This is a genomic window from Vibrio mediterranei (assembly GCF_013364395.1).
Lineage (GTDB): Bacteria > Pseudomonadota > Gammaproteobacteria > Enterobacterales > Vibrionaceae > Vibrio > Vibrio mediterranei.
In genome coordinates this window covers 1959939-2006290 of the sequence record NZ_JABXGK010000008.1, presented here as the reverse complement: position 1 = coordinate 2006290, position 46352 = coordinate 1959939, and the positions used below count along the sequence as shown (strand labels likewise).

Below are 46352 nucleotides of genomic sequence, written 5' to 3'. Positions count from 1 at the left end.
GCCCTTCTTTCAGAGCTTGAGTTTGCTCTGAATTATTGTTCAGCGTAAAGGTCCATCGACCATCCGGCAACACAACCATGTTTCCATAATCGCTATTACCATTCTCGATGTAATATGTCAGCGTGCTATCTGCGTCAACATCAGTACCAACTAACGTCCCAGTTGCGACATCCGTTCCAGGCACCGTAACACCAGAATCCGTATGCCCAGCTTCAGTAACGGTAGCTGCGAGAGTACTGCTTGAAGTAAAGGTTGGTTGATCATTGGTACCCGTTATAGTGATGGTCACCGTTTCGGTGCTCACCGCACCAAACTCATCGGTCACTTTGACCGTAAAGCTAACGTCTTTAGTTTCGCCTTCTTTAAGTGCTTGCGTCTCAGTCGTGGTGTTATCTAGCGTAAAGGTCCATTGACCACCTTCTTGCACCACAAGTTTGCCGTAAGGGCTGTCGCCATTGTCCACAGCAAACTTCAACTGTGCATCAGCGTCTACATCATCCGCAGTCAAGGTACCGGTAGCCGTTGGTGTACCTGATATAACATTGCCATCGTCATCATGGCCCGCTTCAGTCACAGCACCAACAAACTTACTGCTGGCATTAAATGTTGGCTGGTCGTTGGTACCCGTAATGGTGATGGTCACGGCTTGCTCAGTCACCGCCCCTTTATCGTCGGTCACTTTCACCGTGAAAATGACGTCTTCCGATTGGCCTTCTTTCAGCCCTTGGGTAGCGTCTGCGTTGTTATCTAGAGTGAACGTCCATTTACCCGTCACCGGATCGATAGCGAAGCTACCGTAGTTGCTGCTGCCTTCGGCGCTAAACGCCAGAACGGAGTCGGCATCAACGTCAGTGGCTTCAATGGTACCCGTTGCGCTTGGCGTGCCAGATACCACGGTGCCGTCATCTTCATGGCCCGCTTCTTTCACCGCTCCCGCCGTTACGCTATTACCATCAATAGTCGCAGCATCGTTGGTACCGGTAATAGTGATGGTCACCGTTTCAGTGTTCACCGCACCAAACTCATCGGTCACTTTGACCGTAAAGCTAACGTCTTTAGTTTCGCCTTCTTTGAGTGCTTGCGTCTCAGTCGTGGTGTTATCAAGCGTAAAGGTCCATTGACCACCTTCTTGCACCACAAGTTTGCCGTAAGGGCTGTCGCCATTGTCCACAGCAAACTTCAACTGTGCATCAGCGTCTACATCATCCGCAGTCAAGGTACCGGTAGCCGTTGGTGTACCTGATATAACATTGCCATCGTCATCATGGCCCGCTTCAGTCACAGCACCAACAAACTTACTGCTGGCATTAAATGTTGGCTGGTCGTTGGTACCCGTAATGGTGATGGTCACGGCTTGCTCAGTCACCGCCCCTTTATCGTCGGTCACTTTCACCGTGAAAATGACGTCTTCCGATTGGCCTTCTTTCAGCCCTTGGGTAGCGTCTGCGTTGTTATCTAGAGTGAACGTCCATTTGCCCGTCACCGGATCGATAGCGAAGCTACCGTAGTTGCTGCTGCCTTCGGCGCTAAACGCCAAAACGGAGTCGGCATCCACGTCAGTGGCTTCAATAGTACCCGTTGCGCTTGGCGTGCCAGATACCACAGTGCCGTCATCTTCATGGCCCGCTTCTTTCACCGCTCCCGCCGTTACGCTGTTGCCATCAATAGTAGGCACATCATTGGTACCGGTAATAGTGATGGTCACCGTTTCAGTGTTCACCGCACCAAACTCATCGGTCACTTTGACCGTAAAGCTAACGTCTTTAGTTTCGCCTTCTTTAAGTGCTTGCGTCTCAGTCGTGGTGTTATCTAGCGTAAAGGTCCATTGGCCACCTTCTTGCACCACAAGTTTGCCGTAAGGACTGTCGCCATTGTCCACAGCAAACTTCAACTGTGAATCAGCGTCTACATCATCCGCAGTCAAGGTACCGGTAGCCGTTGGTGTACCTGATATAACATTGCCATCGTCATCATGGCCCGCTTCAGTCACAGCACCAACAAGCTTACTGCTGGCATTAAACGTTGGCTGATCATTCGTACCCGTGATAGTAATTGTAACAACTTCCGAGGTCACAGCGCCTTTGTCGTCAGTAACACTGACGGTAAATTGAATTTCTTGTGTTTGACCTTCTTTAAGTGCCTGTGTTTGAGGGGAATTATTATCGAGATTAAAGACCCACAAACCACTAGGTTGCACTTGTAAGCTACCAAAGTCGCTACTTCCATCTTCCACAGCAAAAGTTAAGCTTGAGCCTTGATCCACATCACTCGCAACAAGCGTACCTGACACTATTGATTGACCAGCCACCTCTGTTCCATCGTCAAGGTTACCAGCCTCAACAACTTGCCCAGAGAAGTTACTTGAAGTCGAAAACTCTGGCTTATCATTTGTTCCAGTAATTGTAATTACAATCGTATCGGTTACCACCGCACCTTTGTCATCGGTAACCAAAACCGTGAATTCAGATGTAGCAGTTTGACCCTCTGCTAGAGCTTGTGTCGCGGTAGAACTGTTGTTTAAGGTGTAGGTCCATTCACCAGTCTTACTATCAATAGAGATAGAACCGTATTGGTCAGATTGGTTAGCGACTGAATAAGCAAGAACCGAGTCGGTATCGTTATCTGTCGCAACAACTTGGCCAGTCGCAGTGTCATTTCCTGCGTCGATATCGCCGTTATCGAAGTGACCAGATTCGGTTACACTCCCTTCCCCTGGTTCGACTATCACAGGAATATCATTGATAGGATTGATGGTGATGGCTACACCACCGGCCTGAACAGAGTTTATCTCTCCACGACCATCGTCAACTGTGTAGGTAAATTGGCCAGCATCTTCACCTGCGGTGTATTCCATTGGCGCATCAAATTGTAAACCTTCAAACTCAGCTTGTGTTAACTGCTGACCTAACGTAACCGGTGTGCCATCAGCGAGTGTTAGGGTACCCAATTTAGGAAGCTCTGTGACAGTGAGCGTCAGCACATCACCATTCGGGTCAATAGGAAAGTCTAGGTTTAACTGACCATCTTGCGATTCTTCATCGTAGTTACGTAAATCAAAGACAGTAACAGGGGCGGCATTAGAAAAAATATCTAGGAGTGTATTAGTCTGGGTATCATTAAGACTGCGAGGATCAAGTCCTGTTGTTTCGAAGAAAGTCGCAGCTTGAACTTGTGGGTTTATCGCTTCAACGGTTGCCGCATCGGATATACTGGAGCTTAGGCCATCACCGGCAGCCGTGGCTTGATCTTCATTTTGAGTCGGGTCTTCACCGGATTCAATTTGAGCAATGATGTCTAGTGCATCTTGATCGCCTTGCAGCAGACTTGAGCCAAAATCATCACTTGGAACGTCGACTTGAGCGAGCTTAATGCCCTCTAATTCATCACTAGGCTGCTCGGCAACCTGTTCAAGCACTACGTCTCCAGGTCGGGGATCAACCCCTTCTGGTAATACGACCAATTTTCCTTGTGAATCAAGAACTAGGGTTCCTGTGACATTCACAAGCCCCATTAATGCAGCGATACTCATGGCGAGCTCCTTTAAAACCGACTTCACTCTGGTTAAAAGTTCAAAAAACTGTTACTTCGATACCCAAACACCATTTAGTTGATATGCACTCTCGCACATTCAAACATTATAGGTTTGTTCATCTTCATTTCTAATTTATATGCATAATGTAAATATCAGATATTTATCGTTATATAAATTGAAATTGGAATTAAATTAGGGGAAGTCTCAAAAACGAAATACCAAAAGGCATCTGTATAGAAAACAAGTAGTCATTTCGTTTAAAACAAGAGGATAAAGGTAATGATTTGTATGGTTTAGGTAGTGAGCGTGTCTAAAAGCTCAGGGTTAACGCCGAACCCAGTTTTATGCTCCTCAATGACCACTTCACTGCGAGTTTGAATCACCCCCGGCAAAGTACCCAACTTGGTGGACATAAATGCTTGATAGGACTTCATATCTTTGGTGCGAACTTTGATCATTGTGTCGAAGTCACCCGATAGAGAGTAACACTCTTCAATTTCAGGCATCAGTTCTACCGCTTTGGCAAACTTCTCGAAGATGGAAAAACTGGTTTGATCGAGTCGAATATGAATGAAAACTTGGACATCCAAATTCAGTTTCTCTGGATTAAGCTCCGCATGATACCCAAGAATGAAGCCTTCTTTTTCTAGTCGCTTAACCCGATCAGAGCAGGGAGACGTTGTTAGATTGACCTGTTTAGCCAACTCAACAATCGGCATGCGACCTTTAAGGCTGAGTATTCTTAGGATTTCTAAATCGATTTTATCTAATGCGAGCGAAGCCATTGATTTATCTCGAGCGAATGGACATTCTCTCGATTGTAAATCAATCGTTATGCATGTAAATAGACGTCAGATCACAAACTCACAACAAAACCAAAAGGTTAAACGTAGGGAGCCTGAAAAAGTTACGCTAAGTTTGCTTGCTGACTCATGACTGGTTTTGCCGCTTCTTGGTTTTGCTTATTACAAACTCGGCAATACAGCTGACGCTCTAGTTTGTAATAACCACTACCTGTGACAAGTTGAGACATTAATTGCTGGAAGCTCTGGAGCATGGAAGTACTATCATTTGGACTGCGTCGCATCACGGCTTTGTGGGCTGTATCTTTCTTGCATGCTGCGCAGTAGTTAGTTGGCATTGTCATTGTCTCCAGCTGGTCTGATCATTTCGTGACCATATTGTGTAAAAGGTCGGTAGAATTACAAAACGATCATTGCAAAAAATGTGGCAGCTATTCCAAATTCTTGGTCATTATTTTGCGAATTTTTGATCAAGATTTCGAAATTAACTTACAAACCCCTCCAAAAAACCGAAAGTGTAACAAGATGCAAGCAAATTATGTCATCTTGCTGCGAAAATCACGTATCACTACTAGTAATCAACAAAGTGCGCATTTAGCTGGTACAAAAAAGCCCACTCCTAAGAGTGGGCTCGACGCTTAATTTCGTTAGATAGTTACTTAGCTGGTTTGATATTGAAGAAAATAGCAAACAGTACTGGCACCACGATCAAAGTCAGTACCGTCGCAAATCCAAGTCCAGCCATGATCGTCACCGCCATAGAGCCAAAGAACGCATCAAACACCAGCGGGATCATCCCCAAAATAGTTGTCAAGGCCGCCATACTCACTGGACGCACACGACTCACAGCACTATCAACAATCGCTAAATACGGATCCTTGCCACTTTCCAGCTCAAGATTGATCTGATCCATCAGAACAATACCGTTTTTCAGGATCATACCGCTCAGGCTTAACAAACCAAGTAACGCCGTAAAGCTGAATGGCATATTGGATAGTAAGAGACCAAATGCGACACCAATGATCGACAGTGGAACAGTAAGCCATATCACCAAAGGCTTTTTCAATGAGTTGAATAGCAACATGGTAATAATGAACATCAATAAATAACCCATAGGCAAGGATTTGAACATCGCTTCTTGCGCATCCTTCGATGATTCATATTCGCCACCCCATTCGATCGTGTAGCCATCAGGCAGAGGCAGTGATTCTACCTGTGGCTTAACACGAGCGAATAAACTTGCTGCGGTTTCATCCCCAAGCACATCGTGATCTGCGAGTACGGTTAATGTACGTTTTCTATCACGACGTTGAATAATAGGTTCTTGCCAATCCAAAGTAACATTGTCAATGACTTGCTCGACCGGAACATAGGTCTGAAGCATTGGACTCCATATGGAAATATTCTGCAAAGACGCATAGTCCACACGCTCATCTTCAATTAGGCGAGTCACGATAGGTAGCATCTGAGTACCATCACGGAATATGCCAATGGTATTGCCACCGAATGCCAGCTGAAGTGTGTTAGATAAATCCTCTTTAGAGATACCCAAACGACGCGCTTTCGACTCGTTAAATTGAGGAACTAGCTCTTTGATTCTTTCACGCCAATCATGTCGAATGTTTCGCGCCCCTGGATCAGCAATCAGTACATCTTCAACTTGTACCGCAATATCACGTAGTACTTGAGGATCTGGACCTATAATACGAGCCTCGATCTTTGAAGCAGGCGACGGACCGAACTCCATTAAACGTAGCTGGAACGTTGGTGCGGCGAATTCGCTCGCTAAGTTATCATCTAACTTATGTAGTAGCTCAAACATATTGTCGCGACTAGTTGCTCGTACTTGCAGCTGAGCATAGCCTTCGTAGCTCTTTTCTGGCTGATAAGTCAACATGAAGCGTTGTAGTCCTTGACCAACCGACGTAGAGACGAACTCAACGTTATCCTGCGCTTGAATGTATTGCTCCACTTTTTCTGTTTGCTTAAGTGTCTGACGAATATCCGTTCCTTCAGGCATCCACATATCTACAAAGAACATTGGCGTATTAGATGGTGGGAAAAACGACTGTTTCACCAAACCAAACGCCATCACCGCGGCAATGAGCATTGCTACCATGCCCGCGACGGTTAACCAACGCAGCTTTAGAGCAAGTTTTAATGACCAACGAAAGACCGTGAACAAAACACCTTTATATGGGTCAGAGTCATCTGCGCTCTCGTTTTTGTCTGATTCCTTCAGCAGAAAGTCAGCCAAGAACGGAGTCAACGTTAATGCGGTAATCCAACTTAGGAACAGTGAATAACACAGAACCCAAAATAGAGACCCCATGAATTCACCAGTTGCGTCCTGAGACAAACCAATAGGCGCAAATGCTGTAATCGCAATTACGGTTGCACCAAGCAGTGGCCATTGAGTTTGCTTAGCGATACCCATTGCAGCTTGCTTCTTGGTTTGGCCTTGTTTTAGCCCTACTAAAATGCCTTCTACAATCACGATGGCATTATCCACCAGCATACCCAGAGCAATAATCAACGCGCCCAGAGAAATACGATGTAGCTCGATATTATTGATACTCATCATAATGAAAGTACCAAACACCGTTAGCAGCAAAACCGCACCAATGATGATGCCGCTACGCATTCCCATGGTAAACAGCAGCACTAAAATGACGATTCCAACCGCTTGAGCAAGGCTGACTACAAAGTCTTGAACTGACTTATCTACTTCCGCCGATTGATTGTAGAAGTAGTCAAGATGAATGCCCGCAGGTTTGATGCTTTCTAATGATTTCAGCTGTACATCTAACGCCTTACCGACTTCCACTACGTTAACCCCAGACGAAAATGAAATCGCTAGGTTAATAGCAGGCTTACCGTTAAACGTAATCACATTCGACGGTTTCTCTTGAATACCTTTTGAAATATCCGCGACATCTTTAAGACGAATCAAGTTTCCGGTATCACGACCATGGATAATCAGATTTTCCAATGACTCAACGGAGTCTAAGCTACCATTTGGACGAATCGCTAAGCTTTCGCCATTAATCATAATCTCGCCAGAGGAAAGCACGCTGTTTTGCTGATTAAGCAATCCCATCACCGCATTCATGTCCAGATTCAGTGCTGACAACCTTTCTAGAGACAGCTCAACAAACAGCATCTCTTGCTGATCGCCTGCAATGGCCACTTTGCCTACGCCATCGACTAACTCAAGCTCTCTGCTTAAATAATCCGCATAGCGCTTAAGCTCAACATAATCATAGCCATCACCCGTGAGCATGATCATTACGCCAAACACATCACCAAAATCGTCAATGATTTGTACCGAGCTCACACCATTTGGGAGCTGCGGTTGTAGATCATTGATTTTTCGGCGCATCTCATCCCAAATCTGTGGCAACTCATCAGGACCATAGTCCATTTTCATACTGACCATGATTTGAGAAAGACCCGAAGATGATGTCGATTTGATGTTATCGATATAAGGGAGTTTGCGGATTTCTTTCTCTAATGGATACGTCAGTTCTTCTTCGACTTCCGTGGATGTTGCCCCCGGATAGGTAGAAATAATCATTGCATCTTTAATGGTAAATGCAGGGTCTTCCAAACGACCTAGATCCATAAAAGATTGCACGCCACCGATAGCTAAAATGACTAGAAACAACCAGCTGATGACGCGGTTCTTAATTGAATATTCCGTTAAACTCATTGTTATTTATTCCCCTTGAGAGCCACTTCTTCACCATCTCTCAGTTTTCTCAAGTTAGAGCTCACCAACACGTCGCCTTGGGTAACACCAGTATCAACAATCACACCGAAACTGTTTATTTGATCCACGTGAACAGGCGTCTTAGTGACGACTCCTTCAGCATGTTTCCATACAAAGAACTCGCCTTGCTTAGTACCGGCCTCAAGCACGGTCATAGGCAACTGATAGCCTTGGATTGAACTTAGCCCTGCTGCCACCATGTCCACGTTCACGGCAACACTCGTACCAGGAAGGATTTTCTCAGTTGGTTGAGGCATCTGAAGCCACAATTCATAGGCACGGCTTTGTGAGTCAGGCTCGCTAGAGTGCTCCAAATACTTCATGCTGTAGCTTTGATCTACACCAGAAAAATAGGCTCTTGGCTGATAAGCATTTTTCTGAGCCTGTGGAGTAATCGATGCAAGAATGTAGTCCGACAAACTGATTTTCACGTACACCTTGTCGTCTTGATAGATAGACACCACGGTTTCACCAGGCCCAACATTCTCGAAACGCTCTTTATCAACACTCGCAACCACACCCGCAAAAGGTGCCTTCAAGCTGGTATATTGAATCTGATGTTGAATGTTCTGATACTGCGCTTTCGCAAGCTGCTTGTTGGACGTTAATTCATCCAGCTCAGAGCTAGAGATCATGTCTCTTGAATATAATTCCGCACCACGACGCAATTGCTTGGTCGCTAGTTCAAATTGTGCTTGTGCATCACGGTACTGTTGCTGAAGTTTTTGGTCATCAAGCTTTGCGACAACTTGACCTTTCTTCACCGATTGACCAGATTTCACGAGTAAGTGTGAGATTTCACCTTGAATACGGAACGCCAGATTGGTCTGCTCAGCTGTGACCACTTGGCCACGAAACTCGCGATATTGCTGTTCAACAGGTTTTTGAACTTCAATCGTCTCCACCTGCAACGGTGCTCGCTCACGCACAGTGATATCTGAATAACAGCCTTGCAACGTAAGGGCAGCTAAACCTAATGCTAATATTGACTTTTTCACTAGATACCACCCTCACGAGTCCATAATTTGACTTGCTGTCCTTCGGCTAAGTTTGCCGCGCCTGCTACTACAATTTGGTCGCCTTGTTGTAAACCAGCCGTCACGTCACCCTTTTCATCAAGTGAAAGCTTGATTTGATGAACTTGATGGGTCGCTGGGTCAAAGCGCCAAACCTTACCGCTGGTTTCGTTCTGGTTAATCCATGCGGCAACAGGCAAAGAAAACGCACGTTCTGTGGTTTCACTTTGGATATGTACTTGTCCGGACATGCCTGCGAGTACATTGATATTTTCTGGCTTAGTGATTTTTACTGACGCTGCGTAGCTATTGGTATCAAGATCAGGCTGCATCGCAATCTCTCTAAAGGACGCTTCAATACGCTGGTTACGATGGCTATCTAGCGTGACGAAAAAGTGCTGATGCTTAAGCTCATCCAGCGTCATATTCTTCACTTCAGTGACCGGAATAGCAAACGTAACGTCTAAGTCTTGGCTACTAATGAGATTCAGAATGGGCTGCTTGGCACCGACCACTTCATATGGTTTTTGATGAGTAACTGACACCACACCATCAAACGGAGCGATAATTTGTGTGTAACCTAGATCCGCCTTAGCTTGCTCAAGCGACGCCTGTGAGGCCTTAAACTGTGTTTCATTGCGATCAAAGGCATCGGCACTGATAAGCTTCTTAGCAAATAACTGCTCGGCACGTTTTAATTGGGACTGTGCGAGATCAAACTCAGCTTGACGAGCATCCAAGGCCACTTGATAGTCCGTTGGGTCAAGTGTCGCTAGAATTTCACCCGCTCTCACCGCTTCACCCATCTTCACATCTATCGAAGATATTTGTCCTGCTACCTGAAACGACAGCTGTGCTCGGTCTGTGGCATCCACTTGCGCCAAATAACTGCTCACTGGCGAGAAATTCAACTCAGGAACTTCGACCACTTTAACTGGCTTGATCACGGGTTCATTGATTTCCGATTGTGCTTGATTACAACCGGACAGGCCGACGGCTGCCAATAAAGGCAACACAATCAAACCACTAGTTTTGAATAGACGATGGGTTTTCATAATATTTATCCCAAATTATATTTTACACTTGTGCAGTTAATTACTTTACAAGTGTGCAGTATAAGTATAATTTGAAAGAGATCAATAAATATTGCACATGTGTGCAGTATAATTTTTACGACTAACTTTATCGCTTTTGGTTATATGAAGAAGTCGTGACATTAACTCAGTAAATTTACTGCTCTTGATGACAGGATTGATGCGAATCTTGTCGTCGAGCACATTATTGCAGTACCCTGTATAGGATTGATTGAATTTAGAAGGTATCGAGTGGAAAAGAAAAAAGGTCGTCGCAGCGCAACGGCAGCGGAAGAGACGAAAAACCTGATCATGACGGTCGCAGCAGAAATGTTTTGTGAGCTAGGCTATGAGCGTGTATCCATACGCAATATTAGTGAGCGCGCAGGCGTCTCTCATAGTTTGATTCGTCACCACTTCGGTAGCAAAGAACAAATTTGGTATGGCATCAGCGACCACCTTCACGCGTATATGCAAAAGTACATTCGTTATCTTCTCGATCAGCTTCCAGAAGACACCCCCGCGAATGTCAAAGTCTACCGTTTTGCTGTAGGTATGTTGGCGCACTGCATTGTCATTCCTCAACCGATCCAACTTATCGCAGACGCAATGCGTCAAGAAAATGAATTCTTCGACTACTTTATTGATAGCACCGGAGAAATTGAGAGCATCGTGTTCAAGTTGGTTGATGACTACAACGCAAATTCCCCACAAACGCCACTCATTATGCATGAGCTGAAGTGGAAACTGATGATGTTCGCCCACGGTTCTGCTTGTATGCTCCCCATGCTCAAAGAAACATGGTCACAGGAAACCACAGATCTGGATGAATGTTTGGTCAAACACTGGTCGCTGTTCGAAGCACAAGTTGCAAATGAGCTGTCTATAGGTGAACAAGACCGTTTGAAGCCGACAAAGGTCGATGAGCTTGTTTATCAGGTTGAATGTGATTGGGGTGAGTGTCCAAGGTAAGGGCTTTATCTTGGAGTCAAAAAGTAGCTGGATAAGCTACTTTTTGATAACAGATAGCCGCAAGTCATGCATCTCAAATATGTTGCTAGGTCTCTCCCAATAATCAAAGTACAACATTCGACAAGCCCAATTTGATTAGGTTAGACTTCGTTCATACCTACAATAGATTATCTATCCAATGACTACCACAGCCCAGCGACGCGAAGCCATTCTAGCTCATATACAAACGCACCAAAAAGGTGAAGTAAACCACTTTGCGCAACAATATAATGTTTCAGAAGTTACTATCAGGAATGATCTTAATTATTTAGAGAAAAAGGGCTGTGTTACCCGGTGTTACGGCGGTGCACTTTTAAATAGTAGTTTCACTTTTGACCAACCATTATTCGATAAAAAGCAGCTAAATAACGAAGTAAAAGCGAAAATTGGCAATTACGCTGCTTCGTTAATACCGAATGGTAGCAAAGTCATTATCGACTCAGGCTCTACCACAGAGCAAATTGCCTATCACCTTCAAAACAAGAGCAACATAACTGTCATGACCAATGCCATCAACGTGGCCTACCATCTTGCAAGCCAAGACAATGTTGAAGTGATGGTCACTGGTGGTGTGATGAGGAAAAACTCTTATTCTCTTTATGGTTCAAGAGGTGAAGATTTGTTGACGAGCTTTCACTTTGACTTGTTGTTTATTGGCGTTGATGGCTTCGATGCTCAATCAGGTATCACCACCCCGCATAAGGGCGAAGCGAGCATTAATCGAGCCATGGTAAAGGCCGCCCAAAAAGTGGTGGCGGTAACGGATTCTTCTAAGTTCGATCGTCAAAGCTTCTGCCTTATCGCTCGACCCAATCAAATCGATATGTTGATTACCGACAGTGGAATCCCACCTCAATATGCATCAGAACTCATTTCTCTAGGTATCGATGTACGCATTGTTGATTAGCGTTAATTTCTGCAATAACTCGTAACCTCAGAGTTACTGAATATCAATAGTGTGACATTGATCATTTATGATTTCGAAACCTATTATTTAACTCCTCAATAGTATCTCCTTTCACTTGGCATTCTATAAAACCAAGTAGCCATATAGACAAGATTGTTCATTCTACCTCTAAAACTGAAAGACAAACCTTTCACTCCACTTGAAACGAAAGACAGAAACACCCTAAACCGAAAGAAAACCAACTGTGATCTGGCTTTCACTTTTATTAATCTCCGCCTGATTTAATAGAAACCATAAGAAATCGAAACTCTTTGAATACCATTTGAAAGTTAACGAAAGCGAGGTTTTATTCATGAATAGCGAGGAGCGCCGACTTAAAATCATGACGCACATTCGTGCTCATGGCAGCGGAAAAGTTGACGAGTTTGCTGAGCAATTTCGCGTCTCAGCAGTAACGATTCGACATGACCTAAACCTCCTAGAAAAAGAGGGATGTGTTTTTAGATGCTATGGAGGCGCTAATTTAAATCCTAACTTTGCATTTGATCAACCTTTGTACCGTAAAGATCAGATCAACAGAGGGGCAAAACAGAGCATTGCGTACTCAGCTGCAAAACTTATCAATGATGGTGAAGCCGTCATTCTCGATTCAGGTTCTACTATTGGACTCATGCCCCAATACCTCACTGATTTTAAACGCTTAGTCGTTTTAACTAATGCTCTAAACACCGCTTACCAACTCAGTAATAACGAAAACGTCGAGTTGCATGTGGTTGGAGGCAACCTCCGCCGCGCCTCGTGTTCACTCATCGGGAATCACGGTGAACAACTCATTCGTTCTTACTTGTTCGACAAACTGTTTTTAGGTGTTGATGGATTTGACTTGCACGCTGGTATCACTACACCTGATAGCCACGAAGCACAAATCAATAAAGCAATGTGTGACGTTGCTCGTCAAGTCATAGCAGTCACAGACTCCAGTAAATTCGGTAGAAAGAGCTTTTGCATGATTCGTGCGGCAAATCAAATCGATGTATTGGTTACAGATAGTGGTATCCCCCACGCCACACATCAAGCTCTTTTGAATATGGGCGTAAAAGTCATTCTCGCAGACTAAATCGTAAATTAGGAACAACGATGAAAACTCTATTATCACTAGTTGAACAACACAAACAAGGGCAAAGGAACGGGATTTACTCAGTATGCTCAGCACACCCTTTGGTCATAGAAGCCGCGATAAAACAAGCTCAACTAGACGGTACACATGTACTAATTGAAGCGACATCTAATCAAGTTAATCAATTTGGTGGGTATACCGGAATGACGCCAAAGGACTTTTCTGATTTTGTCTTTACTTTGGCTGCACGACTTGGATTTCCGACAGAGCGCATAATACTCGGCGGTGATCATTTAGGTCCAAACTGCTGGCAACATTTACCAGCAATAGAGGCGATGAAAAACTCATCAACTCTTATTCATGACTACATCAAAGCGGGTTTTAGAAAAATTCATCTAGACTGTTCCATGTCTTGCTTAGACGACACAACACCTCTTGAAGAAACCATCATGGCAGAGCGAGCGGCACAACTTTGTTTGATCGCGGAACAAACATGGCAAAAAGTTGGAGGCGAAGCACCTGTTTATGTCATTGGCACAGAAGTACCGACACCAGGAGGCGCATTAGAGTCCTTAGAAGAAGTGCAGTTGCAAGTCACATCTTCAGAACAAGCACTCGTCACATTAGACAAACATAACCTTGCTTTTGATGATATTGGATTAAGCAATGTTTGGCCCCGAGTGGTCGGTCTCGTAGTACAACCAGGTGTCGAGTTTGATCATCATAACGTCCATCATTATGACAGCTCGAAAGCACAAACCCTTAGCAAAATGGTCGAAAGCCAACCTTACTTGGTTTTTGAGGCTCACTCTACCGATTATCAAAACCCGAGAGCATACCAGGACCTAGTGAAAGACCATTTCGCTATTTTAAAGGTTGGCCCAGCTCTAACGTTTGCTATGCGCGAAGCACTCTATGGTCTCGACCGAGCGGAAACCGAGTGGCTAGGTACTCACCATGCAGCTCACCTTCGAAGCACCGTTGAACAAATTATGCATGAACAGCCTGATTACTGGCGCTCTCACTACCTCACAAAGGGACATCAGCAATTTCTTGATTGTAGCTACAGCTTGAGTGATCGCATTCGCTACTACTGGTCACATCCAGAAGTTCAAACTGCCCAGCAAGCCTTGTTTACTCATCTTGAAGCTAGCCCGTTGCCTGTCACTCTACTGAGCCAGTACTTGCCCAATCAGGCAAAAGCAATTTCGCAAAACCAAATTCAGAATAATCCCGCTGACATTGTTATTCACAAAATCATGGAAGTAACTCAGGTTTATTCCAAGGCTTGTTATTCAAATGCAGCGGCTTGTAAGGAGACTATTTAATGAGCGTTTTATTAGGCTATGACGAACAATGGCTAGAGCAACACAATGGCATTCATACTGCCACTGAAATTAGTCATCAACCCAGACTATGGCGCAATCTAGCTGATATCTTAGAAAAGCAATACAACTCTGTCAGTGCGTTTCTTTCTCCACTACTAGAGTTACCAGAACTGCGTATTATTTTAGCTGGCGCTGGCACATCGGCATTTGTTGGAGATGCTGCCATGCCTTTCCTTCTCTCCGGTTTGCGTTGCCGGGTTGAATCCATCCCAACAACGGATCTTGTATCAAACCCAGAACAATACCTTGATAAAACTCGGCCTACTTTATTGGTGTCATATGCCCGTTCAGGCAATAGCCCAGAGAGCGTCGCCGCCGTCGCTTTGGTCGATCAGATCGTCCCCAATTGTCATCACTTGTTTTTAACCTGCAACGCAAATGGCGCACTGGCACAGTATGCAAGCAACGCGAATAACGCGTACTGCATGCTAATGCCTGAAGGGTCAAATGATAACAGTTTTGCGATGACATCCAGTTTCACCTGTATGTTGATGTCGACTCTAACGTTATTCGGGCATCAAAAACAGCAAGAATGGAAGGCACAAATTGAGGCTACCGCGTCGTTATGTGAAAACAAATTGCAACAGTGGCAATCTGCTGTCAAAACCCTTGCAGAACAACCATATGAAAGATTAATTGTTCTTGGAAGTGGCGGTTTTTCAGGGCTCGCAAGAGAGGCGTCTTTAAAATCTCTCGAGTTAAGTGCAGGTAACATAATGACTTGCTTTGACTCATCACTTGGCTTCCGTCACGGGCCGAAATTTACCATTAATGGCAAAGCGGTTGTCATTCAACTCATCTCCAGCGATCCCTATACCCGTCGCTATGACTTAGATCTCTTCGACGAAATTCGCCGGGACCAGCAAGCAATGGCACATATCGCTATTAGCGAACAAGCATTAAGCGCAGACCATGTTTTCGAACTAGGACACCTCGGCTTTGGCGATGAATGGCTTTGCTTCCCTTACATCTTATTCTGCCAAATGTTGGCCTTTGAAAAATCCCTAAAACTTGGTCTTGGACCAGATAACCCGTGTCCAACTGGTGAAGTTAACCGTGTTGTGCAAGGCGTCACCATCCATGAACTAACTAATTAACTTAAAGGAATTAATTATGCCAAATATCGTACTTAGTCGCATTGACGAACGTCTTGTACATGGCCAAGTAGGCGTTCAATGGGTAGGTTTTGCAGACGCAAATATCGTCGTTGTTGTTAACGACGAAGTTGCTGAGGACAACATACAGCAGAGTCTTATGGAAATGGTTCTCGCTGACGGTATTGCGATTCGCTTTTGGACTGTGCAAAAAACGATAGACACCATCCATAAAGCCTCTGACAGACAAAAAATTCTATTGGTGTGCCGCACTCCCGCAGACTTTCGTATGTTGGTCGAAGGTGGTGTGCCTATAAGTAACATCAACGTCGGCAACATGCACTATGTCGAAGGCAAGAAACAGATTGCCAAAACTGTGTCTGTTGGAGAGGACGATGTTGCGGAATTTACAAAACTAAAAGCGTTAGGAGTCACGTGCACCATACAAGGTGTGCCGACTGAAAGCGCAACTGACCTCTTTACTCTTATCTAATTAATAAGGAAATCAATTATGGAAATAGGACTCTTACAGGCCTTGATGCTCGGCATCCTTGCCTTTTTTGCAGGCCTAGATTTGTTTAACGGTCTGACCCACTTTCACCGACCAGTAGTGTTAGGCCCACTCGTTGGCTTAATACTAGGCGACTTACAAACCGGTATTTTGGTCGGCGGTACGTTAGAGCTTATTTGGATGGGCTTGGCACCGCTTGCAGGGGCTCAGCCACCCAATGTCATTATCGGGACAATTGTAGGCACAGCCTTCGCTATTACAACAAAAGTAGAGCCTAACGTTGCGGTGGGTGTTGCCGTGCCGTTTGCGGTCGCCGTCCAGATGGGGATCACTTTATTGTTCTCCGCAATGTCTGCTGTTATGTCGAAATGTGATGAATACGCACAATCGGCAGATACCGATGGTATCGAACGCGTTAACTACATGGCGTTGGGCATACTAGGTACATTCTATTTTCTCTGCGCTTTTTTACCAGTTTTCTTAGGTGCAGAGCACGCTGGAAAGATAGTAGAGGTTCTTCCAAAAGACTTGATCGATGGCCTTGGTGTAGCAGGTGGCATCATGCCAGCTATCGGCTTCGCAGTACTGATGAAAATCATGATGAAGAATGCCTACATCCCTTATTTCATTCTTGGTTTTGTCGCCGCAGCTTGGCTGCAACTACCTATCTTAGCTATTGCAGCGGCTGCGACAGCAATGGCAATTATCGACTTCATGCGTAAATCGGAACCCACTCCTGTAGCAACAGCAGGCTCAACTAAGGACTTTGAAGATGGAATCTAACGTAAGCAACGAACTAAACCTTAAGGTAACGGATCCAGCAGTTCAGCCCGCTCCTGGTGTCTCCGATGACGAGTATGAAAATAAAGAAATTGGTACTGAGTTAACCAAAGCCGACATCAATAAGATGGCCTGGCGTTCATTATTGCTACAAGCGTCATTCAACTATGAACGTATGCAGGCATCGGGTTGGTTGTACGGCCTATTGCCAGCTCTTAAAAAAATCCACACTAATAAAGCTGACCTTTCAAAAGCGATGCAGGGCCATATGGGTTTCTTTAATACACACCCATTCTTGGTGACTTTTGTTATGGGTATTGTTTTGGCAATGGAGCGTTCAAAACAGAACATTAATAGTATTCAAAGTACCAAAATAGCCGTTGGTGCGCCGATGGGGGGAATCGGTGACGCTATGTTCTGGCTAACGTTACTACCCATATGTGGTGGTATAGGTGCAGACCTTGCTCTCCAAGGTTCAATCATGGGCGCAGTGTTCTTTATTGTTTTGTTCAATGCCGTGCATTTTGGCTTGAGATTTGGACTTGCACATTATGCCTACCGTATGGGTGTTGCTGCGATACCAGTAATCAAAGCGAATACCAAAAAAGTAGGACACGCTGCTTCCATGGTTGGTATGACGGTAATTGGAGCACTCGTTGCTACCTACGTCCGACTATCCACGACTGCAGAAATCAATGCAGGTGATGCAGTGGTCAAACTTCAGGCCGATGTGATTGACAAATTGATGCCAGCATTCCTTCCGCTTGTCTACACCTTAGCGATGTACGCCTTGGTAAAACGTGGATGGAGCCCACTAAAACTTATTGGTATCACGGTAACACTGGGTGTTGTTGGTCGCTTTATGGGATTCCTGTAAGCCGCTTATCAATCGATAAATAACATATGGGGCTAATTTTTTAGCCCCAAAAAGGAAGACATATGATTGCTGTAATTTTATCGGGTCATGGTGGGTTCGCTTCTGGTATTGCCAAAGCGATCACACAAGTTATCGGAGAACAACCTCAATTCGGTTTTATTGATTTTCCAGAAGAGTCCACGACCCCTTTGCTGGAACAGGAAATGCGCCAGAAAATTAAAGAATTGGACTCCAATGAAGGAATAGTGTTCCTTACCGATTTATTGGGTGGCACACCGTTTAGAACCGCTTCTCTAATCAGTCAGGAACGCTCAGACATTCAAGTTATTACTGGTACAAATATGCAAATGGCTGCAGAAATGCTTCTTGAGCGCGACGGATTGGCATTAGCAGAATTTCCCGACCAAGCCATTGAGTGTGGTCGTCGAGGAGTAACCTCTCTTGCGGCAGAAATGACCACGAAAAATGATAACTCGGTGATGGTTGAAGAAAATGGTATCTGAAGTTTTATATTATCGAGTACCAAAGCTCTTGCATGACCAAACGTGGCTAGATGATGCTGTCATCGGCATCAACAGTAGCGGTTTTATCGAAGAAATTCAGTCTTATGACTCTGTGAAGCACACAAAATTCACAAATTTAGGTGACAGCATTCTCTTACCGGGTCTAATCGATAGCCATGTTCATGGCGCTAAAGGCTGTGATGTCATGGATGCAAGTCATCAGAGTTTAGACAGCATGTCTCGCTACTTCGCTAGTTTAGGTGTTACTGCATTTGTTGCCACTACCGTCACCGCACCAATAGCTAAAATACGCGCGGCTTTACAACAAGTTGCTAAAAGCAAACTACTAGGACTTTCTGGCGCGGAGCTACTCGGATCGTATTTAGAAGGACCCTATTTTACTGAAAAGAACAAAGGCGCTCATCCAACAGAATGGTTTCGTGAACTATCAATTGAAGAGCTCGATAATTGGATTTCTTATAGTGATAACCAACTCGTGACTGTTGCTCTCGCTCCAGAGAAGAAAGGTGCGATTGAAGCGATTCAATACCTACGCAAACAAGGGATAAAAGTCATGCTCGGGCATACCGATGCCAGTTACGAGCAGACTAATGCCGCTCTTGATGCGGGAGCAAATGGCATTGTCCACTGTTACAACGGCATGAGAGGTATACATCATCGAGATCCAGGTACAGTAGGCGCAGGTTTGATTCACCCTGAAAGCTATGTAGAGATGATTGCTGATGGACATCACGTTCATCCAAGTGCCATCGATATCGCCCACCGCTGTTGTGGCTCCCGAATGACTCTTATTACCGATGCCATGTGCGCAGCGGGTATGCCTGATGGTCAATATTCTCTTGGAGAATACCAAGTAAAAATGAACAAAGGTGTTGTCACTACGAGATCCGGAAGCTTAGCTGGGAGCACTCTTAACTTGCTCGATGCAGTGCTTAGTGTTCAGCGATGGCTTGATATTCCTCTAGAGCAAGCCTGGCTTATGGCATCACTAACTCCCGCTAAATCGCTAGGCTTACAACAAAAATTGGGCTCATTAGAAGTAGGAAAAGCTGCTTCGATGGTCGCTATTAATTCAGATTTTTCTATTACCAAAACTTGGGTTAACGGTCGAATCGTATTTGATTCTGAAGTGTCGCCAAGTCAGGAGGTTCCATGTATTTAATTTCTTCTCGTGAAATGCTAAAACGTGCCCAACTTGGTGGCTACGCAGTGCCTGCATTCAATATCCACAACTTAGAAACTGTCCAAGTCGTTGTGGAAACTGCATCTGAAATGGGGTCTCCGGTAATCCTTGCAGGCACTCCCGGAACCTATGACTATGCTGGTACCGACTACTTAATAAGCATATGTAAAGAAGCCGCTCATAAGCACTCTATACCTTTAGTGCTTCATTTAGATCACCATGAAGACCTACAAGATATCCGACATAAAGTTGAACACGGTATCCGTTCAGTCATGATCGATGGATCTCATTATGCCTTTGATCAAAATATCGAAATAGTCCGCTCTGTCGTCCAATACTGCAATCGATTTGATGCCAGTGTTGAGGCGGAACTAGGTCGCCTCGGAGGTCAAGAAGATGACTTAATTGTTGATAGCGCCGATGCATTGATGACAGACCCAGCCTCAGCTGCAGAATTTGTCCGCCGAACGGGGATAGACTCGCTGGCTGTAGCCATCGGAACGGCTCACGGATTATACAAAGCTGAGCCACAACTAGACTTTGACCGACTGGAGAAAATCCGTTCAATGGTTGATATCCCATTAGTTCTCCATGGTGCTTCTGGCGTTCCTGATGAGATGGTAAATCGATGTATTGATTTAGGTATTTGTAAGGTTAATGTCGCAACAGAGCTAAAGATTGCATTCTCTAACGCGGTTAAAGATCATTTCAGTGAACATCCTGACGCGAATGACCCTCGTAAGTACATCACCCCAGGTAAAGCCGCTATGAAACAAGTGGTTATCGATAAAATAAGAATGTGTCGCAGTGAAGGCCGACTGTAACCCTATCTATTCACAAACCAAAATTTAACAACACCTGCCCCCTATATTAGGTGTTCGGGCATTCCTACCGGAGTGCCCTTTTTTGTATTTGAAAGTATGCGTTAACCGCACTTTCAGATTATTTATGCTTCCATAGGTATGTTTATGAATAATGAAACCTTGCATTAGTCTTGGCGAATTAATTAACTAGCTCATTTGTCCGTTAGTATGGCTTCATTATCAAATGTTCATATTAACTAAACGCAACATTAAATATATTCATACATACTTAACCCTAATTTTTCCTTATCGTATCGGCGTGCTTTGACAGAGATCAACAAACTTGATGATTCCCTGTCTGCACTTTCACGCTTTGACCAAAAGTAGTCGATGACAAAAACGATAGGAAATGGTTATGAAATGGCCGATAAAAGCGCTGGCAGTCGCGCTAAGTTGCTCACTTGGGGCGACACAATCTTTTGCAATCAATCTCGAACCCCTAGATAAAGACTTTACCCTACAAATCCTTGGTTCTGGAGGTCCCATCTCTGATGATATGCGCGCCTCATCGGGAGAATTGATTTGGTGGAAAGGCAAATCAAGAATCATGATTGACGCGGGTGGCGGTAACTACCTACGATTTGGCCAAGCAGGAGGCAAACTCGAAGACCTCGATCTTTTAGCCATCACTCACTTCCACACCGATCACGTTGCCGATCTTCCAGCTCTGCTTAAAGGCGCTTACTTTTTCGAACGTGAGGACGCACTAGATATCACCGGTCCAGAAGCTGGTTCTGCATTTCCGAGTTTAACAGGCTATATGGATGCGATGTTCAATCAGGAACACGGAGCTTACGCTTACCTTAATGGACTTTATGATGGCTCAGATGGCCTGTTCCCAATCACCCTCACCGATGTTTCTTATCAAGAAACCACACCACAAAAAATCTACCAATTAGATGGGCTTACTGTTTATGCACTCGGCATCCCTCATGGAGATGTACCTACTTTGGCCTACCGAATTGAAAGTGAGGACGGCGTCATTGTTATTTCTGCAGACCAAAATGGCAGTAATCCCGCCTTCATTCCTTTTGCCAAAGGCGCTGACATTCTAGTCATGCCTATGGCCATTCACGAAGAAGCCGATGCTATCTCATCGTTTATGCATGCGAAACCTTCGACCGTGGGGGAAATTGCCGCTGAAATTAATCCTAAGCTACTGATTTTAAATCACTGGATGGGGCTAGGCCTCAAGCGTAAAGCACAGTCAGTGGAGATCGTGAAAAAGTACTACAAAGGAAAAATATTCTCTGCTCGTGATCTGTCGAGCTTCCCAATGGCGTCTTTCAAGGAGACTTCAAATGAACAATAAAATGGCTATCTCAATCGCACTCAGCTCACTGGTATCAATGAACTCGGCACTCGCTGCTATCAGTGAATCTGCTGAAGCTCCTGTTACCGCTCAGCCAACAGAACAGCATGGCGGTAAATGTGCCGCAGGTAAATGTGGAACCGAAAAACGCTTTGAAAAACAAGAGCTCGATAGCGATCCACAAGATAAGTTAGTGCGCGCGCGTGACGGGAAGTGCGGCCTCTCTGGTCAAGGTATCAATGCGCCTGCGGACGCAGTGACATCAGCAAACAGTAAGGTGACAGGTGGAGTATGCGGACAATAACCAACACCAGCAAGGGATTGGGTCTGCGTATGGAGCATGTGGATATGCTGAGTGACATGCCTAAGCATCCCGATATCGACTTTCTTGAGCTCGCACCTGAAAACTGGATGAATCTTGGTGGCGCAAAACGGGAGCGTTTGGAGCAAATCGCTGACAAATACCCCTTGGTTGCTCACGGTCTTAGTCTATCCATTGGTGATTGCGTGCCGTTAAACGAAAGCTACCTGAAAGATGTCGCCCGTTTTCTTAATGAGTTTGATATCGAGATTTACAGCGACCATTTGAGTTTTTCTCGGGACAGTCAGGGCTATCTTTATGACCTACTACCGATCCCAAGAAGCAGAGAGAATATCGACTATCTAGCCTCTCAAATCCAACGCGTGCAAGACGTGGTCGCTAGGCCTTTGGTGCTCGAAAACATCTCGTTTTATCACAATTATGACAACGACATTCCTGAAGGCGAGTTCTTTGCAGAGCTTATCGAGAAATCTGGCTGTCAGATGCTGCTGGATATCAATAATGTCTACGTCAACAGCATCAACCACGGTTTTGATGCTTATGAGATGCTGCAAAGCTTGCCGAGCGACGCAATTCGCTATTACCACATTGCAGGACATCTGCAGCAGAGTGATCAATCATTACTCGATACTCATGGCAAACCAGTCCCTGACTCGGTAATTGAATTGGCTCATTATGTGTTTAACCTCCACGGCAACAAACCACTGCTGTTAGAGAGAGACCACAACGTGCCACCACTGGTCGTCCTTACTGAAGAGCTACGAGACATCCATGCAGTTGTCAAAGCTGCTGAACGACAAGTCCAGCTGTCTGAAAGTGGGGTCCTCTATGCTTAGCCCTCCAGGATTGATGCTTCAGCAAACTGAAGCACTTGCGCAGAAGATACGATTAGGTCGCACTGAAGGATGCCAATACGGTGAGTTTATTCGCGACAACGTTTTTGGTGTCGTAAACAACACCTTTCCTTTTTTCGTTGAGCGAGTCGGTCATCAAGCTTTGGTTCAGTTAGTGGAAGACTTTCTGTTGCAGCATTGTGCAATGGAACCTGAGTTTCATCACATCGCGACAGAGTTCGTGCAGTTCATTCAGCATGGTACTTGGGTCAACCAACTTGACCTTATGGTACTTGAATACGAGTGGATCGCCTTCAGCGCAGAAATTGACCAAACTCGAATCAATATCGAGTCTTGCAGTGACATTGTGTATCAGAACCCTGAGCAATACACCTTGAGCTGCAATCCCACTCTGCACTTAGTGGAGTTGCCTTTTGAGGTGTCTAGTCACTCAATACAAATAACCGATAGCACTCCACCAAACTACTACGCGGTATTTCGAAACGCTCAACACCATGTTGTCTCACAAAAACTTCGGCCCATCGATGTGGCACTGATTCAGACCCTTCAACCCTCATATTGTTCGAGCTTACAGACATTCCAACAACAAACTGAAGCTCAACTCGCCGATTTCGATGTACGTCTTTGGATACAACATTTCACCCATCTCGGGCTGTTAAACATCAACACCCTAGGAGAATAAAATGATTAAGTCAGTCTTAACTTGGTATGACAACCTTATCGACAAGTGCCGAAAAATCGACTTTTTGGTTCTACTGTCTATTCGTCTTTTCTTGGTTCCGGTTATCTATGTCGGAGCGCGCTCTAAAGTACTGGGATTCGCAGGCACGGTTGCCTGGTTTGGCGCCCCCGTAGCAGACGGTGGACTTAACCTCCCGTTTCCAGAACTTCTTGCGTTCCTCGCAGCTGCAACTGAAGTCGTCGGGTGTATCTGTATAGCCCTAGGCTTGTTTACTCGCATTATCGCGATTCCTATGATTTTTATGATGAGTGTGGCCAGTGCCATGGTGCATTGGAAACATGGCTGGGATGCGATTGCGACAGGGAGTATGGAATCAACCATTCGTCTAAACGGCTTTATCACTTGGTTAGCGGAAAACTTTCCGGGCCGCTACAACTACATCACCGAACTTGGTGACCCTGTTATGCTCAACAACGGTATGGAATTCGCTGCCACCTACTTCGTGATGTTAATGGTGCTTTTTGTCTACGGCGGTGGTCGTTATCTAAGCCTCGATTACTGGCTAAAAAAGCCCTTTCTAAACAAGCCTGCAAACGCTTAATCACCAAATAAAAACCAATCTTTCTACTATTTCTACCCGCTACGCTCGTAGCGGGAAGGGGATGCTATGTTAACAGATGTCGTTGATCTGTCGCGTCTGCAATTTGCTAGTACCGCGCTGTATCATTTTATATTCGTGCCTCTCACCATAGGGCTATCATTCTTGCTAGCCATTATGGAATCGGTCTATGTAATGACGGGCAAAACCATTTACAAGGATATGACCAAGTTCTGGGGCAAGCTCTTTGGGATCAACTTTGCCGTAGGGGTTGCAACAGGCTTAACCATGGAGTTTCAATTTGGTACCAACTGGTCCTATTACTCTCACTACGTTGGTGACATCTTTGGGGCCCCGCTTGCGATTGAAGCACTAGTCGCCTTTTTTCTTGAATCGACATTGGTCGGGATGTTCTTCTTTGGTTGGGATCGGTTAAGTAAGCGTCAACACCTCACAGTTACTTGGCTTACTGCACTGGGTTCAAATTTCTCTGGTCTTTGGATTTTGATGGCTAATGGCTGGATGCAAAACCCTGTCGGTGCTGAGTTCAATTTTGAAACAATGCGTATGGAAATGACCAGTTTCACCGACGTGATTTTCAACCCAGTGACACAAGTGAAATTCGTTCATACCGTCGCCGCAGGTTACACCACTGGTGCACTATTTATCATGGGTATCAGCGCTTACTACTTGCTGAAAAATCGGGACGTAGCATTTGCAAAACGTTCATTTGCTATCGCTTGTTCGTTTGGCATGGCTGCCATCTTTTCCACACTTCTGCTGGGCGATGAATCTGGTTATGAACTTGGCGATGTTCAAAAGGTTAAGCTCGCAGCGATTGAAGCGGAATGGCACACCGAAGAAGCACCAGCTTCATTTACCGTCTTCGGACTTCCCAATCAAGAAACCATGGAAACCGATTATGCGCTTAAGATCCCCTATCTCATGGGCATTATCGCAACACGCTCTTTGGATAAACCTGTGTTGGGTATCTGTGATCTCATGGCAATCAACGAACAACGAATACGCAACGGAATGATCGCTTATGGTTTACTCCAGCGTTTAAGAAATGGTGATAAAACCGCCGAGAACATCGCTCAGTTCAATGACGTTAAGTCTGACCTTGGCTACGGTCTTCTGCTGAAGAAATACGCACCCAATGTCTCTGATGCCAGCGAACAACAAATAAAAATGGCTACACAAGACACCATTCCGCAAGTCGCACCACTATTCTGGAGCTTCAGAATTATGGTGGTGTGTGGCGTCTTGATGTTCGCGCTGATTGGCTTTTCGTTTATTCAAGTTTGCCGTCAGAAAATCGGCAGCCAACGATGGCTACTTAAATCAGTACTTTGGGCGATTCCATTGCCATGGATAGCTTGTGAAGCTGGATGGTTTGTCGCTGAGTATGGCCGACAACCGTGGGCCATTGGTGAAGTTCTGCCTGTCAGTATGGCCACTTCAGACTTGGCTGCCAGTGATATTTGGATTTCGCTAGGAGCTGTTTACGTGCTCTATACCCTGTTCCTTATCGCTGAGATGTATTTGATGGTGAAATTCTCCCGCCGCGGGCCAAGTGTACTGAAAACCGGGCGTTACTATCACGAACAAAACCGTTCACTCGACAATGTTATAGACAACTACAAATAAGGAGATCATATGTTTGACTATGAAACACTCCGCCTCTTCACATGGGCGATCGTCGGCATACTGATCATCGGCTTTGCTATCGCGGACGGCTTCGATATGGGCGTCGCCGCGCTACTGCCTATTGCCGGAAGAAGTAATGTTGAACGTAGGATTATGATCAATAGCATCGCGCCACATTGGGACGGTAACCAAGTTTGGCTGATCACTGCGGGGGGAGCGATTTTCGCAATCTGGCCTGCCGTCTATGCTACGGCTTTCTCTGGTTTTTACTTGGCGCTGGTTCTGGTTCTTGCCGCGCTATGGTTACGCCCTATTGGCATGGATTATCGAAACAAAATTGACGACCCTAGATGGCGACGCGCTTGTGATATTGCTTTAACGGTCAGTGGTCTCGTACCACCTTTAGTATTTGGTATTGGCTTTGGTAATTTATTTGTAGGTCTGCCATTCGAGCTCAATGAATTGCTGATGATCAGTTATAAGGGCGGATTTTGGAGCTTGTTTACTCCACTCCCCATAGTGTGCGGTGTCGTCGCGATGGCCATGACTCTGCTTCAAGGAGCTACCTTCCTGCAACTAAAAACGGTGGGAAAGCTTAATGAAAGAGCGCGATCCATCGCAGTGTGGACCGCGTGTACCGCGCTGATTATGTTCGTTGTCGGTGGCGTCATCGCCAATGGCCAAGATGGCTATATCATCCAAAGCCTTATCGATACCAATGGCGTTTCAAACCCAGTAAGCAAAGAGGTCTCGGTTGTCACTAGAAGTATGCTGCATAACTTTGTTCGCTACCCTACGTTATTTATCGTACCCCTTGGGGCATGCGCTATGCTACTTTTCTCGGCGCTGCTGTCCATGGCGAAGCGCGGTGGCTGGGCATTTTTGTGCTCGAGTTTGGCAATTCTAACCATCATATTGACCGCAGGCATTGCGCTGTTTCCAATGATTATTCCATCAAGTTTAGTACCTTCTCACAGCTTGACGTTGTGGGATGCCACGTCAAGCTATAAAACGCTCAGCATCATCTCAGTGGTCGCCGTTGTGGTTGTCCCTGTAATCCTTGGATACACGACTTGGTGTTATTACAAGATGTTCGGCCGAATCGACAAGCAATTCATTGAAGACAACAGCACATCGCTGTACTAGGGAGATAAAACGTATGTGGTATATCTGTTGGGTTCTGGGTGTGTTGCTCGCATGCTCCTTCGGGGTCATCAATGCGATGTGGTTAGAGCAGCGCAATAAAGAAGATATGGATGGTTAATCCATTGTCTGAAAAGACAAAAGCCCACGTTGTCGTGGGCTTTCTCGTTTGTCTACTTATTTTGTACGATTAGTTCATACGCGGTTGAATCAAGTTGAAGTTTGCTGGGATATTGCTATCTAGAACGCCCATAAACTTGTTCAGTACCGATTGGTCTCCGGTTACTTTTAACGCACCAGTAGCAAGGGCATCTTTTACTGTCAGTTTGTGGCTGATGATACCAAACAGCGTCATGTTATCGGCTTTGATCGTACCCATTGAATCTTGAGGGTGATAATCCAGCGCTGAGTTCATTACACCATTCTCGACTTCTACACCAAATGATTCTCCGTTTAATTCAAAATCAAAGGCAATTCGGCCTGCGTCTAATGACTTCTGAGGAACGATACGTGTTGCGAACACATCCATCATCAAATCAGAAGGAATGGCTTTAATCACATCTGGACCTGCTGAGTTCACAACTTGTGGCAACAAGTTATCGTTACGAAGCTCTTTTGCAGCCGTCAAATACCAGTTGCGATTAAGCGCGGTTTCCTCTTGGAAGCCTAGTTGTTCAAACGCATCAGCCATCAAGTAATTGGCTTTCTTGTTGTCTTTGTTATACGACTCAATGTTGTTTAGCAGCTGAACAGTAAATGCATAATCACCTTGTTGGTAGTAATCCAGCGCTTTCTCAATCACGACATCCTCGCCACCAAAGCTCTCAACATAACGCTTACCGGTATCTGCATCAGTGTGACGAGCTATTTCCACTGGGTTACCGTCGAACCAACCTAGGTTGTTAACGTAGGTAGCAATGACATTGTTTTCGAAGTTGCCGTAGTAATCTCGGTTGTTCCACTGTTTCATGATCGGGTCAGCGATTTCGATCTTCTTAGCAATATCTCTTGGACGATAACCGTAGTTAGCTAATCGAGTGGTTTGGTCGTTAATCGCTTTGTACAAATCACGCTGACCTTTCATGTAGTTAATGACTTCTTCGTTACCCCAAGTTGGCCATGTATGAGGGCCAAATAGCACTTTCGCACTGTCGTGCCATTCAACAATCGCATTATTGATGTATTTCGCCCATTTACCAGCGTCACGCGTTTTAGCGCCGCGCATCGTGTAAATGTTGTGTTGAAGGTGATTAACGTCTTCAGCCATAGAAACCGCACCCCAAGCTGGGATTTCGAAGACCATTTCCGATGGCGCTTCTGATTCAGGAACCAAACGGAAGTCGAATTGCAAACCATCAATGGTAACCGATTCTTTTTGCTTAGTGATTTCGTGAACCGTAGTTGGCAAGCCATTAGCACCCGCAGCCACCAGCGGACCTAGCGCTGCTGTGGTAATACCTTTTTCATTTTTCGGTAGCAGGAAGCCATATTGGTACACAGCACGACGACTCATAATGTTACCAAACAGTACGTTTTCACCTACGGCATGTTCAACAAAACCTTGTGGTACATACACTGGAATCTTGCCACTCGCAATATCTTGCTCAGATGCAAGACCTGACTTAATAACACCTTCAATGCCACCATAATGGTCGGTGTGAGAGTGTGAAATGATGATAGCTTTTAACGGACGGTTGCCTCGATGCTTCGCGTAAAGCTCATAAGCCGCTTTCATGGTTTCTGGTGAATATTCGATATCATAAAGAATGATGCCGTTGTCCGTTTCGATGATGGTTAAGTTAGACACATCATTACCGCGTACCTGATAGATTTTGTTTGGTAGCACTTCGTACAAACCGCCACGGTTTACCAACTGAGAGTGACGCCATAAGCTTGGGTTCACCGTATCTGGTGCTTGTTTACCTTGTACAAACTGCATTGCTGGCACATCAGCAATACCTTTGATGAGTCCACCATTATCTAGGGGAGCAATAAAGCCGCGATCTACTTCTTCAAACGCTTTTTTATTGTTGAAGTCTAACTGCTTGTAAACCTCTTGGTTGGCCTTTGCCGTGTATGACGTTGCACCCTTTGAGTTCGCAGTGAAGTCATAACTATCTAATGGCGCGGCATTGAGTGCCTGGGCCATAACCATAGTAAGCGGAAGGAGTGTGAAGAGCGTTTTAGTTGACTGTTTCATGGATACCTCGTTCAAAATTATTTTGCTTTGTTAAGCTGACGAGATGCATGTTAATCAAACCGATTCGCTTGAACGATAGTGCAGAATTTAGAAGTCGATTAAATATGATTCAGTTATTGAGATTTATCTTCAATTGTCTGATTGGCATATACTTTTTTGTATTAATAGAACTAAAAAAATGGCCCTCAGTAACTGAGGGCCATTTGATGTATTAACTATGCTAAATCACAAAGATGGTGATTAGTCTAACTCGATTAGGTTCTTCTCAAATGCTTCATGCTGAGCTTGAACCGCTTTGTCTGGGCCACCAGTCATTGAGCTAACTACCATAATCGCAATCCAAGATAGGATAAACCCAGGAACGATTTCGTAGATATCGAAGATGCCGCCAGTTAGCTGTTTCCAAACTACGATAGTCACACCACCAACTAAAATACCCGCGATAGCGCCATTACGGTTCATACCAGACCAGTATAGGCTTAGTAGGATTGCAGGACCAAAGGCAGCACCGAACCCAGCCCACGCATAAGACACTAGTCCAAGTACCGAGCTGTCTGGAGTCATCGCAAGAACCAGTGCGATAATTGACAATAAGATAACACCGACACGACCTACCATCACTACTTGCTCAGATGTCGCATCTTTGTTGATGATTTGCTTGTAGAAATCTTCTGCCAACGCCGACGAAGACACCAATAGCTGAGAATCCGCTGTACTCATAATAGCCGCGAGAATTGCAGCCAAAAGGATACCAGCGACTACTGGGTGGAATAGCGCATTAACTAGTAACATGAAGATTTTCTCACCATCTGCCAGTACATCGCCACCAGTGCCTGTAGTGTAAACCAGACCTACAACACCCACTAGCATTGCACCAAGCATAGACAACGCAGACCAAACTACAGCAATACGACGAGCAGTCGTTAAGTCTTTGTTTGAACGAGATGCTTTAAAACGCGCGAGGATGTGTGGCTGACCAAAGTAACCTAGACCCCATGCCACTAGAGAGATGATAGCGATTGCAGATAGCGGCTGGCCTTTCGTGTCATTCCATAGAGTAAGAAGCTCTGGGTTAATGGCTTCAAGATCAGACGTTAGCTGACCGAACCCACCTTGCATACCAATCACAGGAACAATCATCAGTGCCGCTGCCATCAATAGGCCCTGAACTAAGTCAGTCCAAGATACTGCTAGGAAGCCACCGAATAACGTGTACGAGACAACACATACCGTACCGATGATGACGGCAATGGTGTAATCCAAGCCAAATACTGTTTCAAACAGTTTACCACCTGCCACTAGACCAGAACTGGTATAGAAAAGGAAGAAAAGCAAAATGAAGAACGCAGATACAACCTGAATCACTTTTGAATTGTCGTTAAAACGACGAGACAAATATTCAGGCAGGGTCAGTGCGTCAGTAGTAATACTGTAAGTACGTAGTCGTTTTGCACAGATTAGCCAGTTTAGCCATGTACCAACCAGCAAGCCGCCAGCAAGCCAGAAAGCTTCAATACCTGCTGCATACGCATAGCCAGGAAGACCTAGCAGTAACCAGCCACTCATATCCGATGCACCTGCAGACAAAGCCGCTGGCCATGGTCCTAATGAACGACCACCTAGAAAGTAGTCGCTAGAATTGGCCGTGCGCTTGTAAGCAATCACACCGATAGCGAGCATCAACGCCAAATAAGCGATGAAAGTAGTTGTAATAGCGAAGCTATTTTGAATCATTATTATTTCCTCATCCTAGAATACAGCCTCCAACATAACGGTGATATTGGAGGCTGGTAGGGGTCCGTAACCTTATGTCACTAGCTACCAAGCTCAAGCAAAGTAGCGTTGCCCCCCACTGCTGTAATATTGATGGTTCTTGTTCTTTCTGTTATGAACCTCAACACGAGATTCGGATCGTGCGCCACAGGCAGCAGCGCCAAATCCGTCTCAGACACCAAAAGACCTATCGCTCCATCGCGATTAGCCAGTTGATGGTTAACCTGCCATTCAGTGTCTTTAGAGCCAACAAGACCAACCACTCGTACATCGAACTCGATAAAGGTGGAAGCTTCTTCTAAAGCCACAAATTGAACTAGGTTAGTAGGCAGTTGAGAACGCTCGACTGCCGATTTTAAAATTTGATTAAACTTGTCGTTACCAGAACAAACAATGACACCATTACCAGCGATAAGTGCTGCGGTAATTTGCGCCATTGCCGCGATCTTAGCTTGTGCTTCTTCGCTCTCTAGAACCACTAAAACCACACCACGCCCCGCCGCATAAAGCTCATTGGTTTCACCCGTTGGCCCTGGCATCACATGCGGGTTAGCTAATAACACGTTAGCTTGTTGAATATGGAATGCCATCACGCTAGCGAGCGTAGCGTTCAGTTCATTCATATTACGCTGAGCAGAAAGTAAGCACTCACGTTGCTCAGCAAAATCACTAAGATTCCAACCTTCCCATGCTGTCAAAACATCGGAGAAAATAGTTGCGTTATTGACCATGATTTTTCTCCTTATTTCGCCGCTTGATTAGCGTTGGCGTTAATGACATCAGTAAAGCGATATAGGTAGTGTGGGCCACCTGCTTTTGGTCCAGTTCCGGAGAGACCCTGTCCTCCAAATGGTTGAACCCCTACCACCGCACCGACTTGATCACGGTTGATGTAGCAGTTCCCCACTCGAGCGTGTTTTTCCACCCACTCGTACGTCGATTCATTACGGCTGTGGACACCTAGCGTCAAGCCAAAACCTGTGGCGTTGATGCTATCAACCACTTTTGGTAGTTCAGATGCTTTGAAGCGGACGATATGGAGAATAGGACCGAAATGTTCTTCCGTTAGCACAGAGATATCAGAAATTTCAAACGCACAAGGCGGTACAAAATCCCCTTCTTGGCACTCAGCATCAAGCGACAGTTGCGCCACTTTGCTGCCTTGTTTTGCCATCGCATCAATATGTGCCAGTAGTTTTTGCTTCGCATTGGCATCAATTACTGGGCCCACATCGGTAGCATGCAGATATGGCAAGCCCACTTTAAGCTCATCCATTGCGCCTTGAATCAGGTTAATAACACGCTCCGCAATGTCCTCTTGAATAAACAGAACACGCAATGCAGAACAGCGCTGTCCGGCAGAAGCGAAGGCAGAGCGAACAACATCGCGAACGACTTGCTCAGGCAGTGCGGTCGAGTCAACAATCATCGCATTTTGACCGCCGGTCTCTGCAATAAATGGTACTGGCGCAACTTGACGTGCTGCAAGCGTGCTATTGATGCGCTGGGCCGTTGGCGTAGAGCCAGTAAAGGCAACACCAGCAATCGCTGGGTGCGAGGTTAACGCCTGACCTACATCAGCACCGCGTCCTGTAATCAGTTGAATCGCATCAGCAGGGAAGCCTGCTTCAAGCATTAACTCAACAGCACGTACAGCGATAAGAGAAGTTTGCTCCGCAGGTTTAGCCACAACGGTATTACCCGCAACCAATGCTGCCGTGACCTGACCTAGGAAAATCGCCAGTGGGAAGTTCCACGGACTAATACAAACAAACACACCTCGTCCGCCGCGTGTCAATGTTTTTGACTGACCGTCAAAGCCAAGTACCGATTGCGTTTCAAAAATATGTGGTTGTTTCGCATAGTAACGACAGAAATCGACCGCTTCGCGCACTTCATCAATACTGTCGTGAATGGTCTTACCCGCTTCCTGATGGCAAATCGCCACCAACTCATGAAGATTTTCTTCTAGCTTGTCTGCCAGTGTTAGTAAGCACTGACCACGCTCAACATATGGTGTCTGCGACCAACTAGTGAAACCTTGCTCTGCTACTCGGATAGCTTCGGAAACATGATCAAGGTTAGCCATAGCCACTTGACCCACGACAAGGCGGCGATCATAAGGCGCAGTGATCGTATCAACGTTAGCACCTTCCTTGATCATGCTTTCGTATTGCGATTGACCATTAATGATCGGAGCACCTTGCCACTGCTTAGCTCGGAACACTTCAACTTTGTGCTCGTAGTCTTTCACTTCGCTCTCAATATCAACGTTCACACCCACGGAGTTTTTACGATCGGCAAAAATAGCGGGAGGTAGATCGATATTAGCGTTGTGTAGGGTGTCATTGGCAAGCAATGCATCTACCGGATGAACAGTTAAGCTGTCAACAGGACAACGCGCATCAACAAGGCGGTGGACGAAGCTGCTGTTTGCACCGTTTTCCAGCAGACGACGCACTAGGTATGGCAGCAAGTCTTTGTGACTACCCACTGGTGCGTAGATTCGTACTGGCTGTTTATGCGTATCCATCACATGGTCATAAAGTGAATCACCCATACCATGTAAACGCTGGAATTCGTAATCGGTGTGCTGAGCCATTGTCGCAATGGCCGTCACTGTGTGTGCATTGTGACTCGCAAACTGCGGGAAAATATTGCCACGCACGTTTTCACTCAATAGGAATCGAGCACACGCTAGGTATGCAACATCGGTCGCTTCTTTACGGGTATAGACAGGGTACGCATCATAGCCCGCTTGCTGAGACCATTTGATTTCGCTGTCCCAATACGCACCTTTCACTAAGCGGAGTGGAATCAGGTCGCCTTGCTGCTTCGCTAAAGCGTTAACCCAAACCAAAACAGGAAGTGCACGCTTAGAATAAGCCTGGATCACCAGACCAAACTTGCCCCACCCTTTAGCCACGTCGCTACGATACACTTTCTCAAATAATTTAAGTGATAGCTCAAGACGGTCAGCTTCTTCCGCATCAATCGTAATCGCCACATCCAGCTCTCGCGCTCGAGTGAGAAGCTGAGTTAACGTATCGCAAAGCTCAGTCAGCACACGCTCTTCGTTAGCGACTTCGTAACGAGGGTGAAGTGCCGACAGCTTGATTGAAACTGATGGTGCTGGACTAGTATCTAAGCCGTATTTATCACTGCCTACTGCTTCGATCGCCATCAGGTAGTCTTTGAAATACTTGTCAGCATCAGATTTAGTGAGCGCCGCTTCACCTAGCATGTCATAAGAGTAGGTAAAACCGCGATCACGCATCTTTTTGCCATTCTTCTGAGCTTCACCAATGCTGCGGCCCAAAACAAACTGATGCCCCATGATCTTCATGGCCTGATACATGGCTTTACGAATCACAGGCTCTGAGAACTTGTTGACTAAACGGTTCACTGCTTTTGCTGGGCTTTGTGATTCAGACTCAGCAAGCCCGACAACTTTGCCCGTCAGCATAAGACCCCATGTTGACGCATTGACAAACACAGAGTCAGAATTTTTCAGGTGAGATTTCCAATCAGCGACACTCAGTTTGTCGCGAATAAGCGCATCAGCCGTTGCAGAATCAGGAATGCGCATTAACGCTTCTGCTAAACACATCAGCAAAATGCCTTCTTGAGTATCTAAACTGTACTCAAGCAGCAAAGCATCAATCATTTGAATGGCATTTTTATCGGCACGGATGGCTTCGATAAGCTCGGTGGTTTTCTGTGGGATTTGCTGGGCTTCATCGCCTTGCGGCGTCGCCAGAGGTAAAAGCTGTTTCAACCATTGAGACTCATCCACCATGTAAAGTGGAGAGATCAGTGACCAGAGCTGTTCAAGCGGCTGCTCGACAAACTCCGTTTTTAGCACATCTGTTGCTGTAAACATGTGTGTTCCTCAATCTCTACTCAGTCGAAAAAGACGACTGGACTACTACGATGGCAGGCAGTGTATTTTGAGTGTTAAGGAATTACTTGTCAAAAACTCCGAGCTTTTTGCTGTTTTCTACGCTTATTAACAAAATTAATACAAGGTCACATCGAGTTAGACAAAATGAGCCGTTACAATCTGCAACCAAATTAACATATTGTTTCGTTCTCGCTAAACATTCCCCTCAGTTTTAAAACACAAAAAAGGGATGCACATAGGCACCCCTTCATAATCACCAATGAGAAACGGAGGTTATGACAAATCTTCACCGTTGGATTCAATCACTTTTTTGTACCAGAAGAACGACTTCTTACGAGAACGCTTCAACGTACCATTACCTTTGTTGTCACGGTCAACGTAGATAAAGCCATAGCGTTTACTCATTTCTCCAGTGGATGCGGCGACCAAATCAATGCACCCCCAAGGCGTATAGCCCATCAAAGGCACACCATCTTCAATGGCTTCTCCCATCGCTTTGATATGAGCGCGCAGATAGTCGATGCGATAGTCATCGTTAATCTCACCGTTCGCTTCCACCACATCTTTGGCTCCAAGGCCATTTTCTACTAAAAACAACGGCTTCTGATAACGATCATAAAGGGTATTCATGGCGATACGCAAACCGAGAGGGTCAATAACCCAGCCCCAATCGCTGGCTTCAAGGTGTGGATTGCGAACCGACTTCACGACATTGGCTTCACTGGTGTTGCCTTTATTCATATCAGCGGAAGCGCAACGAGAGGCGTAGTAACTAAAAGAAATAAAGTCCACAGTGTGCTTTAGAATCTCCAAGTCGCCGTCATGAATCTCAAGTTCTACACCTTTATCGCGGAACGTTCTTTGAGCATAAGATGGGTAATAGCCTCTGGCTTGGACATCAATAAAGAATAGATTCTCTCGATCTTTATCAAGCGCCATTTTGACATCTTCAGGTTTGCAGGAGTACGGATAGAAGTTGCCACCCGCTAACATGCAACCCACTTGGTTATCAGGGTTAATCTCATGGGCGATTTTGGTCACTAGAGCACTTGCCACAAGCTCATGGTGCGCCGCTTGATATTTCACCTGCTCTTTGTTCTCACCTTCTTTAAATAGCAGGCCAGCACCAGAGAATGGACTTGCTAGCAAGATGTTGATTTCATTAAATGTGAGCCAGTACTTAACCAAACCATCAAATGCTTCAAAACAAGTGCGAGCATAACGCTCAAAAAAACCAATCATTTCACGACTGCGCCACGAACCATATGTGTTTACCAAGTGCATTGGCACGTCGAAATGGCATAAGGTAACAAGAGGTTCAATACCATGCTTCTGACATTCACGGAACAGATCTTGGTAGTAAGCAATCCCTTCTTGATTAGGTTCTAGCTCATCGCCTTTAGGGAAAATTCTTGCCCAAGCAATAGAAGTCCGGAACACTTTGAAGCCCATTTCCGCTAATAGCGCGACGTCTTCTTTATAGCGATGATAGAAATCGATAGCTCCATGACTTGGATAAAACTCCGATTCATCGAGCGCTACTTGCTCACGTAGACCCAGCTTAATAGGCATACGATTGTCACCGTACGGAATCATATCGACCGTAGTTAGGCCTTTACCGCCCTCTAGGTGCCCACCCTCAGCTTGGTTAGCAGCGATAGCTCCGCCCCATAAAAAGTTCTCTGGAAATACCGACATTGTTACCCCTCAAATAGTACGTCGTGAACCGATGAGCTAGCATTTTATCAACACTATGCCAGCCTCATTTCGGCTGTAATTAAGTTTCTTAACTGGATGTGCTCTTGTTCACAACATTAAAAGTTACCGGTATCATGTTACCAGTAACATCGATAATATGAAGTCCAGTTTGTGAATTAATTGAATTGTGCGGATTGGATCAAATTTTGATTCGTGAGGAGGGAACTTGGGGAAGTGCATTATTGTTATGGGAGTTTCTGGCTCAGGTAAGAGCACAGTAGGCAAAGGGATTGCCGATGTATTAGGCGCAAAGTTTATCGATGGCGATGATCTTCACCCGAGAAGCAATATCGACAAAATGGCCGCAGGCATACCGCTGACTGATGATGACAGAGCGCCATGGTTGACGCGTATTAACGATGCCGCGTACAGCCTAGGATGCAAGAATGAGCATGGTGTTATTGTTTGCTCTGCACTTAAAAAAGGGTACCGCGACACATTAAGACTTGGCAACAATAACCTTATCTTTGTGTTCCTAGATGGAGAGTTTGAACTCATTCGACAACGTGTCGAACAACGAGGAGGGCATTTTATGAAAGGCTCCCTCCTGCGAAGTCAGTTTGAAGCTCTAGAACGCCCTGATTGTGAACTGGATGTCTTGACTGTACCTATCGACATGCCACTAGAACGTGTGATTCAGACCGCCGTTCGTGATATCCGCAGCCAATTATCTAATGCCACGCTTGAGGTTGTATCATGACTCATACAACCTTACTGGCCGTTACGCAGCGTATCGAGCAGCGCAGTGAAAAATTAAGACAACAATATTTAGCGAATATTGCGAAGCAAAAACTAGCAGGCAAAGGGCGCTCGCAACTCTCGTGCGGCAACCTTGCACACGCCGTGGCTGCAGCGTGCGATGCGGACAAACAGTCCTTACTCAACAACACCAGCGCCAACTTGGCTATCATCTCGTCATACAACGACATGTTGAGCGCTCATAAGCCCTATGAGAGTTATCCGGAACTCATCCAACAAGCGTTAAGTCCGTTAAGCCATACCTCGCAAGTCGCGGGCTGTGTTCCCGCAATGTGCGACGGAGTCACACAAGGACAGCCGGGTATGGATATGTCGCTGTTTTCACGCGATCTTATCGCCCAAAGCACCGCCTTCTCACTCAGCCACAATATGTTTGATGGTAACTTACTGCTTGGTATTTGCGACAAGATAGCGCCCGGTCAATTAATGGGCGCGCTGGCGTATGGCCATCTTCCCACTGCGTTTATTCCCGCAGGTCCAATGGCAACGGGAATCTCTAATGAAGAGAAGGTCACTATTCGCCAACAGCACGCCGCTGGAGAGCTTGGTAAAGATTCGCTGCTAGAGATGGAATGTCGTGCTTACCACAGCAGTGGTACCTGTACCTTCTTTGGCACCGCCAATACCAATCAATTAGTGTTTGAAGCCATGGGGTTAATGCTACCCGGCAGCGCGTTTGTACCACCAGATTCCCCGCTGCGAACAGCATTAACACAAGATGCCGCGAAGCGAATCGCCAGTAGCATTGCAGGTTCAGCAAACTATCGCCCATTGTGTGACGTAGTCTCAGCAAAAAACTTGATTAACGGTGTGGTAGCCCTACTCGCTTCTGGTGGTAGCACGAATCACAGCATTCATATGATTGCCGTCGCCCGAGCTGCAGGCTTGCTACTAACTTGGCAAGACATCAACGATCTTTCCGACATCGTACCTCTGGTCGTCAATATTTACCCGAATGGCACCAGTGATATCAATGCATTTCATGCAGCGGGCGGTGTCCCTGCTCTATTAACCAGACTCAACCAGCAAGGGTTACTGCATCGCGATACCGTGACGGCATTTGGCCGTTTTGAAGATCAACTTTGCTACCCAGAATTAGACACTCAATCTGATGATCAGGTCCTAACTTGGTTACGCTCTAATGGGACGAAAAACCCTGAGGTCATCGCTAATGACAAGCAGTATTACCAAAAAACGGGCGGGTTAAAGCAAGTATCAGGTAACTTAGGGCAAGCTATCGTTAAAGTGTCGGCGGTAAAACCAGAGCACCAGATTATCGAAGCACCAGCCAAAGTATTTAACGATCAGAGTCAAGTGGAAGCAGCCTATCAGCGAGGCGAACTCGAGTGCGACTGCGTGGTCGTCGTGCGTTTTAATGGCCCAGCAGCTAACGGCATGCCTGAGCTGCATAAATTGATGCCATTGCTTGGCAATATCCAAAATAAAGGTTTTAACGTCGCCTTGGTGACCGATGGTCGGCTGTCTGGCGCGTCAGGGAAAATCCCCGCAGCGATTCATGTATCGCCAGAAGCCCTGCGAGGTGGAAACATTGCACGTATACAAGATGGCGATAGGGTTCGATTAGATTGCCACCGTGGAGAACTCAAAGTATTCGAAGGTATCGAGAGTCGCCCTCTAGAGGCTCATGATGCCGAAATCCATCAACAGACTTGGGGCAGAGATCTGTTTGCAACTTGTCGCCAGAACGTCTCAGCAGCAGACCGAGGAGCGAGTTTCCTCTTTGCCGACTAAACCATGTTGACCCCGCGAGCCTACCCCCGAGTTTTCATTAAGGCGAGATTCTGAGTTAGAGACTCTCTCCCTCAGTAATCGTAAAGCCCATATCAAAAACTTTTTGCTCGCTTGGGGCTCCTGATAGCGCCGATAGTAATAACTCGGCGCTCTTTTTTCCAATCTCAAATCGTGGTGTATCAATACTTGCCAAGGTTGGGCTAATCACTTTACCCATATCCAGAGCGTTAAAACCAACGACGCTAATATCCTCAGGAACTCGTTGTTGCTTAGCACGACACGCCATAATAGTACCAATCGCAATATCATCGTTGGTGCAGAATACGCCATCAAGCTCTGGTTGAATTAGCAGAGCTTTGTCGAGCAAAGTACTACCCAAAGCAAAACTAGAGTGCTCTTTGGTTAATACGTGTAGAGGTTCCAGCCCTGCCTCAGTGACCGCTTTATCATAGCCGTGCATACGTAGCTGAGTTCGGGTATCTAGGCGAGCACCAAAATAAGCGATATTGCGCTTACCTTTGGCTATCATTTGCGTCACCACTTCATAAGCCGCCTGCATATGGTCCAAACCGACCGCCATATCAATAGGATTAACCGGTAAATCCATGGCTTCTACCACAGGAATACCTGCGGTTTTTATCATTTGCAGCGTGCGCTCGGTATGATTGGTGTCCGTCAAAATTAGGCCATCTACTTGATAAGAAAGAAAAGATTCGATTTTCTTTTCTTCCACATCACGATCGTAGCTGTAGTGAGCGATCAAGGTATCGTAACCATTGAGGTTAGTCACATGCTCAACACCTTGCGCGAAGCTAGAAAATACTTGGTTAGACAATGAAGGCAACAGTATACCAATCGCTTTACTCGACGATTTCGACAGCATCGCAGGCGTTCTATTATGGATATATCCAAGCTCTTCAACCACTTGAGCGATTTTATCGCGAGTCGCTTGGGCGACCGAATCTGGATTGCGCATGTAGCGACTTACCGTCATTTTAGTGATACCCACTCTATCAGCAATATCTTGCAAAGTTGGGCGTGAACGTTTTGCTTCCATAGTCATTCAACGAATTCTCAAGTAGTAGTGAATGTTACTGTAACATTTTTGCTGTTAATGAACTAACTGTTATCCAAATCTCTAGGTAGGGACGGTTGAAGAATAACGATTTTTATATCAGATTCAAATAGATAGCTAGTAATATTAGGCAGGGCAAACAAAATTGGGAGAAAAGAACGGCGAGTATGTAAACTCGCCGATATTAGGGTTTAGCGGTACTCATCATCCAGATCGATATCTAGACATCGAGTCTCAGACAAGGTTTTATACCATTGGCCGGATTTTTTCACCCGACGGTTGCGATTGTCTTCCAGATCAATCTCTACCAAGCCATAGCGGTTCTTGAAAGCATTCATAGGTGAGACATTGTCCGTGAACGCCCAAAGCATGTAGCCTCTACAGTTTGCGCCGTCTTCGATCGCTCTTAGCAAATGGAACAAGTGCCTTGAGATAAAATCAATACGGTAGTCATCTTGAATCTGGCCTTGTTCATCTTTGAACTCAGCTTCATTTTCAATGCCCATACCGTTTTCACTCAAGATCCACTCGATATTACCGTACTCATTTTTAATGCGCATCGCCATATCATAAACAATAGCCGGATCGATCTCCCAACCTCGTGAGAAGTTCATTTCTCTACCCGGTAAGTCAAAGCCGCTAAAGTACTTTTTCGGATGAAACGGCACGTGCTTTGGCCATTCCGCTTCCGGCGCTTTCACTCTGTGTGGGTAATAGAGGTTGGCTCCAATAAAGTCCACAGTATTATGTTTGATGATCGCAAGGTCTTCTTCCGTTGGTGCGAAGTCAATGCCATTGCCTCTCAATAACGTTAACAACTCCGCCGGATATTCTCCTTTGATAGCCGGGTCCAAAAACACACGATTGTAGAACAAATCGTAGATTTCAGCCGCTCGTTTGTCATGCACCGCACTAGAACGTGGATAGGTCACTTCAGGGTTTAGCACCACGCCGATTTTTCCGTCGTAGCCTTGGTCACGATAAGCTTTAACGATTTTTGCCGTCGCTAAGTTTTTGGCATGATTCCACACCATCCACTTATTGGTATCTTGTTCGTACGGGTAACGAATCGCATCAAGATACACTCGGGTTTGCACCACGATAGGTTCATTGAAACTAAACCAATACTTCACCTTATGAGCGTAACGCTTGAACACTTCCTCCGCGTAGTGAACAAACATATCAACCACTTTAGGCGAGCTCCAGCCACCGTAATGTTCGAGCAAATAAGCGGGCAGCTCATAATGCTCCAAACAGAACATCGGCTCGATACCCTTGGCAAGCATGGTATCAATGACCTTATCAACGTAGCCTGCATACTCTTCATCTACAATCCCTTGCTCATAATCAAGCATAAAACGAGACCAGTTGATGGAGCTGCGGTAGTGGGTTAACCCCACCACCTGCATGAGGTCAATATCTTCAACATAACGGTTGTAGAAATCAGTCGCGACAGCTGGCCCATAGCCGTTATGCCAGACTTTTCGGTCATTCTTGTACCAAGCATCAATATAAGAATCTTGGCTATCTTTCTTACCACTCCAACCTTCGGTTTGCCATGCAGACGCTGCTGCACCAAGAATAAAACCTTCAGGAAACTTCATAGAGTATTGAGTCATTATGCGTCCTTAAGCTACCGCTTCTTTCGCTTCCGTTTTTTGCTCGCTTTCTAGATTATCGAGCTGCTCTTTGAACTGGTTCTCACACACTTTCACAAATGGTAGGTAGATGAGAATCGAGGTAACAATACAAGCGATCTGAGTCACCACTGCACCAAGTGAACCACCCGTCGCCAGCCATGAGCTCAGAATCGGTGGACAGGTCCAAGGAATCATCACCACAGCCTTACCTGCAAAACCAATCGCTGTTGCGTAGTAACCAATCATACCGGTAATTAGCGGTGTAATAATGAATGGAATCGCTAGAATCGGGTTTAGCATGATAGGCATACCAAACACCACTGGCTCGTTGATGTTGAATGCACCTGGACCGACAGAAAGCTTGGCAATCTCGCGCATATCTTTACGTTTCTTACATACTAAGAAGACTGCGACAAGTAGGCCAATCGTGACACCTGAACCACCGATACTCATGTAGATGTCCCAGAAAGGCATCGTAATGATGTTCGGAATTTCTTCACCGTTTTCATAAGCTGTCATATTTGCGGCAATCGCACCAAGCAGCAGCGGCTCACGTAGTGGCTTGATCATTTGGTTACCGTGAATACCCACTACCCAGAAAACCTGAGCTAGGAACATCAGTAGAAGCACACCAGGTAGACTTTGGATAGCACCTTCAAGCGGACGTTGAATCGCTGCATACGTTGCATCATAAAGCGTCATTCCCGAAATCTCGTAGAACGCAAAACCAAACGTAGCAATCGCAGTAACTGTGATGATAGACGGCAGCAATGCAGAGAACGAGTTCGCCACATTTGGTGGCACAGAATCAGGCATCTTGATTTGTAAAGCGCTAACTTTCAGAAGCTTGCTGTATACCTCAACCGATAGGATTGCGATAAACATACCCAAGAATAAGCCTTTAGTGTCGGTATATTGGCGAGCAATAACGTTGCTCACTTCAAACGCTTCACCCGCTACAACCACTTCATAGGTAGTCGGAATGACCGCCACGAAACAGATAACAGCAAGCAAACCTGAGTAAGCGTTAACTTGACCATTAAGCTTGCCAAGCTCAAGACCAATCATAAAGATGGCCCCGATGGTCAAGAAGTTCAGTGTTGCATAGTTTATTTGTCCCATGATTGGACGGTATTCAGCCAAAAAGGCAAATGTTTCAAAGGCAGCAAGACCTGACTGAGTACCCATAACCATGTTAGAAATCAGTACGCCAAACGCACCAACGATAATGACTGGCATCAGCATGACAAATGCTTGCTTGATAGCCATCACGTATTTCAAGCTGGTAAACCAGCCCGCCCAGTAATTGAGCTTTTCTGTAAACGCATTATTAAGCACGAGGTATCCCCTTCCATTCGTGTCGTTCATATTTGTTACGGGTAACATTACGGGTAACAAAACTAGAAAACAAAGAAAAATCCGGATAATTGTTAGCTTGAGCACGAAAAAAAGCCTAATTACTCATCAAATTTGAGCTAGATAACACTTTTGATAGATAACGTATTGCCGAACTGATAGTTACCCGTAACACTAGGAACAACAAAAAGCACAAATAAGTGTCAATAACAGGAGAAACAACGATGAAAATTCTATTGCTATGTTCGGCGGGAATGTCGACCTCTATCCTAGTAAGAAAAATGGAAGAAGCTGCTAAAAACCAATCTATTGACGCTGAAATATTGGCAGTGCCAATTGCTGAATTCGAAACTAAGCTAGCCGACTGGGATGTGTTCTTACTTGGTCCACAAGTGAAATTCCGCCAACAAGAATTTGCAGCCTTGGCGGCAAAGCAAGGCAAGAAAGTCCTAGCGATCAATCCTATGGATTACGGTGCAATGCGCGGTGAGAAAGTTCTGGCAACAGCCATTGAAGCACTCAGTGAAACAGCTTAAATAGGGGTATCAAATATGGATCTTGAGATCACCATCATGGGCTTAATCTGCAATGCAGGAGAAGCGAGAAGTCTATCCATGGAATCTATTAAAAGTGCCCGTAACGGACAGTTTGAACAAGCACAAAGCTACCTAGATCAAGCAGATGAAGCAATTCGTCAAGCTCATGTAGTTCAAACGGAATTAATAGGCGCCGATGAAGGTGAAGGTAAAATCCCGGTCACACTAGTGATGGTTCATGCTCAAGACCATTTGATGACCACCATACAAGCAATAGAAAGTGCTCGCGAAACAGTGCATCTGTATCAACGTCTCAACAAACTCGAACAGAGCGTTTTTAACAACGTTAGTATGGCTTAATTAATTTGCCGCAGCGTAAACAACAGTCCGATTGCGTTGCGGCAATATACTAATCAACAGCCTACCAAAAGCTCCCTTCAGTAATAGATACAATTACTAACACTTTTACCTTTTCTATTCGCCCATTTTGTGACCAGCATCCGGTATACTGCCCGCGAACCAGAAAGTCATCGCTTACACGTAAAGGTTATTCATTGGTTAAACGTTGGTATCGTCTATTTCTAGCACTTCTGATTACAGTTTGCACACATACTGTAAGCGCGGACGAGTATCTCACGCCCAATACTTCCAATCTCGCTAATACTGTTATCACCGTCGATCTTTCGACGACGCCATCTGATGATTTTAATGCCCCAGCAGATGATAGTGGGTCGATTCTTAATGATTACATGGGTCCACTGTTTCTTTCTTCATCCAGACGTGTCATTAGTGATAGTTGGGATGCCGACCAAAAAGCAGCGCCTGATTACCACCTATTAATTGCCTTCTTAGCACCTCCATTACTGGCGATCGCCACAAGAAGCACCTCACTTATTCCACCGCAACGTCATTGGACGAGTCGCACACAAAGCGCTCCCTCAAGAGTGGCAGGCTGGAAAGAAGCCAACACTTTGTACGCTCACAGACAGCCTCACTCAAACTAACTCTCAAGATCAAGTTCAGGACTACCTGAACGCTTCAACACGCGCAGCACATTAAGAGTAGCGACTTGCTGATGACTGAAATAAATGTCTTCACAGACTGATTTGGTTACGGCTTTCATCTCTTTCATGATGACCATGCGCTCATTTTGATCCGTTTTAGAGAGTTTCATTGTGAAAAAACCATCACGTCAACCAATCAACCGCTACGCCAAGTGGAAGTACGTGGTACTTATATTCAGCTTGCTCGTCATGCTGTTAAGTGCTCTACCTTCTTTGTATGGTGAAAATGCCGCCCTTCATATCAACCATCGAGGGCAAATTTCTGATGCGAGTCAAATCGCTCAATACCTTGAACATGCCAACATCACCCCCACTAGCATTGAACAAGATGGTGATAAAACCATCGTGATTCTAAAAAGCCCCAAACAACAAGCTGCAGCGCAAACACTGCTAAAACAGTACTTAGATGAATCCACAACCGTCGCACTAGCGATGGAGCCAGCAGCTCCTCAATGGTTACTAAAATCAGGTTTTTCGCCTATCGCTCTGGGCCTTGATTTGAGAGGCGGCGTCCAATTTTTATTGGAAGTCGATATGGAGCCCGTCTATCAAGCACACCGACAAATGGTTATCGATGAGTTCTCTTCGGAGTTTCGAACTAGCCGAGGTCGAATCACGGGCGATAGCGTTCAGCTCAATTTGTTTGGTGGAACTTCTACCGCAAAAGCACGAGCCTTTTTACGTCAGCAGTTTCCTAACTGGCACACGTCAATCCAAGACAACACGATTCGCCTCTTATTGACAGATGAAGAGAAAAGCACTCTGCGCAACCTGACGGTTCAGCAAAACTTGCAGATCATGCGAGAGCGTATTGCCGAGCTTGGCATTACCGAAGCCTCGGTACAACGACAAGGTGAGAATCGCATTCGCATAGAATTACCCGGAGTTCAGGATCCTGCAGCGGCTAAAGACGTTATCGGTGCAACAGCTTCGTTAGCCTTTCATGCAGTCACAGATGGTCGAGGAAACCGCACCCAAATTCTACCAGACAATGACGGAATCCCAGTTAATTTGGAGCGCCGCGCCATTCTTGGCGGAGAGCATATTATCGATGCGCGCGCGGGTGTCGGTGATATGGGAACCGCTGAAGTTAACATTTCGCTCGATACATCGGGTGGCCGAAAAATGTCTCAGTTTACCCGAAGCAATATTGGTAACCCGATGGCGACGGTCTACAGCGAGTACAGCCGCAATGCTGCGGGCGATAGCGAACAGCTCAGTAAGGTGATCAGTATTGCCACCATTCAGTCACAGTTGGGTAGCCGTTTTCGTATTACCGGTGTTGGCACCATGCAAGACGCACAAGAGCTAGCACTTTTACTAAGGGCTGGTTCACTCACAGCCCCAGTTACCATTATTGAGGAACGAACCATCGGTCCTTCACTGGGTGCTGAAAACGTCAAAAATGGCTTTGCTGCATTAGCGCTAGGATTAGGCCTAACACTAACTTTCATTGCACTTTGGTATCGACGCTTAGGCTGGGTCGCAAATGTTGCCTTGCTCGCCAACATGATGAGCTTATT

At 45.6% G+C, this 46352-nt stretch carries 40 protein-coding genes (1 of these 40 only partly in view); 25 read left to right on the top strand and 15 right to left on the bottom strand.

All coding sequences use genetic code 11. The features are described 5' to 3' along the window. The 6 genes from HOP38_RS26050 to HOP38_RS26025 all read right to left on the bottom strand — a co-directional run. The coding region (locus HOP38_RS26050) for a VCBS domain-containing protein (RefSeq protein ID WP_198559346.1) at positions 1-3529 on the bottom strand (3529 nt) is incomplete at its 3' end. A 296-nt stretch (positions 3530-3825) separates the two neighbouring features. Next, complete coding sequence (locus HOP38_RS26045) at positions 3826-4317, bottom strand: Lrp/AsnC family transcriptional regulator (RefSeq protein WP_006070243.1); 492 nt, start codon at positions 4315-4317, stop codon at positions 3826-3828. A 122-nt stretch (positions 4318-4439) separates the two neighbouring features. Then, positions 4440-4673 (bottom strand): hypothetical protein, encoded by a 234-nt coding sequence (locus tag HOP38_RS26040; RefSeq protein WP_006070244.1) that lies wholly within the window; start codon positions 4671-4673, stop codon positions 4440-4442. A 317-nt stretch (positions 4674-4990) separates the two neighbouring features. Continuing rightward, positions 4991-8047: an efflux RND transporter permease subunit gene (locus HOP38_RS26035; RefSeq protein ID WP_198559345.1), complete on the bottom strand. Its 3057-nt coding sequence runs from the start codon at positions 8045-8047 to the stop codon at positions 4991-4993. A 2-nt stretch (positions 8048-8049) separates the two neighbouring features. Next, positions 8050-9105, bottom strand: coding sequence for an efflux RND transporter periplasmic adaptor subunit (locus HOP38_RS26030; RefSeq protein ID WP_006070246.1), 1056 nt, complete (start codon positions 9103-9105; stop codon positions 8050-8052). After that, positions 9105-10178: an efflux RND transporter periplasmic adaptor subunit gene (locus tag HOP38_RS26025; protein ID WP_088877754.1), complete on the bottom strand. Its 1074-nt coding sequence runs from the start codon at positions 10176-10178 to the stop codon at positions 9105-9107. The genes HOP38_RS26030 and HOP38_RS26025 overlap by 1 nt, the downstream gene beginning before the upstream one ends. Before the next feature lie 270 nt (positions 10179-10448). Here HOP38_RS26025 and HOP38_RS26020 point away from each other — a divergent pair, with 270 nt between their 5' ends. The 19 genes from HOP38_RS26020 to cydX all read left to right on the top strand — a co-directional run bounded on the left by HOP38_RS26020 (position 10449) and on the right by cydX (position 27133). Next, complete coding sequence (locus tag HOP38_RS26020) at positions 10449-11168, top strand: TetR/AcrR family transcriptional regulator (protein WP_006070248.1); 720 nt, start codon at positions 10449-10451, stop codon at positions 11166-11168. A gap of 178 nt (positions 11169-11346) precedes the next feature. Then, complete coding sequence (gene agaR / locus HOP38_RS26015; protein WP_124941638.1) at positions 11347-12114, top strand: transcriptional repressor AgaR; 768 nt, start codon at positions 11347-11349, stop codon at positions 12112-12114. A gap of 352 nt (positions 12115-12466) precedes the next feature. After that, positions 12467-13231: a transcriptional repressor AgaR gene (agaR, locus tag HOP38_RS26010; protein ID WP_198559344.1), complete on the top strand. Its 765-nt coding sequence runs from the start codon at positions 12467-12469 to the stop codon at positions 13229-13231. A 20-nt stretch (positions 13232-13251) separates the two neighbouring features. Continuing rightward, positions 13252-14559: a D-tagatose-bisphosphate aldolase, class II, non-catalytic subunit gene (locus HOP38_RS26005; protein ID WP_198559343.1), complete on the top strand. Its 1308-nt coding sequence runs from the start codon at positions 13252-13254 to the stop codon at positions 14557-14559. Next, positions 14559-15716, top strand: a complete 1158-nt coding sequence (locus HOP38_RS26000; RefSeq protein WP_124941635.1) for an SIS domain-containing protein — start codon at positions 14559-14561, stop codon at positions 15714-15716. The genes HOP38_RS26005 and HOP38_RS26000 overlap by 1 nt, the downstream gene beginning before the upstream one ends. Positions 15717-15732: 16 nt before the next feature. After that, positions 15733-16206, top strand: a complete 474-nt coding sequence (gene agaV, locus HOP38_RS25995) for a PTS N-acetylgalactosamine transporter subunit IIB (protein WP_031496390.1) — start codon at positions 15733-15735, stop codon at positions 16204-16206. Between the two features lie 18 nt (positions 16207-16224). After that, positions 16225-17007: a PTS N-acetylgalactosamine transporter subunit IIC gene (gene agaW, locus HOP38_RS25990; RefSeq protein ID WP_198559342.1), complete on the top strand. Its 783-nt coding sequence runs from the start codon at positions 16225-16227 to the stop codon at positions 17005-17007. Further along, on the top strand, positions 16997-17881 hold the full coding sequence (gene agaE / locus HOP38_RS25985) for a PTS N-acetylgalactosamine transporter subunit IID (protein ID WP_096443784.1): 885 nt from the start codon (positions 16997-16999) through the stop codon (positions 17879-17881). Before agaW ends, agaE begins: the two co-directional genes overlap by 11 nt. A gap of 62 nt (positions 17882-17943) precedes the next feature. Then, entirely contained in the window at positions 17944-18384 is a 441-nt protein-coding gene (gene agaF, locus HOP38_RS25980; protein ID WP_031493582.1) for a PTS galactosamine/N-acetylgalactosamine transporter subunit IIA, read from the top strand. Beyond that, positions 18374-19567 (top strand): N-acetylglucosamine-6-phosphate deacetylase, encoded by a 1194-nt coding sequence (nagA, locus tag HOP38_RS25975; RefSeq protein ID WP_198559341.1) that lies wholly within the window; start codon positions 18374-18376, stop codon positions 19565-19567. Before agaF ends, nagA begins: the two co-directional genes overlap by 11 nt. Continuing rightward, positions 19558-20412, top strand: coding sequence for a tagatose bisphosphate family class II aldolase (locus HOP38_RS25970; RefSeq protein ID WP_031493583.1), 855 nt, complete (start codon positions 19558-19560; stop codon positions 20410-20412). Before nagA ends, HOP38_RS25970 begins: the two co-directional genes overlap by 10 nt. A gap of 394 nt (positions 20413-20806) precedes the next feature. Next, a complete protein-coding gene (locus HOP38_RS25965) occupies positions 20807-21763 on the top strand; it encodes an MBL fold metallo-hydrolase (RefSeq protein ID WP_198559340.1) in 957 nt (318 codons plus the stop codon). Beyond that, the gene (locus HOP38_RS25960) at positions 21753-22067 is read left to right on the top strand and encodes a hypothetical protein (RefSeq protein ID WP_198559339.1); all 315 of its coding nucleotides are present in this window, start codon (positions 21753-21755) and stop codon (positions 22065-22067) included. The genes HOP38_RS25965 and HOP38_RS25960 overlap by 11 nt, the downstream gene beginning before the upstream one ends. Further along, complete coding sequence (locus HOP38_RS25955; RefSeq protein ID WP_198559338.1) at positions 22055-22921, top strand: MbnB/TglH/ChrH family RiPP precursor modification enzyme; 867 nt, start codon at positions 22055-22057, stop codon at positions 22919-22921. Before HOP38_RS25960 ends, HOP38_RS25955 begins: the two co-directional genes overlap by 13 nt. Continuing rightward, complete coding sequence (locus HOP38_RS25950) at positions 22914-23621, top strand: HvfC/BufC family peptide modification chaperone (protein WP_164491489.1); 708 nt, start codon at positions 22914-22916, stop codon at positions 23619-23621. The genes HOP38_RS25955 and HOP38_RS25950 overlap by 8 nt, the downstream gene beginning before the upstream one ends. A 1-nt stretch (position 23622) precedes the next feature. Next, a complete protein-coding gene (locus HOP38_RS25945; protein WP_062462938.1) occupies positions 23623-24222 on the top strand; it encodes an HvfX family Cu-binding RiPP maturation protein in 600 nt (199 codons plus the stop codon). Between the two features lie 66 nt (positions 24223-24288). Continuing rightward, a complete protein-coding gene (locus tag HOP38_RS25940) occupies positions 24289-25869 on the top strand; it encodes a cytochrome ubiquinol oxidase subunit I (RefSeq protein ID WP_198559337.1) in 1581 nt (526 codons plus the stop codon). Positions 25870-25878: 9 nt separating this feature from the next. Beyond that, on the top strand, positions 25879-27015 hold the full coding sequence (cydB, locus tag HOP38_RS25935) for a cytochrome d ubiquinol oxidase subunit II (protein ID WP_198559336.1): 1137 nt from the start codon (positions 25879-25881) through the stop codon (positions 27013-27015). A gap of 13 nt (positions 27016-27028) precedes the next feature. Beyond that, positions 27029-27133, top strand: coding sequence for a cytochrome bd-I oxidase subunit CydX (gene cydX, locus HOP38_RS25930; RefSeq protein WP_006069674.1), 105 nt, complete (start codon positions 27029-27031; stop codon positions 27131-27133). A gap of 69 nt (positions 27134-27202) precedes the next feature. Here cydX and HOP38_RS25925 read toward each other — a convergent pair whose 3' ends face one another. The 5 genes from HOP38_RS25925 to HOP38_RS25905 all read right to left on the bottom strand — a co-directional run bounded on the left by HOP38_RS25925 (position 27203) and on the right by HOP38_RS25905 (position 36587). After that, entirely contained in the window at positions 27203-29212 is a 2010-nt protein-coding gene (locus HOP38_RS25925) for an alkyl/aryl-sulfatase (protein WP_062462947.1), read from the bottom strand. 240 nt (positions 29213-29452) lie between these two features. Then, positions 29453-30946, bottom strand: coding sequence for a sodium/proline symporter PutP (gene putP, locus HOP38_RS25920; RefSeq protein ID WP_006069676.1), 1494 nt, complete (start codon positions 30944-30946; stop codon positions 29453-29455). Between the two features lie 80 nt (positions 30947-31026). Then, entirely contained in the window at positions 31027-31716 is a 690-nt protein-coding gene (locus HOP38_RS25915; protein WP_038227657.1) for a 1-pyrroline-5-carboxylate dehydrogenase, read from the bottom strand. 11 nt (positions 31717-31727) lie between these two features. Next, a complete protein-coding gene (gene putA, locus HOP38_RS25910; protein WP_198559335.1) occupies positions 31728-34868 on the bottom strand; it encodes a bifunctional proline dehydrogenase/L-glutamate gamma-semialdehyde dehydrogenase PutA in 3141 nt (1046 codons plus the stop codon). A gap of 294 nt (positions 34869-35162) precedes the next feature. Continuing rightward, on the bottom strand, positions 35163-36587 hold the full coding sequence (locus HOP38_RS25905; RefSeq protein WP_198559334.1) for a 6-phospho-beta-glucosidase: 1425 nt from the start codon (positions 36585-36587) through the stop codon (positions 35163-35165). 247 nt (positions 36588-36834) lie between these two features. Here HOP38_RS25905 and HOP38_RS25900 point away from each other — a divergent pair, with 247 nt between their 5' ends. Beyond that, positions 36835-37347: a gluconokinase gene (locus HOP38_RS25900; RefSeq protein ID WP_198559389.1), complete on the top strand. Its 513-nt coding sequence runs from the start codon at positions 36835-36837 to the stop codon at positions 37345-37347. After that, entirely contained in the window at positions 37344-39158 is a 1815-nt protein-coding gene (gene edd / locus HOP38_RS25895) for a phosphogluconate dehydratase (RefSeq protein ID WP_198559333.1), read from the top strand. Before HOP38_RS25900 ends, edd begins: the two co-directional genes overlap by 4 nt. A gap of 55 nt (positions 39159-39213) precedes the next feature. Here the strand turns inward: edd and HOP38_RS25890 are convergent, their stop codons facing one another. The 3 genes from HOP38_RS25890 to HOP38_RS25880 all read right to left on the bottom strand — a co-directional run bounded on the left by HOP38_RS25890 (position 39214) and on the right by HOP38_RS25880 (position 43211). After that, positions 39214-40221, bottom strand: coding sequence for a substrate-binding domain-containing protein (locus tag HOP38_RS25890; protein WP_006069682.1), 1008 nt, complete (start codon positions 40219-40221; stop codon positions 39214-39216). 203 nt (positions 40222-40424) lie between these two features. Then, on the bottom strand, positions 40425-41852 hold the full coding sequence (locus tag HOP38_RS25885; RefSeq protein WP_006069683.1) for a glycoside hydrolase family 1 protein: 1428 nt from the start codon (positions 41850-41852) through the stop codon (positions 40425-40427). Positions 41853-41861: 9 nt separating this feature from the next. Continuing rightward, positions 41862-43211, bottom strand: a complete 1350-nt coding sequence (locus HOP38_RS25880; protein WP_107306162.1) for a PTS sugar transporter subunit IIC — start codon at positions 43209-43211, stop codon at positions 41862-41864. Between the two features lie 242 nt (positions 43212-43453). Between HOP38_RS25880 and HOP38_RS25875 the strand changes: the two genes are divergently transcribed. From HOP38_RS25875 to HOP38_RS25865, 3 genes are all read left to right on the top strand, one after another. Continuing rightward, positions 43454-43765: a PTS sugar transporter subunit IIB gene (locus tag HOP38_RS25875; protein WP_031493879.1), complete on the top strand. Its 312-nt coding sequence runs from the start codon at positions 43454-43456 to the stop codon at positions 43763-43765. Positions 43766-43780: 15 nt separating this feature from the next. Continuing rightward, complete coding sequence (locus tag HOP38_RS25870) at positions 43781-44125, top strand: PTS lactose/cellobiose transporter subunit IIA (RefSeq protein ID WP_006069686.1); 345 nt, start codon at positions 43781-43783, stop codon at positions 44123-44125. Between the two features lie 194 nt (positions 44126-44319). After that, positions 44320-44769, top strand: coding sequence for a hypothetical protein (locus HOP38_RS25865; RefSeq protein WP_051647390.1), 450 nt, complete (start codon positions 44320-44322; stop codon positions 44767-44769). Here the strand turns inward: HOP38_RS25865 and HOP38_RS25860 are convergent. Beyond that, the gene (locus HOP38_RS25860) at positions 44766-44939 is read right to left on the bottom strand and encodes a hypothetical protein (protein ID WP_006069688.1); all 174 of its coding nucleotides are present in this window, start codon (positions 44937-44939) and stop codon (positions 44766-44768) included. The genes HOP38_RS25865 and HOP38_RS25860 overlap by 4 nt on opposite strands. On the opposite strand from HOP38_RS25860, the gene secD reads away from it, so the two are divergent. Continuing rightward, positions 44938-46352: the 5' portion of a protein translocase subunit SecD gene (gene secD / locus HOP38_RS25855; protein ID WP_198559387.1), read on the top strand. The gene runs 376 nt beyond the window's last position; the window shows 1415 of its 1791 coding nt (coding positions 1-1415); its start codon is at positions 44938-44940; the stop codon falls past the right edge of the window. The genes HOP38_RS25860 and secD overlap by 2 nt on opposite strands.

Coding starts and splice junctions, on each gene's coding strand:
- HOP38_RS26045 (WP_006070243.1), bottom strand. CDS start 4,317: ATGGCTTCGCTCGCATTAGATAAAATCGATTTAGAAATCCTAAGAATA.
- HOP38_RS26040 (WP_006070244.1), bottom strand. CDS start 4,673: ATGCCAACTAACTACTGCGCAGCATGCAAGAAAGATACAGCCCACAAA.
- HOP38_RS26035 (WP_198559345.1), bottom strand. CDS start 8,047: ATGAGTTTAACGGAATATTCAATTAAGAACCGCGTCATCAGCTGGTTG.
- HOP38_RS26025 (WP_088877754.1), bottom strand. CDS start 10,178: ATGAAAACCCATCGTCTATTCAAAACTAGTGGTTTGATTGTGTTGCCT.
- agaR (WP_124941638.1), top strand. CDS start 11,347: ATGACTACCACAGCCCAGCGACGCGAAGCCATTCTAGCTCATATACAA.
- agaR (WP_198559344.1), top strand. CDS start 12,467: ATGAATAGCGAGGAGCGCCGACTTAAAATCATGACGCACATTCGTGCT.
- HOP38_RS26005 (WP_198559343.1), top strand. CDS start 13,252: ATGAAAACTCTATTATCACTAGTTGAACAACACAAACAAGGGCAAAGG.
- HOP38_RS26000 (WP_124941635.1), top strand. CDS start 14,559: ATGAGCGTTTTATTAGGCTATGACGAACAATGGCTAGAGCAACACAAT.
- agaV (WP_031496390.1), top strand. CDS start 15,733: ATGCCAAATATCGTACTTAGTCGCATTGACGAACGTCTTGTACATGGC.
- agaW (WP_198559342.1), top strand. CDS start 16,225: ATGGAAATAGGACTCTTACAGGCCTTGATGCTCGGCATCCTTGCCTTT.
- agaE (WP_096443784.1), top strand. CDS start 16,997: ATGGAATCTAACGTAAGCAACGAACTAAACCTTAAGGTAACGGATCCA.
- agaF (WP_031493582.1), top strand. CDS start 17,944: ATGATTGCTGTAATTTTATCGGGTCATGGTGGGTTCGCTTCTGGTATT.
- nagA (WP_198559341.1), top strand. CDS start 18,374: ATGGTATCTGAAGTTTTATATTATCGAGTACCAAAGCTCTTGCATGAC.
- HOP38_RS25970 (WP_031493583.1), top strand. CDS start 19,558: ATGTATTTAATTTCTTCTCGTGAAATGCTAAAACGTGCCCAACTTGGT.
- HOP38_RS25965 (WP_198559340.1), top strand. CDS start 20,807: ATGAAATGGCCGATAAAAGCGCTGGCAGTCGCGCTAAGTTGCTCACTT.
- HOP38_RS25960 (WP_198559339.1), top strand. CDS start 21,753: ATGAACAATAAAATGGCTATCTCAATCGCACTCAGCTCACTGGTATCA.
- HOP38_RS25955 (WP_198559338.1), top strand. CDS start 22,055: ATGCGGACAATAACCAACACCAGCAAGGGATTGGGTCTGCGTATGGAG.
- HOP38_RS25950 (WP_164491489.1), top strand. CDS start 22,914: ATGCTTAGCCCTCCAGGATTGATGCTTCAGCAAACTGAAGCACTTGCG.
- HOP38_RS25945 (WP_062462938.1), top strand. CDS start 23,623: ATGATTAAGTCAGTCTTAACTTGGTATGACAACCTTATCGACAAGTGC.
- HOP38_RS25940 (WP_198559337.1), top strand. CDS start 24,289: ATGTTAACAGATGTCGTTGATCTGTCGCGTCTGCAATTTGCTAGTACC.
- cydB (WP_198559336.1), top strand. CDS start 25,879: ATGTTTGACTATGAAACACTCCGCCTCTTCACATGGGCGATCGTCGGC.
- cydX (WP_006069674.1), top strand. CDS start 27,029: ATGTGGTATATCTGTTGGGTTCTGGGTGTGTTGCTCGCATGCTCCTTC.
- HOP38_RS25925 (WP_062462947.1), bottom strand. CDS start 29,212: ATGAAACAGTCAACTAAAACGCTCTTCACACTCCTTCCGCTTACTATG.
- putP (WP_006069676.1), bottom strand. CDS start 30,946: ATGATTCAAAATAGCTTCGCTATTACAACTACTTTCATCGCTTATTTG.
- HOP38_RS25915 (WP_038227657.1), bottom strand. CDS start 31,716: ATGGTCAATAACGCAACTATTTTCTCCGATGTTTTGACAGCATGGGAA.
- putA (WP_198559335.1), bottom strand. CDS start 34,868: ATGTTTACAGCAACAGATGTGCTAAAAACGGAGTTTGTCGAGCAGCCG.
- HOP38_RS25905 (WP_198559334.1), bottom strand. CDS start 36,587: ATGTCGGTATTTCCAGAGAACTTTTTATGGGGCGGAGCTATCGCTGCT.
- HOP38_RS25900 (WP_198559389.1), top strand. CDS start 36,835: ATGGGAGTTTCTGGCTCAGGTAAGAGCACAGTAGGCAAAGGGATTGCC.
- edd (WP_198559333.1), top strand. CDS start 37,344: ATGACTCATACAACCTTACTGGCCGTTACGCAGCGTATCGAGCAGCGC.
- HOP38_RS25890 (WP_006069682.1), bottom strand. CDS start 40,221: ATGACTATGGAAGCAAAACGTTCACGCCCAACTTTGCAAGATATTGCT.
- HOP38_RS25885 (WP_006069683.1), bottom strand. CDS start 41,852: ATGACTCAATACTCTATGAAGTTTCCTGAAGGTTTTATTCTTGGTGCA.
- HOP38_RS25875 (WP_031493879.1), top strand. CDS start 43,454: ATGAAAATTCTATTGCTATGTTCGGCGGGAATGTCGACCTCTATCCTA.
- HOP38_RS25870 (WP_006069686.1), top strand. CDS start 43,781: ATGGATCTTGAGATCACCATCATGGGCTTAATCTGCAATGCAGGAGAA.
- HOP38_RS25860 (WP_006069688.1), bottom strand. CDS start 44,939: ATGAAACTCTCTAAAACGGATCAAAATGAGCGCATGGTCATCATGAAA.